This is a genomic window from Maritimibacter sp. 55A14, assembly GCF_003122205.1.
Taxonomy (GTDB): Bacteria; Pseudomonadota; Alphaproteobacteria; order Rhodobacterales; family Rhodobacteraceae; genus QEYE01.
On record NZ_QEYE01000006.1, the window covers coordinates 55,204 to 110,663 of the forward strand.

The following is a 55,460-nucleotide window of genomic DNA, read 5'->3' on the forward strand; positions in this document are numbered from 1 at the left end:
TTCAGCCCGTCCATCGCGCCGGTGATCGTTTCGGAGGCCCGCGCGTCGCCGGAGCGTACGCGCCGCGCCGCCAGTTCGAGCGCATAGCGGACGGCCACCAGGATCTGGCTGATGCTGTCGTGCAACTCGCGTGCGACGCGGCCGCGCTCCTCCTCCTGGGTGTCGAAGATGCGCTGGGTCAGTGCCTTGAGCTTGGCGTCGGCCAGCCGCCGCTCGCGGATGTTGATGAAGAGCCCGGAGCCGAAGACGAGCAGCAGCGCGCCCACGGTGATCGCGCCGATCCACAGGAAGGTGCGCCGGACCCGCGCCTCGGTCGCCGCGCGGGCGGAGGCCACGCCTTCCAGCACGTCGTCGATGAAGATGCCGGTGCCTATGGCCCAGCGCCAGTCCTGGAGCCCCACCACATAGGCCACCATGCGCGCCGTCTCGCCGGTCGAAGGCTTGGGCCAGTCGTAGCTGTGATAGCCGCCGCCGAAGCGCGCGATCCGGAGCAACTCGTCCACCACCGGCGTGCCGTTCACGTCGCGCAGGCCCAGCCAGTTGCGGCCGATCAACTCGGTCTGGCGCGGGCTGACGAGGTTGTTTCCCTCGTAATCGTAGACGAAGAAGAACCCGTCCTGGCCGTAGATCATGGCCGACAGGATCTGCGTGACCTTCAGCTTGGCGGCCTCGTCGTCGGGCAGGGCGGGGCCGTAGACGTCGTAGAAGGCGGTGCGCGCTATGGAGATGTAGTTCTTCAGCTCTGCCTTCTTGGCGGCAATGAGCTGGCGTTCCAGCGTCGCGATCTCCTGATTGGCGAGTTGCCGCGACTGCACCGCGACCAGGATCGCGATCGACGCCGCGGCCAGGATCAGCGGCACAGTGGCCAGCGCAAAGAGTTTCTGCCCGTAGCTCAGCGCAAGCATCCTGCGCATTCTGGAAGCAAGGCTGGCCATGTCTTCGGGTTGTCTCTCGGCGGCATCCGGGGCGGCGCAATCATGCGGAATAGGCCCTCGGGCGTCAACTTGGGACAGTTGCGCGAAAAATCGGCGATCGCGGCTTTCGCGGGCGGCTTCACAGCCATGTGAGCCCGCTTTCTACGTGTTACTAGGTATTTCATTGTGAATAAGCCCGCGCTAGGGTCACGACACTAAGGATCCGCCCGGCCGAACGGGCTGGGCATGCCATTGGGAGGAAACACATGGATCGCCGTTCTTTTCTGAGGACTTCTGCGCTTGGTGGCTCTGCCGCCGCGGCCGCGACGCTTGCCGCGCCGGCCTATGCGCAGGGCCAGCGCACGCTGACGCTGGTCACCACCTGGGGCCGCGGGCTGGCGGGCGTGCATGACGCCGCGCAGCGTTGCGCGGACAACATCACCGCGCTGACCGACGGTCAGCTCACCATCGACCTGAAGGCCGCGGGCGAGCTTGTGGGCGCCTTCGAGGCGTTCGACGCCGTGACGTCCGGCCAGGCCGACATGTATCACGGGGCCGACTATTATTTCGTGGGCCAGCATCCGGGCTATGCCTTCTTCACCGCCGTGCCCTTCGGCATGACACCGCAGGAGCTTATCAACTGGTACTACCATGACGGCGGCCACGAGTTGCATGACGAACTGGGCCAGATCTTCGGGCTGAAATCCTTCCTGGGCGGCAATACCGGCGCGCAGGCGGGCGGCTGGTTCGCCAAGGAGATCACCGGACCCGAGGATTTCAACGGCCTCAAGTTCCGGATGCCGGGGCTCGGCGGCAAGGCGCTCGGAAAGCTGGGCGCGTCGGTGCAGAACCTGCCCGGCTCGGAAGTGTACCAGGCGCTTGCTTCCGGCGCGATCGACGGGACCGAGTGGATCGGCCCCTGGGCGGACGAGAAGGCGGGCTTCCAGGAGATCACCAAAATCTACTACACCGCCGGCTTCCACGAGCCCGGTGCCGGCCTGTCGCTGGCCACCAACCGTGCAGTCTACGATAGCCTCTCGCCGGCGCATCAGAAAGCCATCGAGGTGGGTGCTGCCGAGGCCAACCAGTGGAACCTGGCGCAGTTCCTGACCCAGAACGGCGCGGCGCTCAAGCGTCTGCAGGGTGCGGGCGTCCAGATCAAGGAGTTCCCGGACTCGGTCTGGGATGCCTTCGGCGAGGCCAGCCAGGCCGTCCATGACGAGAACCTGGGCGACGATCTCTACAAGAAGATCTACGACAGCGCGATGGCTTCCATGAAGTCCTCCTCGGCCTGGATCAAGACGTCGTCCGGCGCCTATACCGCGCAGCGCGACCGCGTGCTGGGCTAAGGCGGACACACCTACGCAAGATGCCCGCCCCCGGTTCTGAGCGGGGGCGGGACATCGCGGAAACCGGCGCAGACCGGACCGCGCGGGGTATCTGGGGGAAGTCATGCTCGACGCGCTCGGTTGGATCCTGTCCAACATTCTTCAGGCATTCGTGAATGTCGGCTATGCCGTGACACATCCCGGCATGTGGCTCGACTGGTCCGACAAGGAATCTCTGATCCGCTTCATTTATTACGGCGGCTCGCTGGAGTTTTTCTTCGCCATTCTGGTGGCTTTCCTGATCCTCACGGGGTTGGGGATCTGGCGCAAGGGCATCATGTGGGCCTGCGTGCGGGTGCTGGAAGGCATCGGCAACACCGCCGGCCGGCTCGCCGCGTGGGCGGGGCTGATCATGGTTCTGCAGCAGATCATGATCGTCTTCCTGCAACGGGTCTTCCGTGTCTCGGAAATCTCTGTCGGCCCGTTCGGCACGGTCTTCACCCGCGATCTGAGCTGGTATTCCGAAGAACTCAAGCTCTACAACGCGATCGTGGTGGCACTCTGCGTCTCCTACACCTTCATCCAGGGCGGGCATGTGCGGGTCGATCTGTTCTATGCGGGCGCGTCGCGGCGCGCCAAGAAGATCATCGACATGTGCGGCGCGATCCTCTTCATGATGCCGGTCGCGGTACTGACCTGGCTCTATGCCTGGTTCTTCATGTGGCGCCATCTGATTACGCCCAAGGTCTCGGCCACCGACAAGCTGGACCTGATGCTGCGCAAGGCGCAGATCGTGAAATGGAATGTCGAGACGATCGGCTTCTCGCCCAACGGCTTCGACGCCTATTTCCTCTTCAAGGTGCTGATGGTGGCCTTCGTGGCGCTCGTCTTCCTTCAGGCCGTGGCCTTCTTCTACCGCTCGCTGCTGGAGCTGCGCGAAGGGCCGGAAGCGGAGGGCAGATATCTCGACAAGGATACGCTCGGCGAGGGCGAAGAAGCCTATGAAGGCTCTCACTAAAAGGGGCGGGAATACATGCTATTCGGTCTAGACGGCGTAGAGATCGGCCTGATCATCGTCTTTCTCTGCCTCTTCTCGGGGATCATGTCGGGCTTTCCGGTGGCCTTCGCCATCGGCGGCGCCGGGATCATCTCCTTCGCGATCGTCGCCGCGCTCGACAGCGCCGGGCTGCTGATCCATCAGGCGGTGGATACCGGCAGCGACGCCTATCGGGCGCTGGTCGCGGACGGTGTGTCGCGGCTCGACATATCGAAGTTCCGATATCCCGACATTCCCGTGACCGAGACACCGCTCTTCCCGCGCGGATGGGAGGATGCGCTCAATCGCAACCTCTCATTCATCGTCAACCGCATGAACGAACGCGTCTTTGCCGGTGCGGCGATCGAGACGTTGCTGGCGGTTCTGATGTTCGTGCTGATGGGCATCACGCTGGAGCGGTCCAAGATCGCCGAGGACCTGCTGACCACGATGGCCCGCGTCTTCGGTCCGTTGCCGGGCGGGCTGGCGGTGTCGGTCGTCGTGGTGGGCGCGTTCCTCGCGGCCTCCACAGGCATCGTGGGCGCGACGGTCGTGACCATGGGGCTTCTGTCGCTGCCGACGATGCTCAGAAACGGCTATTCGGCGGAACTGTCCACCGGGGTGATTGCCGCCTCGGGCACGCTGGGGCAGATCATTCCGCCCTCCATCGTGATCGTGCTTCTGGGCACCCTGGCGGGCGACCTCTATTCCACCGCGCAGGAGACGCGGGCGATGGCGGCGGGCTGCTCGGACGCGCTGACCTATCTGGGCGAGGCCGCGGTGGTTTCGGTGGGCACGCTCTTTCAGGCAGCGCTGCTGCCGGGGATATTGCTGGCCTTCCTTTATGCGGCCTATGCGTTCGGCTACGCGCTCTTCAACCCCTCCAAGGCGCCGCCGGTCATCTCGGACGAGCCCGCAAAGGGCGATATCATCACCCGGAGCGAGGCGCTGACCTGGTTCCTGGGCGTGCCGATCCTGCTGATCGGGCTGACAGTCGCGGCCTTCTCCGTCGGTATCGCGGGCAGCCAGGACACCACGGTTTCGGGCTATTCGGTAGCCGGAACCGAGGCGGTGCTGCGCACCAATGTCTCGGACCAGTGCCAGGCCGCGATGATCGAGTTGCACGGGCAGGAGAAATGGGATCTCGCCGTGGCCCAGCAGGCCGAGATCGAGGCTACGGGCGGGGCCGTCACGGCCCATCGGCTGAGTGTCGAGGAACTGGCAGCACAAGAGGCCGAGAAGATCGCAAATATCGCCCCGCTGGGTACCGGCGTCGTGGTCTCCTTCCTGGTGCTTGCGCTGGTGCTGACCACGGCACGCGGCATCGCGCCCACCGCGGATGTCCGGCCGATTGCGATCGGGCTGGCGGGCGTCGTGCTGGCGCTACTGGCCGACGTCTTCCTGATCGGGCCGCTTATGTCGCCGGGCGCCATGTTCCTGATCCTGGCGATCCCCATCGCCATCACGCTCTGGGGTTGCCGTTATGCCGCCGGGCTGCTGGCACAGAACGACCTGCTGCGCGTGGTCTTCCCGCCGCTGGTGCTGATCGTCGCCGTGCTCGGCTCGATCCTTGGCGGGATCACAAACCCCACGCCCGCTGCGGCGCTCGGCGCGGGCGGGGCGATCATGCTGGCGGCCTACCGCAAGCTCCAGGCCGAGCAGAAGTCCGGCAAGATGATCCTGATCGCCACGTTCGCGATGATCGTCATGCTGCTGGCGGGGATCAATTTCGATCTGCGGGTGAATATCGAAGAAGTATCAGCGCAAAGCTGGATCGCCTACCTGATCGCGCAGGCGTGCTACACCATCGCGTTCCTCGGGCTGATCTACGCCTGCTGGGTGCTCTACCGCACATCCGTCCTTTCGCCGGTGGTTCGCGAGACGGCCAAGGTCACCTCGATGGTCTTCACAATCCTGATCGGCTCGCAGCTTCTGAACCTCGTGGTGATCTCCTTCGGGGGCGAGCATTACATCCAGGATTTCCTGCGCTCCTTCGACCGCGAATGGGTGGTCTTCCTTATCGTGATGCTGGTCCTCTTCATCCTGGGCTTCGTGCTCGATTTCCTGGAGATCATCTATATCGTCATCCCGATCGTGGGGCCGGTGATCTATGGCGGGTCCATGGACCCGAAATGGGTGACGATCATGATCGCGGTCAACCTGCAGACCAGCTTCCTGACGCCGCCCTTCGGCTTCGCGCTCTTCTACTTGCGCGGTGTGGCGCCGCCGCAGGTGACGACGGGCCATATCTATCGCGGCGTGCTGCCCTTCGTGCTGATCCAGGTACTCGGGCTGCTGTTGCTGTGGCTTTTCCCCGATGTGGTGACGATCCTGCCTCAACTGATACCGTCCGGCTGAAAAGGCAGTCCGCGCCGGAAACCGAAACGGCCGCCCACGCAAGGGCGGCCGTTTTCGCGTTTGTGCGGTTCCGGAGGGGGGTCAGACCTTGGGGGTCTTGGGCAGCACTGCGCTGGTGTCGGGAAGGCTGATATTGGCGACCTGCTCGACGATCGGATCGACCTCGAGCGGGTGGGCCTCGGCCGCGTGATCGGCCGGGTTGCCGATATCCTGCCAGCGGCCGTTCTTGTAGATCTCCAGCGCGCCGAACCGGGCCTTGTAGGCCATCTTGCGGCTGCCGGGCACCCAGTAGCCCAGATAGACGTAAGGCTGTCCGGTCTCACGGGCGATTTCGATATGGTCGAGAATGATATAGGTGCCCAGGGAGCGCGGCGAGGCTTCGGGATCGAAGAAGGAATAGACCATCGACAACCCGTCCGACAGGACGTCGGTCAGGCAGACCGCCACCAGGTCGTCGGGCCCGCCGGTACCGGTGCGGCCGCGGTATTCCACCACGCGTGAGCGCACCGGCGTCTCCTCGATCATGGCGGCGAACTCGAAAATGTCCATGTCGGCCATGCCGCCATCGGAGTGGCGGACATCCAGATAGCGGCGGAAGAGATCGTATTGCGCCTCGGTGGCCCAGGGCGAGCTGGCCTCCCGCCGCAGGGCCGAGTTGCGCCGGATCGCGCGCCGCTGGCTTTTCGTGGGCCGGAAATCGGCCACCCGTACCCGTGCGGAGAGACAGGCGGAACAATCCGCGCAGGACGGCCGGTAGAGCACGTTCTGCGAGCGGCGGAACCCCTGTTGCGAGAGCGTGTCGTTGAGCGTGGTCGCATGCTCGCCATGCAGCGCCGTGAAAAGCTTGCGCTCCATCCGGCCCTCCAGATAAGGGCAAGGCTGCGGCGCCGTCACGTAGAATTGGGGCGCTATGGGCAGTGTATGACGCATATGACCGTTTGCCGTTGTGAGTGGGCAAAGCCTAGCAAGCGTTTTTTGTTGTCACAACAGTTTTAAGCCCCGGTAAACCCGGCCGGGTTCAGTACCGGTCTGCGGGCCGGTTTATCGCTGTCGTGCCCAGGGCCATGTCGTGCAGTCCCTGGCCGCGCGACGTGGTCGCCATCAGCACGATGCTGATCAATTGCGGCAGCACGAAGGCGGCGATCACCGAGTAGACGAGCGTGTGCAGCACGGCCTCGACCGTGTCCAGCCGGTGACCGCGGCCGCCGCGTATCTCGATGGCCATGATCTGCATCCCCGGCGTGGCCGAATTGCGCGCCAGGAAGAAGGACCGATAGGCGAAATGCACCGCAACGAAAATCGCGGGGAACATGAACAGCGTCAGGAACAGCGTCGCCGCCACGACCAGAAGCGAGGCGAGGCTTATCAGGATCGTGTCCGCGACCCACGCGATGAGCCGTTTCATGGGCACGTCGCGGTAGAATTGCGGATCCGTCTCGGGATCGGGAAGGGCGGTAAACTGCATATCCATTACGCTGATCTGGGGAAGGCGGTTCGAAAAGTAAAGACCGCCCCGGAACAGGGGCGGTCCAGCGGCGCGCAGGCGACCGGGGTCAGCCGTTTGCGCCGGTTTCGGGCGCGGGGCTTTCGGCCTGCGTGCGGTCCTTCATGAACTGGTCGAACTCGGCCTTGTCGCGGGCGTCACGCAGACGCTGGAGGAAAGCCTCGAAGGCTTCCTGTTCCTCTTCCAGCCGGCGCAGGGTTTCTGCCTTGTAGCTGTCGAAGGCGGAGTTGCCGCTGGGCCGAATGCCGTGACGGCGGCAGCGGTCGGATTGCGGGCTGCGGCGAGAACAGGCGAACATGCGTTTGCTCCATATCATGTAGGCAAGAAGGGCCAGCCCAACGGGCCAGAAGAGAATGAAACCCAGAACCATCGCGGCGATCCAGGCGGGCTTGCCGCGCTCGTCGAGCCAGGTTTCAGCCTGGGCGGGCCATGTCGTGATCGTGCTCATCGGGTGCTCCTTGAGGCTTCGGCTATGTGAATGTTAATCACATTTACATAACTGGTGGAGCGGCATTCGTTTTGCAATAGGGGGATGCGGATTTTTTCGCAGGCTCAGGCGTCGGGGGACAGAAGCCCGAGACCGCGCAGATATATCCCGATGCCGCTCTCCAGCAGTTCCTCTGGCGTGAAAGGACCCTTGGCGCCCGGCGCGCCGCGGGCGAAAAGCTCGACCACGCCGTGGCTCATCGCCCATATATGGGCGCTGAACATCGCCGCGGGCGGGCGCCGGTCGGGCGGCAGATGCTCGGAAAGCGCCTGTGCGGCGCGGTTGAGCGTCTCGCGTGCCCGTGATGCCGCGAGCGCCAGTTCCGGATTGGCGTTGATCGACAGCCCGCTCTCGAACATCGCGATGTAATGGCCGGGATGTTTGCGCGCGAAGGCCAGGTAGGCCCGCCCTGTCGCCTCGAACGCGGCCAGGGCGGAAGGCCGGCCGTCGTCATAGGCCGCGTCCATCACCTCGGCGAAAATCACGAAACCCTGCCGGGCGGCCTCGGCGATCAGATCCTCCCGGCCCTTGAAATGGCGATAGGGCGCGGCGGCGGAAACGCCGGCGCGCTTGGCGGCCTCGGCCATGGTGAAACCCTGCGGGCCGGTCTCCTCGATCAGCGCCAGGGTGGCATCGACCAGGGCCTGCCGCAGATTGCCGTGATGATAGCCGCGCTTAGACATCCCAGATATCGGGCCCACCGCAGATCTTCGGATCCGGTGCGCGGGCGACCCCGGCATCCTTGCGGGCATAATCGAGCCGCGCCAGCACGTGGCGCAGCGCGGCCAGGCGCGCGCGCTTCTTGCAGTCAGACCGGATCACCGTCCATGGCGCTTCCGGGGTGTGGGTGCGCGCGAAGGTCTCGGCGATGGCGGCTGAATAGGCGTCCCAGCGCGCCAGCCCTTCGACGTCGATGCGCGAGACCTTCCATTGCTTGAGCGGGTCGCGCTCGCGCTTGAGGAAGCGGCGCAACTGCTCGGCCCGCCCGACATTGAGCCAGAGCTTGATCAGGGTGATCCCCTCATGCACCAGCATGTCCTCGAATTCCGGTACCTGATGGAAGAACTGCTCGCGTTCGGTCGGGGTGCAGAAGCCGAAGACATGCTCCACCACCGCGCGATTGTACCAGCTCCGGTCGAATAGCGTGATCTCGCCGGCCGCGGGCAGATGCGGGATGTAGCGCTGGAAATACCATTGCGTGGCCTCGCGGTCGGACGGCTTCGAGAGCGCCACGACACGCGCCACGCGCGGGTTGAGGTTCATGCGGAAGCGCTTGATCGTGCCGCCCTTGCCGGCCGCGTCGCGCCCTTCGAAGACGACCGCGATGCGCGCGCCGCTGTCCTGCGCCCAGCGCTGTAGCTTGACCAGCTCGATCTGCAGCGCATCCATTTGTGGCTCGTAATCCTTGCGCCTCATCTCGGCGTCATAGGGGTAGTCCGGGTTGAGGATTTCGTCCTTGCCGCCATCGCGAATCGCATCGCGCACGGCTTGCGGCGCGGCCTCGTCGAGATAGCGGCTGATGGCGCCGTCGAAGGGCAGTTGCATCGATCTCTCCCGGTCTCGTGGGGCCAGTATGGCGGTTATCGCGGGCTGTGCAATCGGGCGCGCGTGGCGACCCGCCGGATGGCCGCCAGCGTATCCTCCGTGGCGGCGTGGTGGGGCATGTGCCCGATCCCGTCGAGCACCGTCAGTCTTGCATCGGGCAACTGCCGGGCCAGCGGGCGGGAATGCACGTCGATGGGCACCGTGTCATCGGCGGTGCCGTGCAGGATTTCCACCGGCAACCGAAGTGTGCCGTAGCGCGGCGACATCGCAGCGAGGTGGGGCCTGAGCGCATTGACCTGCCGGATGTTGTGGCGCAGCGCGCCCCGGCGGATCGAGAGCGGCGCACCTATCGTGTCGAAATAGCCCGGCGGCGGGGATTGCGGGGCGAAGACGGCCCGCACCGAGGCTTCGAGCCGCGCGCGGGGCAGGAATGCCGTGATGAGCGGGATCAGCACGCGCTGGCCGAACCCGGTGCCCAGATGCCGGTAGAACGGCGCCAGCCGTCCGGGCCATTCCTGCGCGGCGCCCGCCAGCAACACCAGCCCGGCGGTCCGCTCCGGCGCCTCCAGCGCCCAGGCCAGCGCCACCGCGCCGCCATAGCTGTGCCCGAGAACGAGCGGGCGCTCTACCCCCAGCGTGCGAGCCGCGCGGATCAGGACGCGCGCCTGTTCGGCGGGGCTTTCGCCCAGTCCGTGCAGCGGATCGCTGTAGCCCAGGCCGGGTCGGTCGAAGGCGATGATGCGGAAGTCGCGCGCCAGCGCGTCCACGAAAGGGGCCATGATCGCGCGGGTGTTGCCGCCCGCGCCGTGGAGCAGGACCAGATCAGGACCCTCGCCCGTCACCTCGACATGCAGCCGCGCGCCGTCCACGTCCAGAAAGCGTCCGCGCGGGGGCCAGGCGGCCTCGGCCTCGGCTTCGCGCTGCCCCGCGCGCCGGTCCACCCAATACGCGAGCGCGGGCGTCGCCGCGGCCAGCGCGGCGAGTATGGAAATCGCCCTAGCTGCCAATGAGTGTCATGTCGAACGGCGTGGACTGGTAGATCTCGTTGATCCAGTTTCCATAGAGCAGATGAGCGTGGCTGCGCCAGCGGTTCTGCGGCATCCGCGAGGGATCGTCGCCGGGATAGTAGTTGCAGGGCACGTTGATGGGCGTGCCGTTCGCCACGTCGCGGTCGTATTCTTCCTTCAGCGTCAGGCTGTCATATTCGAAATGGTTGAAGATGTAGAGCGCCCGGTGCGCCACGTCCTCCACCAGTGCGGGGCCGACATCGTCGGAGCCCAGCAGCGTCTCCAGCCCCTCGGCGGCGTCGATTTCGTCCTGCCGCATCTCGGTCCAGCGGCTCACCGGGATCACGCAATCGTCCGAGAAGCCGCGCAGATAGGGCGAGGCGGGCTTCAGATTGCGGTGCCGGAAACAGCCGAACGCCTTGCGATCGAGGATATGTTTCTTCACGCCGTGGAAATGATTGATCATCGCCATCCCGCCCCAGCAGACGCCGAAGGTGGACTGCACGTTGCGCTGGGTCCATTCGAAGACCTCCATCATCTCGTCCCAATAGGTCACTCCGTTAAAGGGGAGATGCTCGATGGGGGCGCCGGTGATGATAAGGCCGTCGAACTTGCGCTCCTTCACGGCCTGAAACGGTTGGTAGAACGCCTCCATATGGCTGACCGGCGTGGTCTTGGACTGATGCTCGGTCATGCGGATCAGCGTCAGCTCGATCTGAAGCGGCGTCGCGCCGATCAGGCGCGCGAATTGCGTCTCGGTCTGGATCTTCTTGGGCATCAGATTCAAGAGTCCGATATGCAGCGGGCGGATGTCCTGCCGGGCGGCGCGGCCTTCGCCCATTAGCATCACGCCCTCGCGCTCCAGCACGTCGCGGGCGGGCAGGGTCTCGGGGATGCGGATCGGCATGGACGGGTTTTCCTGGCAGAATGTGCGGAACAGCCGGATTAGCCCGGCGCGCCGCGCGCTTCAAGGGCGTTGGCGATCAAGGCTTCGAGATCGGCAGGGGTGCCGACCTTGGCGATCGCCTCGGCATCGACCGCCACGCCCCAGTTCCGCGCCATCGCCGCATAGCGGGGCGCTCGATGCGCCAGCGCCTGGGAATAGGTCCAGGTCACGAAGTCGTCGGGGTCGACCTCGTCCTCGGTCACCTTGTTGGTGCGGCAGTACTCCTCCCATTTCGCGTGCAGGAAGGCGGGGTCGTAATACATCGGCTTGGGCGCGCGGCGGAAGCGGCGGATCAGTTCCTCCGCATGGGCCTCGGAGCCGCGGATCCAGACCAGCAGCAGATGGTCCGAGAGGCAGCGCAGCACCTCGTCCTCGGGGTCGTCGGGGTCCACCACCTCGCAGATCGAGCCGCTGCTGTCGCAGACGAAATTCCCGTAGCCGTAAAGCTCCTGCGCGCGGGCGATGAAATGCGGCGTGTCGAGAAGCGCCGCGATCTCGGCCCGGCGGTGCTGGTCCTGCCGGCGGGTGTAGTCCGCAAACCGGATGCCGCCCTTTTCCGGGTTGCCGGGCTTGCCCAGATAGGTCGAGAGCGGGGCGAGATTGTTGAAGGTGATGTTGGATGCGATATAGACACTGTCGCTCAGCAGCAGGTCGCGCAGCAGTGGCACGCGCATCGCCTCGCGCTTGAAATTGTCGGCGATATGCTCGCCCATGTAGCGGGTGCCGATGCGGTAATCTATCGAGTAGTGGAACCAGCCGCCGGCGTCGCGCAGCATGTTCGATACATAGGTCTTGCCCAGCCCGGACATGCCGAAAAAGAGCACCCGCTTGGCGCTGCAATCCCGCCAGTCCTCTGCCGTCTCATAGAACATCGCCCTGCCTGTCTTGCGCACGGTTTCGGCACGGGTCTAGCCCAGCGGCGCGGCCGTCTCAACTGAAAGCGGATCGGGAACGGAAAAAGGCCCCGCCGGAATGGCGGGGCCCTCGAAGCCGGATGCGGACGGGATCAGAAGTTGAATCCGACCTTGAAGCCCGCCGAAATCGCGTCGTTGTTGGTGAAGGTGGCGCGCTGGGTATCGGGCGTGCCGGTTTCCGGCAGTGCGTCCTCGAACCAAGTGTAGCGGATGCCGGCGGATAGGCGCACCTTCTCGGAAAGCTGGTAGCGGCCGCCCAGGGCCAGGGCCATCGATCCGTTCGTGGGCGCCAGCGGCGACACCAGATCGTCCGGTCCGCCCTCGTCATAGGTGAAGCTCAGCGAACCCGAAAACTGATCGGTGAACTTGCGTCCGACGCCGATCGTGTAGGTGGTGGCGTCGTCGATCTCGGCCAGGTTGGTGGGCGCGCCGACCGCGCCCGAAAGACCTGCGGGGATCAGCGTGAAATCTTCCCAGGTCACGTAGCGGATCGAAGCGAAGAGTAGCGTGTCCTTGGCGATGCCGGTCTGGAAATCGATCGTCCAGGATTCCGGAATTTCCGAGGATGTGGTGGTCACTGGCGCGATCGGCGCGCCGCCGATCGTTTCGGTGGTCGCGAAGTCCAGGTCGATGGACGAACGGTAGGTCACCGCGAAGCGGAGCGCGATCGCCGGTATCTCGTAGGCCGCGCCGGCGACGAAGCCCCAGCCGCCATCCTGTGCGAAATCGGCGTTGTAGCCGCTGATCGGGCCATAGGCGAGACCGGAGAGGCCGATGTTGCCCTCGGCGCGCAAGAAGCTGGGACCACCATAGATCGAGAAGCGGTCGGCGAACTTGTAGCGCAAGATGCCGGTCAGTTGCACGGTGTCGGCGGTGGCGTTGGTCCCGCCCAACATCGTGGTGGCCGGGCTGCCGCCATAGAGAATATCGACGCCGTAAGGCTGGTCGAGCAGGAAGGCAAAGGAGAGCTGCTCGTTGATGTCGGCCTTCACGCCCGCGCCCAGCACGAAGAAACTGTCGCCGACATTGCTGATCGAGTTGCCCAGCGTGTCGCTGCCGGTCAGGCTCGGATCGGCATAGCCCAGCGACAGTTCGGCATAATTGCCCTGTTCGAACAGAATCCCGATAGGTTGGCCCGAACGGTCCAGACCGCCTGCATAGGCTGAAGTCGACGTGACTGCCAGCGCGGCTGCCAGCGCGAACGAATATTTCATGACCCTCTTCCCTGAGTATTGTTTTGTTCTGCGATGACGGTAATGCGAGCGGATTTGAGGCGTCAATGAATTACGCCGCGTCACTTGGTCCGGACCGTCGCGGAGCACATCTTTTCCGGGAAACAGTTGCCGTGCACACACACTCAAGAGGGTCACGGGCGATCACGGATCAATCGCGTTTCCGTGAGGATGTTCAGATAGTTCGCCCCGAAGATCACCGCCGCGCCGAGGAAGACGAGCGGCGCCAGCGGCTCGGCATAGAGAGCCATGCCCAGGATGGCCACGAGCGGCAGGCGCAGGAAGTCGAGCGGCATCACCACCACCGCCGGCGCGAAGCCCAGCGCGGTGGTCAGGCAGAAATGCGCGAAGAGGCCGGCGACCGCGATGATCACGACCCACGGCAGCATCTGGAGGCTGGGCAGGGCAATGTCGCCGTCGATGCCCGCGCAGGCCAGCCCCAGAACCAGTTGCACGGCCGTCAGCCAGAAGAGGATACAGGTGGTGGTGGCGCCGCTGGTCAGCTTCTTGGTACAGATCGCGGTGGCGGCGAAGGCGAAAGCCGCGAGCATGGCGGCGACGGTCCCGAACTCCAGCGGCACGGCGCCGGGGCGCGCGACCAGCAGGATCCCGAGGAAGCCCAGACCGGCGGCCAGGATGCGCACCCGCGTGAGCCGCTCGGCCAGGAAGAAGGGCGCGGCCAGCGCGACCCATATCGGTTGCGAGAATTCCAGCGCGAAGACCTGCGCAAGCGGGATCGTGGCCACCGCGAAGAACCACAGGTTCTGGCCAATGAAATGGAAGATGTTGCGCAGCACGTGCAGATGCAGCCGCGCGGTGGTGACCTGGCGCAGCGTACCCGCAGCGGAGGCGATGGCCAGCACCAGAACGAAGCCGATGAGCGAACGGTAGAGCATGATCTCGAACGTATCGAGGTCGAGGCTCACCTCGCGGCCCGCGACGGCCATCGAGGTGAAGGAGATGACCGCGCCGGTCATCCAGACCACGGCCTTGATTGGTTGCGACTGATCCGGCACGCGGGGCCCTTTCGGCGTTCACGCCCGCCGCAGATCCGTGTGCGGGCATCCGGCAGGTAGAGCCGATTTTGCGGGCGATGAAAAGACCGGCCGCGCCGGCGTCAGCCTTCGATGCTGTAGCGGCGTGGCAGGTGGCCGGTCGCGCCCCACCAGCGGCTGGCGCGCGTGCGGCGCTGATGCGCCTCGAAGGCGGCGCGGCCGGCGAAATGCTCGCGCACGTGGAAAAGGCAGGGATCGGCGGCGTCCTGCGTGACGCTGAATTCCAGGCAGCCGGATTCGGCGCGGCTCAGGCGTATATGCTCGGGCAGGGCGTCCAGCACCGCGGCGACATCGTCCGGCGTGGCCCGCAGATGGCCGATCAAAGTGACTTCGCCGTTCATTCCCATTCGATCGTGCCCGGCGGCTTGGAGGTGATGTCGTAGGTCACGCGGTTGATGCCTTTGACCTCGTTGATGATGCGCGTCGCGGTCTCGCCCAGAAACTCGTGGCTGAACGGGTAGTAGTCGGCCGTCATGCCGTCGACGCTGGTGACCGCGCGCAGCGCGCAGGCAAAATCATAGGTCCGCCCGTCGCCCATGACGCCCACCGTGCGCACCGGCAGGATGGCGACGAACGCCTGCCAGATCTCGTCATATAGCCCGTGGCGGCGGATCTGGTCGATGTAAACCGCATCGGCCTTGCGCAGGATGTCGAGCTTCTCGGCGGTGATCTCGCCGGGGCAGCGGATCGCCAGGCCGGGGCCGGGGAAGGGGTGACGCCCGATGAACGACGCAGGCAGGCCCAACTCATGGCCCAGCGCGCGCACCTCGTCCTTGAAGAGCTCGCGCAGCGGCTCCACCAGCTTGAGGCCCATTTTCTCGGGCAGGCCGCCCACATTGTGGTGGCTCTTGATCGTGACCGACGGTCCACCGGAGAAGCTGACGCTTTCGATCACGTCCGGATAGAGCGTACCCTGCGCCAGGAACTTGGCCCCGCCCACCGCCTCGCTGTGTTTCTGGAACACGTCGATGAAAAGGCGGCCAATGGTTTTTCTCTTGGTTTCCGGGTCGCTTACGCCCTCAAGCTCACCCAAAAAAAGCGCTCGCTCGTCAGCATGGATCAGCGGCATGTTGTAGTGGTCGCGGAACATGGTGACGACCTCTTCGGCCTCGTCCTGCCGCAAGAGCCCGTGATCGACGAAGACGCAGGTAAGCTGATCGCCGATCGCCTCGTGGATCAGCACCGCGGCAACCGAACTGTCGACCCCGCCCGAAAGGCCACAGATCACCTTGGCGTTGCCGACCTGCTCGCGGATCTTGCGGATCGCCTCCTCGCGGTAGGCGCCCATGGTCCAGTCGCCGGTGAAACCCGCGTCGCGGACGAAATTCTCATAGAGCGTCCGGCCGTTCGGCGTATGGTGAACCTCCGGGTGGAACTGCACCGCATAGAACCGCCGCTCAAGGTCCGCGGTGATCGCGAAAGGAGCGTTGGGCGAGGTGCCGTAAACCGCGAAACCCGGCGCGATTTCAGCCACATGGTCGCCGTGGCTCATCCAGACCTGTTCGCGCCCTTCCAGGAACCAGCCATTGAGCAGGTCGATGCGCGCCTCGGTCGGGCTGACATAGGCGCGACCGAACTCGGCAGTGCCGTGGCCGCGTTCCACTCGCCCGCCAAGCTGCTGCATCATCACCTGCTGGCCATAGCAGATACCCAGCACCGGCACGCCCAGCTCGAACACCCGCTCGGGCACGCGCGGCGAGCCTGCATCGAGCACGCTGGCGGGCCCCCCCGACAGGATCACCGCCTTCGGAGCGAAATCGGCCAGAAATCCGTCCGTCACCTTCTGGAAGGGATGGATTTCGCAATAGACGTTCAGCTCCCGCAGGCGGCGCGCGATGAGCTGCGTGACCTGGCTGCCGAAGTCGATGATGAGAAGGCGGTCATGGGACGTTGTGATCATGTCCGGCTGATAATCCGAGGGCCGGATTTGCGCAAGCCCCCGGCGGCGCTCACCAAGTGTAGCCGAGCCCGACCGACTACTTGTTCTGGTTCATCTCCAGTTCCATCGGTTTCGCCGGAGGTCGTGCCGTTGCTCAGCCCGCCCGCCCCGTTGTTTTCACAGTCCGGTCGGGCGAGAATGCGGCCACGCAGAAACTGCCCATAGTGTCAGCCCACCGGCCGATTGCGGGATTTTGGGGCAGCGCCGCGGCGGCAAGGCTCGACAGGACACGCGCGCGGAGGCGCGTCCGGCGTGCAATCGAGATCATTTCACAACTCATCTTTACACGCGGCCGAAGTCTTCCCGCCGGCTTTCGGGCGCGGGCCTTATTGAGATTGGCAGAATTCGAGCAAAAGCCCGCGTATGGGTCGGCGACCGGGGCCAGAATGTCGCACATGGCGAATGGAGGGGCGCAAATCTTCAGAACCCGGTTCGCTTTTGAGATAGAAAAAGGCCGGATCAAGGCATCTTGCCGGGCCGTCAGGGCCGCGGCGCAGTTCTCGGGAGACGACAGACATGGCCGAAGGCGAAGCCGCAACGGAACGGGCAGGGCGCCGGGCGCGCTCAGGTGGCGGCGCGGCGCGGCGCGCGGAACGGACGACGCGGAAGATCGAGACCGCCCGGTTCATCGAACGCAAGATCCCCGATCTGGAGATCCTGGGTGAGGACGCGCTGCGGATTATCGAGGAGAATGCCGAGACGGTGCTCGAAGAGATCGGCGTGGCCTTCGTCAACAACCCGAAGGCGCTGGAGCGCTGGCGCGCCGCCGGCGCCGAAGTCATGGGTGAGCGGGTGCGCATCCCGCGCGGCATGGCGCGCAAACTCTGCCAGACTGCGCCGTCCAGCTTTACCCAGCACGCGCGCAACCCCGAGAAATCGGTGGAGATCGGCGGCCGCAACCTGGTCTGCGCCCCGGTCTACGGCCCGCCCTTCGTGCGCGATGGCGACAGTGGCCGACGTTACGCCACGATGGCCGATTTCGAGAAATTCGTGAAGCTGGGCTACATGTCCAAATGGCTCCACCATTCCGGCGGCACGGTGTGCGAGCCGACGGACATCCCCGTGAACAAGCGCCACCTGGACATGCTCTATGCCCATATGACGCTGAGCGACAAGCCTTTCATGGGCTCGGTCACCGAAGCCTCGCGGGCGCAGGATTCGGTCGATATGTGCAAGGTCCTCTTCGGTGAGGAGTTCGTCTCCGAGAACGCGGTGATGACCTCGCTCATCAACGTCAACTCGCCGCTGACCTTCGACGAAGTGATGATGGGCGCGCTGGAGGTCTATGCGGCCAACCACCAGGCCTGCATCATCTCGCCGTTCATCGTGGGTGGCGCGATGGCGCCGGTTTCGGTCGTGGGCACGCTGACCCAGGTGCTGGCCGAGGTCACGGCCGGGATCGCCTATTCGCAGCTCATCCGGCCCGGCGCACCGGTGATCTTCGGCGCCTTCGTCACCTCGATCGACATGAATTCCGGGGCGCCAACCTTCGGCACGCCCGAGGCCACGCAGATCCTGAACGGTGCGGGGCAGCTCGCGCGACGGATGAACCTGCCGTTCCGGTCCGGCGGCGCGCTCTGCGGCTCCAAGCTGCCGGATGCGCAGGCCGCCTACGAGACGACGAACACGCTCAACGCGGCGCTGCTGTCGGGGGTGAATTTCATGCTGCATTCCTGCGGCTGGCTGGAAGGCGGGCTGGTCGCGTGCTTCGAGAAATTCGTGATGGATGCCGACCAGCTCGGTGCGCTGCACAAGCTGGCGGCGGGCGTGGCCTCCGACGAGAATGCGCAGGCCATGGACGCGATCCGCGAGGTCGGTCCGGGCGGCCACTACCTGGGCTGCGCGCACACCCAGGCCAATTACCAGTCGGCCTTCTGGCGTACTGAGCTGTTCGACTACAAGCCCTATGAGACCTGGTACGAGGACGGGGCGCGAGACACCTACACGCTGGCGACCGAGAAGGTGAAGGCAATCCTTGCGGACTACCAGCAACCGCCGCTCGACCCGGAGATCGACCAGAAGTTGCGTGCTTTCATCAAGTCCCGCAAGGACGCCGAGCCCGACAGTTTCATGTAGGGCCCGGCCGGTGTCGCCCCGCTACGCCCGCGCATCGCCGCGCGGGCGCGGCAGCAGGCGCGCCTCGGCCATGATCGCGACCAGAAGTTCCACATGGCGGCAGGCGCTATAGGTGGCGTCGCCCAGCTTGCGCGTACTCTCCAGCTTCTCCTCCTCCTCCATCAGCGCGGCCAGCGCCCTCTCCGGGCTGGGCAGGCGGCCGGTCCGCGCGATCCGGCGCAGGTCGCGGTCGCGCACGTAATGCTCCAGCCCGAGGCGGGCGGCGCGGATGAGCAGTTTCGGGCGGCGCAGGGCGCAGAAGGCCCGGTTGAGTTCGGTCATGGCGGTGTCTCCTTGAAAAATCACACCGAGACGGAACCACAACCGGAGCGGGTGTTGCGCCCTCGCGAAACCAGCGTGCGGTGCCTAAGATATTGTTAATTTTTTAGTAGCAATTGGCTGGATATCCCCACGAATTAACCGCTGCGTAACCAAGGCAACGCAGGGTTGCGTCCGCCTGTTCAAGACATCGGGGGACGCAGGAACATGCCGCCAGTGCAGGATGTACCGCATCGCGCCGGGCCGGCCGGTTTCCCCGCGTGGCTGCCAAGCGCCGCGCGCCGCTACCTTCAGCATACCGGCTACGGCCATTCGCTGCGCCACGTCGCGCGCGCCGAAGGCTGCGCGCCCTCGACCGTGCTCAGGCAGGTCCGCCACTTCGAGAGCCGCCGCGACGATCCGCTGATCGACGAGGCGCTTGACCGGCTCTGGCGGGCCTCCCTGCCCCCATTCGTATCTGCAACCAGAGAGGAGCCGCAGCCAATGCCGCAAACCGCCCGTTCTTCCGCGATTTCCGACGACCAGACCATCGAGCGGGAGGCCCGCCGCATCCTGCGCCGGCTCTGCGAATCCAACGCTTTTCTTGCCATCGCGCCGGATATGGACAAGGCCGTGGTGATGCGCGAGACGACCCCCGGTCGCCCGACGCGGACGGCCGTGGTGGATCGTACCGTGGCCCATGCCTTCGTGCTGAAGGACTGGATCGGATGTTTCCGCGCGGGACGGGTCGCCTCTTACGAGATCACCGCCGCCGGCAAAGCTGCGCTGCGGCGGCTCCTCGCGCAGGACCAGAAACGCAGACAGGGCGCGTCCGGATTCGCCGAGGCACCGGATGTCTTCGGCGAGCAGCATCGCAATTGGGCCGAGCGCGACGTGATGGACCGGGCCACCGGCCGGAGCCAGCGCATCCGCTACAACCTGGCGGAATCGCCGCTGACCGCGCTGGCGCGGCGCAAGGACAAGGACGGCACGCCGTTTCTGGCGCCCGAGTTGGTGGAGGCCGGCGACCGGTTGCGCTAGGATTTCGAGGTGTCGCAGATGGGGCCGCGCGTGGCGCAGAACTGGGACCGTTTCCTGACCGCGGGCGATCCGGGACAGGCCGCGCCGTCCGGCGCCGAACCCCCGCGCGGGGTGCAGGCCGCGCGCGAGCGGGTGCAGGCCGCACTGGCCGATCTGGGACCGGGGCTGGGCGACATCGCGCTGCGCTGCTGCTGTTTTCTGGAGGGGCTGGAGACAGCCGAGAAACGCATGGGCTGGTCGGCGCGGTCAGGCAAGATCGTGCTGCGGATCGCGCTCCAGCGGCTGCGCCAGCATTACGTGGAACGTCATGGCAGTTTGGGCCCGATGATCGGCTGACGGGACAGGGCGCGGGGCCGGGTCAGCCCCGCGCCAAGCCTTCAGCGGTTGTTCTCGGTCAGGCGGCGGCGGACATATCTGTCCACGCTCTCGATCATGCCGGCCATGTAATCGTCCTCGAAGAAATGGCCGGCGCCTTCGACCTCTTCATGGGTGATGGTGATGCCCTTCTGCTCGTGCAGCTTGTCCACCAGCGCGCGGGTGTCGGCAGGCGGGGCGACACGGTCAGCCAGCCCGTTGATGATCAGCCCGGAGGACGGGCAGGGGGCCAGGAAGGAGAAGTCGTACATGTTGGCGGGCGGCGAGACCGAGATGAAGCCGGTGATCTCGGGCCGCCGCATCAGAAGCTGCATCCCGATCCAGGCGCCGAAGGAAAAGCCCGCGACCCAGCAATGCTTCGCGTTGGGGTTGAGCGATTGCAGATAGTCGAGCGCCGATGCCGCGTCGCTCAACTCGCCCACGCCCTGGTCGTATTCGCCCTGACTGCGCCCGACGCCGCGGAAATTGAACCGCAGCACGGTAAAGCCCATATTGTAGAAGGCGTAATGCAGGTTGTAGACAACCCGGTTGTTCATCGTGCCGCCGAATTGCGGATGCGGATGCAGAACGATGGCGATCGGTGCGTCCTTTTCCTTCTGCGGGTGATAACGGCCTTCCAGCCGGCCTTCCGGCCCGGGAAAAATCACTTCAGGCATGGGAACCCCTGTTTTCGGTGAGGGCGGAGGCCGGAGAGGGGTCAATATTCTTGACGATAACTCTCAGGCATTCTAGAATCGTTCTAAACAAGGCCAATGGCCCTCCGCACGCCAGTTCACAGGGATTAGGCTGCGCGGGGCCGTTCGTCAACTCCGTCCACGGTGGATTGTCCATGAAACTCAGCACTAAAGGCCGTTACGCGATGGTTGCGCTCACCGATCTGGCCCTGGCAGGGCCCGGCGCGCTGGTATCGCTGTCCGAGGTATCCCGGCGCGAGGATATCTCGCTGCCCTATCTGGAGCAGCTATTCGTCAAGCTGCGGCGGGCCGGGATCGTCGACTCCGTACGCGGGCCGGGCGGCGGTTATCGGCTGGCGCGCAGCCCTGACGCGATTCGGGTCTCAGAGATACTGGAGGCCGTGGACGAGACCGTCAGCGCCATGCACATGGGGGCGGGGGCGTCGGGAGGGCTCTCGGGCAGCAAGGCGCAGTCGCTGACCAACCGGCTGTGGGAGAGCCTTTCGGCACAGGTTTACGTGATCCTGCACCAGATCCGGCTCTCGGATATTGCCGGAAACGCGCTCAAACCCTGTCCCGCCGTGCCCGCGCTCTTCGAGGTCGTGGACGAGGCATGACGCGGGACCGGACCTATCTCGACTGGAACGCCACCGCGCCGCTGCGCCCCGAGGCGCGCGCGGCGACGCTGGACGCGCTCGATCTGGCGGGAAACCCGTCCTCGGTTCATGCCGAGGGCCGCGCGGCGCGCGGGCTGGTGGAACGCGCCCGCGGGCAGGTGGCGGCGGCACTGGGATGCAAGCCCACCGAGGTGATCTTCACCTCCGGCGCGACCGAGGCCGCCTCGGTCCTGTCGCGGTTCGGGGGCGTCGCGGTCGCGGGCACGGCGCATGACTGTCTCTGGGCGCATCGGCGCGACGCGCCGCAAATTGGTGTCTACGCGATGGGTCTGGCCAACAGCGAGACCGGCGTGCTGACCGAACCGCCGGCCCGCGGGGCCGACGGGTGGCCCTGTGCGGGCGGCCGCGCACAACTGCTGATGCTCGACGTGGTGCAAGCCGTGGGCCGCGTGCCCTTCAGCTTTGCCTGGAGCGGGGCCGATATGGCGATCGTCTCGGCCCACAAGCTGGGCGGACCCAAGGGTGTGGGCGCGCTGATCCTGCGCGACGGGCTGGATATCCCGGCGCTGTCGCTGGGGGGCGGGCAGGAACTGGGGCGGCGGTCGGGTACCGAGAACGTGGCCGGCATCGCCGGTTTCGGCGCCGCGGCCGAGGCCGCGCAGCGCGACATGGAGGCCGGGGTCTGGGTGCGGGTCGAAAAACTTAGAAAGATTCTAGAAGACGCACTGGCCAGCGGCGGAAAAGAGATTATTTTTGTCGGGAAAGATGACCCGCGGCTGCCCAACACTTCCTGCTTCGCCGTGCCCGGCTGGAAAGGCGAGACCCAAGTGATGCAGATGGACTTGGCGGGCTTTGCGATCTCGGCGGGATCGGCCTGTTCCAGCGGCAAGGTCAAGACCAGCCGCGTGTTGCTGGAGATGGGTTTTGATGCCACGACCGCGGCATCGGCCATCCGGGTCTCGCTGGGACCTGGGACGAGCGAAGAGGACGTGGCGCGCTTTGCCGAAGCCTGGCTGGCGCGGCTTGCGAAACACAGGGCCCGCGCGGCCTGACGACGACAGGACCGGCCCAACGGGGCCAAGACAGGAGAACGGACAGATCATGACCGTAGTCGAAGGCACAGAGATTCGTGAAGGCGTGGACCGGCAGACGGTGGAAACCGTCAAGTCGGTCGGCGAGCGCTACAAGCATGGCTGGCAAACCGATATCGAGATGGAGTTCGCGCCCAAGGGGCTGAACGAGGATATCGTGCGGCTCATCTCAGAAAAGAACGGCGAGCCGGAGTGGATGACCGACTGGCGTGTCTCGGCCTACCGGCGCTGGCTGAAGATGGAAGAGCCCGACTGGTCGATGGTGAAATACCCGCCGGTCGCCTATCAGGAACAGTACTACTACGCCCAGCCCAAGAGCATGGCTGAGGACAAGCCGAAGTCGCTGGACGACGTGGATCCGAAGCTCCTGGAGACCTACAACAAGCTGGGCATCCCGCTGAAAGAACAGATGATCCTGGCCGGCGTCGAGGGCGCCGAGAATGTGCCCGCCGAAGGCCGCAAGGTGGCCGTGGACGCGGTTTTCGACAGCGTCTCAGTGGGCACGACGTTCCAGGCGGAACTGAAAAAGGCCGGCGTCATCTTCTGCTCGATCTCCGAAGCCGTCCGCGATCACCCGGAACTGGTGAAGAAATACCTGGGCTCGGTCGTGCCGCCCACCGACAACTTTTTCGCGACGCTGAATTCGGCGGTCTACTCCGACGGCTCCTTCGTCTACGTGCCGCCCGGTGTGCGCTGCCCGATGGAGTTGAGCACCTATTTCCGCATCAACGCCGAAAACACCGGCCAGTTCGAACGCACGCTCATCATTGCCGACAAGGGCTCTTACGTAAGCTATCTCGAGGGCTGCACCGCGCCGATGCGCGAGACCACGCAGCTACACGCGGCGGTGGTGGAGTTGATTGCCGAGGAAGACGCCGAGATCAAGTATTCCACGGTCCAGAACTGGTATCCGGGCGACGAGGACGGCAAGGGCGGCATCTACAATTTCGTCACCAAACGTGCCGATTGCCGCGGCGACCGGTCCAAGGTCATGTGGACGCAGGTCGAGACCGGCTCGGCCGTGACGTGGAAATATCCGTCCTGCATCCTGCGCGGCGACGACAGCCAGGGCGAGTTCTATTCCATCGCCATCACCAATAACTGGCAGCAGGCCGATACCGGCACCAAGATGGTGCATCTGGGCAAGAACACCCGCTCGCGCATCGTCTCCAAGGGGATCAGCGCGGGGCAGGCTCAGAACACCTATCGCGGGCTCGTCTCGATGCACCCGAAGGCGCGGAACGCGCGCAACTACACGCAGTGCGACAGCCTGCTGATCGGCGACAAATGCGGGGCGCATACGGTGCCCTATATCGAGGTGAAGAACAATTCCGCGCGGGTGGAGCACGAGGCCACCACCTCCAAGGTCGATGACGACCAGATGTTCTATTGCCGCCAGCGCGGCATGGACGAGGAAGAGGCCGTGGCGCTGGTCGTGAACGGCTTCTGCAAGGAGGTGCTGCAAGCCCTGCCGATGGAGTTCGCGATGGAGGCGCAGCAGCTTGTGGCGATCTCGCTTGAGGGCTCGGTGGGCTGATGGCGGCTGACCTCCGGCATAAGCACGCGCAACGGCTGCGGCTCGGGCATCCGTCCCGGATGATTCCGGAGACGCGCCAGGTCACACTGCTTGTCCTGGGCCATTTGCTCGTCTTCATCGCGGCCATGTCCCATGACGAGATCGTGGCCGGACTGGCGTCCGACGGCTGGTTCCTCGCCCTCTACGCGGAGCGGTTCGAGCTTGTAGTGGGGCTCGCACTCTTCCTTTGCTGGAGTGTGCTGACCCTGCGGCTGGTGGCGGTGGTCCAGAAAGGCGTCAGCCGCGAGGCCGCCCCGCGAGACGGCGATGACGGGAAGGGTGCAGACCAATGATCGTGACCACAACGCCGACCGTCGAGGGCCACAGCATCAAAACCTATCACGGTATCGTCGTGGGCGAGGCGATCCTGGGCGCCAACGTGATCCGCGATCTCTTCGCGGGGATCACCGATATTCTCGGCGGGCGTTCCGGCGCCTATGAGCAGGAACTGGGTAAGGCGCGCGGCGTTGCGCTGGCAGAGATGGAGGACCGCGCGGCGGCGCAGGGCGCAAACGCCGTGGTCGGGGTCGATCTGGACTATGAAGTGATCAACAACATGCTGATGGTGTCGGCCTCCGGCACCGCGGCGAGCATCGAGAAGAACGGGTGAAGAATTGGGAAATATGCTGGAAATCAAGAATCTGCACGTCAAACTTGAAGAAGAGGACAAGCAGATCCTCAAGGGCGTAGATTTAGCCCTGGAACCCGGCAAGGTCCATGCGATCATGGGGCCGAACGGGTCCGGCAAATCCACGCTGAGCTATGTGCTGGCGGGCCGCGACGGCTATGAAGTGACCGAAGGCTCCATCACTTTGGGCGGCGAGGATATCCTGGAGATGGAACCGGAGGAACGCGCGGCCGCGGGCCTTTTCCTGGCCTTCCAGTACCCGGTCGAGATCCCCGGCGTGGGCAACATGACCTTCCTGCGCACCGCGCTCAATGCGCAGCGCAAGGCGCGCGGCGAGGCCGAGATGTCCTCGGCCGATTTCCTGAAACTTATCAGGGAGAAGGCCAAGGAACTTGAGATCGACGCCGATATGCTCAAGCGGCCGGTCAACGTGGGCTTTTCCGGCGGTGAGAAGAAGCGCAACGAAATCCTGCAAATGGCGGTTCTGGAGCCGCGCATGTGCGTGCTCGACGAAACCGACAGCGGGCTCGATGTGGATGCAATGAAGCTGGTGGCCAACGGCGTGAACGCGCTGCGCGACGCCGGGCGGTCCTTCCTGGTCATCACCCATTACCAGCGGCTGCTGAACCATATCGAGCCGGACGTGGTGCATATCATGTCCGAAGGCCGGATCATCAAGACCGGAGGCCCGGAACTGGCGCTCGAGGTCGAGGAGCACGGTTATGCCGATCTGAAGGCGGAGGTGGCCTGATGGCGGCGCTGGTACAGGCGAAACTTGACGCCGCGATGGCTCGTCTGGACGGGCGGCCGCTGCCGGCGGGCGCGAAATGGGCCCGCGATGCCCGCGAGGGGGCGCTTTCAAGGCTGCGCGCGCAGGGCCTTCCGGGACGACGCGACGAGTACTGGAAATTCACCAACCCGCAAACGCTGGTGCAGCCCGAAGCCCCGCAGGCTGCGGTCTTCGTCAATGAAGAGCCCCCGCTCTTCGATGGTATCGACCGGCTGAAGGTCGTCTTCCGTGACGGCGTGCTGGACCGGGTCGCCTCGGACGCCCTGGCGCTGGAGCATCTGGAGATCACCACCCTGGCCGAAGCCACGGCGACGGACATCCACTGGGCCAGGGACCTTTACGGCGTGCTGGAGGAGCGCGGGCAGACACCCGTCGACCGGCCGCTCGCGGCGCTCAACACGGCGCTGGCGGAGGACGGGATCGTGATCCGTGCCAGCGGCGCCGCGCCCAAGCCGGTGAGCCTGATTTATCTCCATGAATCAGAGAGCTCCGACGCGATGCTCCACCATGTCATCCGGGTGGAAAAGGGGGCGGTCCTGACGATTCTGGAGAACGGACCGGCAGCCGCGCGCTTCACCAAGGTGATGGAGGTGGACGTGGCCGATGGCGGCAGGTTCCACCATGTCCGCGCCCAAGGCCGCGACCATGAGCGCCGGGCGGCCACGCATCTCTTCGCCCGGCTGGGCGCGGAAAGCGTCTTCAAGTCCTTCACGCTGACCGTCAACGGCATGATGACCCGCAACGAACAGGTGGTGGAACTGACCGGCGACCGCGCGACGGCCCATATCGCGGGTGCGGCGGTCGGCGACGGCGAATTTCATCAGGACGACACCGTCTTCGTCACCCATGACGCGCAAGATTGCGAGAGCCGCCAGGTCTTCAAGAAGGTGCTGCGCAATGGCGCGGCCGGGGTCTTCCAGGGCAAGATCCTTGTCAAGCCCGACGCGCAGCGCACCGATGGCTACCAGATCAGTCAGGCGCTGCTGCTGGACGATGACAGCCAGTTCTATGCCAAGCCGGAACTCGAGATCTACGCCGACGACGTGCAGTGCAGTCACGGCTCGACCTGCGGCGCGATCGACGAGGAGCTGCTCTTCTACCTGCGCGCGCGCGGTGTGCCACGCTCCGAGGCACAGGACATGCTGGTGCTGGCCTTCCTCGCGGAGGCTTTCGACGAGATCGAGGACGACCGCCTGACCGTGGCGCTGAGCGAGCGGCTGACCGGCTGGCTGGCGCGGCGCCGGGACTGAGTGATGTCGACGGCGCGCCGTGTGCTGCGCAGCTACGTCGCGCCGTGCGCGGTGGCGCGGCAGAACCTCGCGGAAGGGCCGACCGAGGCGCGGGTACTGGCCTGGCTGATGGCGGCGCTGGCGCTGATCTTCGCGGCGCAACTGCCCGAATTGGCGCGGCATGCGCATCTCTCGGGCGGCGAGCCGCCTTTCGAGGCGCTGGCCGCCGGGGCGGCCTTGGGCAGCCTGCTGCTCGCGCCGCTGCTCTTTTACATGCTGGCCGCGTTCGGCTGGACCCTGCCGCGCCTCCTCGGGCGCCGGATCACCGGTCTGGTAGCGCGGGTCGCGCTTTTCTGGGCGGTTCTGGCGGCGGCTCCGCTAATGCTGCTGCGCGGGCTGGTGGCGGGGTTCATCGGCCCCGGTCAGGCATTGGAGATCACCGGTTTCCTGGCGGGGCTGGCCTTCCTCGTATTCTGGGGCGCGGGGCTGAGGGAAGCCGTGCGCGCGGAAGGCGGCGTGGCATGAGCCGCACCCCGGATCATTGCCGCGGCACAGCGCCACCGCGCACCGGGCGCCCTTGTTTGCCCCCTGCAGGCGTTCTACCTTCGAGGGCAGGGACCAATACAAATCCGGGCAACCCATGCTAGACACTTTCACCGGCCTCGCGCGGCTGACATTGAAAGCCCCGCGGGAAGGCGCGCGCGCCGTGCTTGCATGGCCACTGAACAGGACGGAGCTGTGGCAGATCGCCGGCGTTCTGGTCGTCGCCAGCGTGATCGTCTCGCAGGTCTCCAATTTCCTGATGCCGCTGGGCGGTGCGGGGCCGATGGCCACGATCATGGCCTCGCCGTTCCTCAATGCCGGTATTCAGGCCGGCCTGCTGGTCGTCACCGTCACCGCAGTGGACCGGATCGGCCGGGCCTTCGGCGGCAAGGGCGATTTTCTTGGGGCGCTGAAGCTGATCGTCTGGCTTCAGATGATCAACCTGGCGATTCAGATCATCCAGTTCTTCGCGCTTCTGGTCGCGCCTCCGGTCGCCGGGCTGATCGGGATCGCCTCGCTGCTGCTCTTTTTCTGGCTGCTGACGCAGTTCGTCACCGAACTGCACGGCTTCGAGTCGGGGTTTCACGTCTTCGTCGGCATCGTGATCTCGGCTTTCGCCATCATCCTCGGGCTCAGCGTCGTGCTGGCCCTGCTCTCCGTGCTCATACCTGGGGGAATGCCAAGTGTATGACGTGAACACTATCCGAAACGACTTCCCGATCCTCTCGCGCGAGGTGAACGACAAGCCGCTGGTCTATCTCGACAACGGTGCCTCGGCGCAGAAGCCGCAGGTGGTCATCGACGCGATCACGCAGGCCTATGCGCAGGAATATTCCAACGTGCATCGGGGCCTGCACTTCCTGTCCAACCTCGCGACCGAGAAATACGAGGCCGTGCGTGGCAAGATCCGCGGCTTCCTGAACGCCGCCTCCGACCAGGAGATCGTGTTCACCTCCGGCACCACCGAGGCGATCAACCTCGTCTCCTATGGCTGGGCCGCGCCGCGGCTGGAGCCGGGCGACGAGATCGTGCTGTCGGTGATGGAACACCACGCCAACATCGTGCCCTGGCATTTCCTGCGCGAACGTCAGGGCGTGGTGCTGAAATGGGTCGAGGTGGATGGCAATGGCGATCTCGATCCCCAGGCGGTGCTGGACGCGATAGGTCCCCGCACGCGTCTGGTGGCGGTCACGCATATGTCGAACGTGCTGGGCACGCGGGTCGATGTGAAGGCGATCTGCCGGGGCGCGCGGGCCGAGGGCGTGCCGGTGCTGGTCGATGGCAGCCAGGGTGCGGTGCATGGGCCGGTGGACGTGCAGGATATCGGGTGCGACTTCTACGCCATCACCGGGCACAAGCTCTATGGTCCGTCCGCGTCGGGCGCGCTCTATGCGCGGGCCGACCGACTGGCCGAGATGCGCCCCTTCATGGGCGGCGGCGACATGATCCGCGAGGTGACGCGCGACACCGTCAGCTACAACGATCCGCCGATGAAATTCGAGGCCGGCACGCCGGGCATCGTGCAGACCATCGGGTTCGGCGTCGCGCTCGACTACATGATGGGGCTGGGGATGGAGAATATCGCCGCCCATGAGGCGCGGCTGACCGATTACGCGCGCCAGCGGCTCGGGGGACTGAACTGGCTGAGCGTGCAGGGCAATTCCGCCTCCAAGGGGGCGATCTTCTCCTTCACGCTGGACGGCGCCGCGCATGCGCATGACATTTCCACCGTTCTCGACAAGAAAGGCGTGGCGGTGCGCGCGGGCCATCACTGCGCGCAACCGCTCATGGCGCATCTGGGCGTGACCGCGACCTGCCGGGCCTCCTTCGGGCTCTACAACACCGAAGCCGAGGTCGATACGCTGGTCGAGGCGCTGGAGCTTTGCCACGAACTTTTCGCCTGAGTTTGCGATTGCAGGGCGCAGGGCGAGCGGCTATACCCCCGCGCACGGAGCACCCGTAGCTCAGCTGGATAGAGCGCTGCCCTCCGAAGGCAGAGGCCAGAGGTTCGAATCCTCTCGGGTGCGCCATTGCCCTTGCTTTTGTGCTTCGACGCGTCCCGCGCTTCCCAAGTACCGCGGCTCTTGGCTATAGATGGGTCAGGCCGCCCGCGTCCGGCGCCGCCGCCATACCGGCCGGCGGTCGCCGGCATGATGGCGCGGCCGCTAAAGCAGAGGGCCGCGATGACATCTGATCTGATCCTGGCAGTTGACGGCGGCGGCTCCGGTTGCCGCGCCCGCCTTGTGAACGGAACAGGCGTTCTGGCGGAGGTTACCGGCGGGCCGGCAAACCTGATGGCCGGGGACGGCCGCGCGCCGTTCGAGGCGGTTCTGGCCGTGGCGCGTGACGCGCTCGCCACCGCGGGTAAGGCGCCCGCGGCGCTGGCCGATTGCCGGGCAGTCCTGGGGCTCGCCGGGGCCACACCTGATGCCCGGTCGCGGTTTTTTGCCTTCGCCCCTCCATTCGCAGAAACATGTATTGTATCAGATGGCTACGCGGCACTCTTGGGCGCGTTCGGCGGCGAGGACGGCGGCATCGTGATACAGGGAACCGGTGCGGCCGCCGCAGTGTTGGTCGAGGGGCGGCTGACCGAGATCGGCGGCTGGGGCTTCGCGCTGGATGATTTCGGCAGCGGCGCCGATATCGGGCGGCGGGCGCTGCGCGCGGCGTTGCGGGCGCATGACGAGCCGGGCGCGCCGCCGCCATTCGCCGCCGCGGTGCTGAAGGCGGCAGGGGCAAGTCCGCAAACCGTCATGGACTGGGCGCAGGGCGCCGCGCCGCGCGATTTCGCGCAGCTTGCGCCGCGGGTCTTCGACGCGGCCGAGCACGGCACGCCGGAGGCCGAAGCGATCCTGGCCCGTGCGGCGGAGGAGACGGCGCGGCTGGTGCGGCTCTGCGCGGCGCATGGCGCGGAGCGGGTCGCAGTGCTGGGTTCGGTGGGGCGCCGGATCGCGCCGATGCTGCACGCGGACACCGCCGCCTTGCTCGTGGAACCCGCCGGCGACGCGATGAACGGCGCGGTGATCGCGCTGCGTCAGGGCCTGGGGCATTGCGCATGAAGAACGGTGTGGAACACTTTGCGGCCGATAAGATTTTCGACGGTGATACCATGCACCGCGATGCCGTTCTCCACGTCTCGGCGGGCGTGGTGCAGGGCATCCGCCCGCGCAATGAATCCGGGGGATCGCTCACCGATCTGGGCGATGTGACGCTGGCGCCGGGCTTCATCGACTGGCAGGTCAATGGCGGTGGCGGCGTAATGTTCAACGACTCCCCCTCGGCGGAAGGGATCGCCACCATCGCGCGCGCCCATGCGGCCTGTGGCACCACGACGCTCCTGCCGACGCTGATCACCGACGCGCCCGAGGCGATGGACGCCGCCGCCGCCGCCGTTGCCGCGGCCCGCGCGGCGGGCATGGCCTCGATCGCGGGCATTCATTTCGAGGGACCGCATCTGAGCCTTGCCCGCCAGGGTGCCCATGAGGCGGGCTTCATCCGCCCGATGGAGGAGTCCGATCATGAGCGGCTGGCGCGTCGCGATCTGGGCGTGGTGCTGACGACTCTTGCCCCGGAAAGTGCGAGCCTGGCGGATATCCGGCGGCTCGTCGATGCGGGCGTGCTGGTCAGCCTGGGGCATAGTGACTGTGACTACGAAATGGCCTGGCGGGCCTTTTCGGCGGGTGCGCGCGCCGTCACTCATATCTTCAACGCGATGAGCGGGCTGGGCCATCGCGCGCCGGGGCTCGCGGGCGCCGCACTCGACCATCCCGGCGTGACCTGCGGGCTGATCGCGGATGGCCATCACGTCCATCCCGCCGCCTGCCGCATCGCGATCCGGGCCAAACCTGCCGGGCAGGTGACGTTTGTGACCGACGCGATGGCCTGCGTGGGCGGCGGCACCGACGGCTTCACGCTCAATGGCCGGCCGGTCCGGAGGCGTGGCGGGCGGCTGGAGCTGGAGGATGGCACGCTTGCCGGGTCCGATCTGGATATGGCTTCGGCCCTGCGCTACGCCGCGACACATCTGGGTCTGCCGGTGGAGGAGGCCCTGCGCATGGCCGCACTCTATCCCGCGCGCTTGCTGCGTCTGGAAGATGCGCGCGGCCATCTGCGCCCCGGCGCGCGGGCCGACATGGTGGCGCTCGACGGCGAATTGCGGCCCCGCGCGGTGTGGATCGGCGGCGTGGCACAGCCCGCTGCGCAATCGCCGGACCGCCCCGACCGGTTGGCCTAGTACGGTGCGTCTCCGAATGTTCCAGAGACCGCGAGGGCCATCGTCGCCGCTCTGGTTTCGGACTTTCGAGACGTGCCTCTAGACCTTCCGCGCGTAGGGCGCGCCCTTCACGGTGTAATCTCCCAGCTCGATATCCTGGCCGGTGACGACCCGTGTGAACATCTCCATGTCCAGGTTGCGCCCGGTAACGATGGTGCCGACCGGCCCGCGCGGCGCGTCGAGCTTGTCGGCCAGCATCGCCGCGATGCCCACCACGCAGGCGCCTTCGGCCACGATCCGGTCCTCGTAATAAAGCGTCTGCATGGCGTGGTATATCTCCTCCTCGGTCACCAGAACCGTACCGTCCAGGTGGTCGCGGCAGAGCGGGAAGGAGAGCTTGTTCGCCAGACCGATACCGCCGCCCAGGCTGTCGGCGAGGCTCGGCACTTCCTCCACCTCCACCGGGCCGCCCGCCGCGATGGAGAGGTGCATCGCGGGCCCCCGGTCCATCGACACGCCGATCACCCGGATGCGCGGGTTGATCGTCTTGGCCGCGACCGCGACGCCCGCCGCCAGCCCGCCGCCCGAAAGCGGCACCAGCAGCATGTCCAGATCGGGGCGCGCCTCCAGCATTTCCAGCCCGATCGTGCCTTGCCCGGCGATCACCCGCGGGTCGTCGAAGGGCGAGACCTCGGTCAATCCTTCCTCGGCGACGAGCCGCTCGGCCTCGGCCTGCGCGTCGTCCTGGCTGGTGCCGATGATGCGAACCTCCGCCCCCAGCGCGCGGATGCCGTCCACCTTGGCCTGCGGGACCAGTTTCGACATGCAGATCACCGCCCGGATGCCGCGGTTGCGCGCCGCGAAGGCCACGCCGCGGCCGTGGTTGCCGGTGGAACAGCAGGTCACGCCCGGCGTGTCCTCGGGGAGCGCCATCACCGCGTTCATCGCCCCCCTGAGCTTGAAGGCGCCGATGGGCTGCATGTTCTCCAGCTTGAGCAGGAAGTCATGACCCGCGACCTCGGTCATATAGGAGGAGGGCACGAAGGGCGTGGAATCGGCCACCCCCCGGATCGCCTTGCGGGCTGCGAGTATGTCTCGGAGTGCGAAATCCATGGCTTTGCCTTTCTCTGAGCGGCTTCTGTGCAGCGTCTATCCCAGTGCGCGGGGCGAATTCAACTGCGCGCGAGCCGGTCCAGATCGCTCAGATAGGGAAGGCGGGCCTGCGCGGCAGCAACCCGCGCGGGGTCGAGATCGGCCATGATCAGCGCCTCCTGCGCCCCGGCCTCGGCAGCGGTGCCGCCATCGGGGGCGACGATCCGGCTGCCGCCCAGATAGCGCAGCCCGTCTTCCGTCCCGGCATGGTTGGCATAGGCCAGCCAGACCCCGTTCTCGAAGGCGCGGGTGGGGATCAGCTTGCGCGCGACGACAGGCCACTGATCGCTCAGCGCCGTGGGCACCAGGACGATCTGCGCCCCGGCGCGCGCCGCGTCGCGCACGGTTTCGGGGAACTCCACCTCGTAGCAGATCAGAAGCGCCAGGCGCAGACCGCCCCAGTCGAAAAGCGTCTGTTCGGCGCCATCGGCGAACCAGTCGCCCTCGAAGGAGCCCGGCGCATTGAGCCGCTTGCGGTGATTGGCCAGCAGCGTCCCGTCCGGCCCCGCCACGGAAGCGGCATTGTAAAGCGCGCCGTCCGCACCGCGTTCGGGATAGCCAAAGGCGATGGCGCAGCCATGCCGGTGCGCGATCGCGGCCACCGCTTGGAAGCCGGGCCCGCCGCAGGGGTCGGCGCGGTCGGCCACCGCACCGCCGATATTGTAGCCCGACAGGAAAAGCTCAGGGCAGACGACCATATCCGCGCCGCGGCCCGCGAGTGCCGCGTCGAGCCGGGCGAGCCGGGTCTCCAGGCTCTGCCCGCCCGCGGCGCATTGCCAGATGCCGAGCTTCATGAGGCGGCGCTTTCGCGGATCGAGAGGCGGGGCATTGCACGGGTCCTTATGTCGCTCGGGATGCCATTCAGAGGCACGATCCGGGGCCGGCCTGTCTTGTCCGTTCCCGACATGGCACGCCGCTCAGGATTCCTCAGCCGGGCCAGCCATCGGCGCCGGTCAGCGCGTCGGTCAGCAGCGAATCGGGCTCCTCCAGCGGAGCGATCACGTTGAAATGATGCCGCCCCGGCGCGTGGACCAGCCGCGTACAGGCGCCGAGGCCGGTCCAGATATTGGCCAGAAGATCGGTCTGGCGCACAAATTCCGGCAGTTCGCCCGCACCCGCCCAGGCGGTGACGCGCGCACCGGGCCGGGGGGTAAGCAGAGCCGGGCTTTCCGCCTCCGCCTCGGCAGCATCCAGGCGGATATCGTCATTTATCGCGGTTTTCAGGAGCGGGCGCAGGTCATGCACGCCGCTGATCGTCAGGACATGGTCGATCCGCGCCGCAACCTCCGGCGTCAGGGGCGTGTCGGTGCAGACCATCCGCGCCACAAGCTGCCCGCCTGCGGAATGCCCGGCCAGCCGGACCGGCCCGGCGACACGTTGGGCGGCTGCCGAGACGGCCTGCCCGATCTCCTGCGTCATCCGGGACAGGCGGGCCTCGGGTGCCAGCGTGTAGGAGGGGATCGCCACCGCCCAGCCCTGCGCCAGCGCGCCGGTGGCCAGATGCGACCAGAAGGTCTTGTCGAAGCGCCGCCAATAGCCGCCATGCACGAAAACGGCGAGCCCCAGCGGGCTGCGCACCGGATGGAAGAGGTCGAAGACCTGCCGCGGTGCTGTGCCGTAGGGTAGATTTTCCTCCATCCGCCCGGCCGCGGCCATGTCGGTGCGGAATGCTGTCGCTGCGGCCTGCCAGCGGTCGGGATAGGTCGCGGAATCCGAGACATGATCGACATTGGAATAGGCCTGGTCCCAGTCGGTGATCATCGGTTCAGACTCCCTGTCGCGCTTGGGCGAACCATGCCGCCCGGCCGAGGCAACGGCAAGCCCCTGATGGACGGTGGTTCAGCCTGCCCGCAGTCGATGGGCCAGACCGGCGGCGCGGTGCGCAAGGCGCTCGATCGCGGGCCAGTCTTCGGCCTCCACCAATGCGCGCGGCGCCGTCCAGGACCCGCCCACGCAGAGCACGTTGGGCAGTGCCAGATAATCCGGCGCGTTGGCCTCGGTCACGCCGCCGGTCGGGCAGAAGGCCAGTTGGGGCAGCGGCGCCGCGATGGCCGCCAGCGCGGACGCCCCGCCCGAGGCCGCGGCGGGGAAGAATTTCAGCATGTCATGGCCCTCCTCCAGAAGCCGCATCATCTCGCTGGGCGTGACCGCGCCGGGCAGCAGCGGCAGCCCCGCGTCGAGCGCTGCCTCGATCAGCCGCGGGGTGGCGCCGGGCGAGACGCCGAAATCCGCGCCCGCCTCGACCGCGCGCGCCACATCGCAGGGCGTCAGAAGCGTGCCCGCGCCCACCACCGCACCCGGCACCTGCGCCATTTCGCGCAGCGCGGCCTCGGCGGCGGGGGTGCGCAGCGTGACCTCCAGCACACTCAGGCCCCCGGCCAGCAGCGCCTCGGCCAGCGGCCGGGCGCGCCCGGCGTCATGGATTTCCATGACCGGGATCACCGGGGTCCGCGCGCAGATGCCGCGCAGCACGGCGGCGCTTTCACGGGGCGTCATCGCGGCCATCAGACCACGACCCCCGCGCCCTCGGTCGCCGGGCCGACCGAACGGCGGAAGACCTCGAAAAGCTCGCGCCCCAGACCGCTGGCATTGGCCGAGAGGTCGGGTGCTGCGGGCTCGCGCGCCTCCACGCCTTCGGTCAGCACTTCCAGCCGCCCCGCATCGGCGTCCAGCCGGATCATGTCGCCGTCGCGCAGCCGCGCGATCACCCCGCCCTCGGCGGCCTCGGGGGACAGGTGGATCGCGGCCGGAACCTTGCCCGAGGCACCCGACATCCGCCCGTCGGTGACCAACGCCACCTCGTGGCCTCGGCTTTGCACGACTGACAGGACGGGGGTGAGCGCGTGCAACTCCGGCATGCCGTTGGCGCGCGGACCCTGGAAGCGCAGCACCACGATGCAGTCGCGGTCCAGCGCGCCGTCGCGGAACGCCTGTTTCACCGCTTCCTGATCGTGGAAGACAAGCGCCGGGGCGGTGATCGCGCGATGCTCAGGCGCGACGGCGGAGATCTTGATCACCCCGCGGCCCAGATTGCCTTCCAGCCGCGCGAGCCCGCCAGTGTCCTGAAACGGGGTGCCGGCAGGGCGCAGTATCCTGTCGTTTCGGGTCGTGCGCGCGCCGTCCCCCCAGACCAGCGCGCCGTCCTTGAGCTTCGGCTCGCGCGTGTAATGCGACAGTCCGTCGCCCGCGACGGTGCGCACATCCTCGTGCAGGAGACCCGCGTCCAGCAATTCGCCGATCAGATAGGCCAGCCCGCCCGCTGCGTGGAAATGGTTCACATCGGCAAGCCCGTTGGGATAGACCCGCGCCATCAGCGGCACCGTGGCGGAGATATCCGCAAAATCGGCGATGTCGAGCACGATGCCCGCAGCCCGCGCCATCGCGACCAGATGGATCACCAGATTGGTCGAGCCGCCGGTGGCCATCAGCCCTGCGATGCCGTTGACGAAGGCGCGCTCGTCCAGGATCTCGCCCGCCGGGCGGTAATCGTTGCCGAGTGCCGTGATCTCCAGCGCGCGGGCGGTGCCCGCATCCGTCAGCGCGTCGCGCAACGGCGTGTTGGGGTTGACGAAACTCGCGCCCGGCAAGTGCAGGCCCATCAGTTCCATCAGCATCTGGTTGGAATTCGCGGTGCCGTAGAAGGTGCATGTGCCCGGCCCGTGATAGGAGGCCATCTCGGCCTCCATCAGCGCGTCGCGGTCCACTTCGCCCGCGGCGAATTGCTGGCGGACGCGCGCCTTCTCGTCATTGGGCAGGCCGCTGGTCATCGGGCCGGCGGGCAGGAAGACGGCGGGCAGGTGCCCGAAACTCGCCGCCGCGATCACGAGGCCCGGCACGATCTTGTCGCAGACCCCCAGGAAGACCGCGGCGTCGAAGGTGTTATGCGACAGCGCGACCCCGGCGGCGAGCGCAATCACATCGCGCGAGAAAAGGCTGAGCTCCATCCCCGTCTGGCCTTGCGTGATGCCATCGCACATAGCCGGCACGCCGCCCGCCACCTGCGCGGTGCCCCCGGCGCGCCGCGCGGCCTCGCGGATGCGGGCGGGGAACCCCTCGAACGGCTGATGCGCCGAAAGCATGTCGTTATAGGCGGTCACGATGGCCAGATTGGGTGCGCGGTGTTCGGCCAGCATGTCCTTGTCGGGTCCGGTCGCGGCATAGGCATGGGCCTGGTTGGAGCAACTGAGATGTGCCCGGCGCGGGCCGTCTTCGGCGGCGCGCCGGATTTTCTCCAGATAGGCCGCGCGGCTCTCGCGGGAGCGGTCGCGGATCCGCTCGGTCACGGCATGGATGCGATTGTCGAGGGGCATGGGCTCTCCGCTGCGGTCTCCCCTGCATGTTGGCGCTAACAGGCGGGGAGATCAACCGCCTGGCGCGCCCGCCTTACACAGGCAATCGGATCGGGAACCGCTCACGCAGCGCGCGATCCAGATCCGGCGGGAAGGCCGCAGGCGCGGGCTGCGAGAGGATCTCCAGCTTGCGTGCGGTCGCCGCCTTCAACAGATCGGGCTTGCCCACCTCGGCCCATTCCTTGGGGCTCGTGCGGTCGCCCAGGGCGGGGTAGATGTAGTCGCGCTGCATGAGCGAGAGTGTCTGCGCATGGCCCAGGTAATGACCCGGCCCGCCCAGGCACACCGCGCGCATTGCCTCCAGGCTGACGCTGTCTTCGGTCACCTCGACGCCGCGCACGCAGCGCAGTGCCTGCCCGATCAGGTCGTCGCCCAGGATCAGGCTCTCCAGGCAGAAGCCCAGCAGCGAGGCATGCATCCCCGCGGCCTCGTAGACCATGTCGAGCCCCGAGAGCCCGGCCATGACGTTGGAACACATCTGCTCCCACCCGGCCTGCATGTCCGGCAGCTTGGCGTCCGCGATCCCCGCCGCCGCGCCGCCCGGCAGGCCATAATAGCCGTGCATCTGCGAGCAGGCCGCCGTCAGCAGCGCCTGTTCGCCCGAGCCGCCCGACATCGCGCCCGAGCGCAGATCCGACACGAAAGGCCAGGTCCCGAAGATCGCCGGATGTCCGGGGCGGATCGCGTTGACATAGACCATCCCGGCCAGGCATTCCGCAATCGCCTGCACCACGGCGCCGGCGATGGCGGCGGGCGCGGTGGCCCCTGCCTGCCCGGCGGAAAGCAGCAGAACCGGCATCCCCTGGGCGATGCAGCGCTCCATCACCAGACAGCTTTCGGTGGCGAATTTCATCGGCGGCACGACGAAACAGTTGGAGTTGGAGATGAAGGGCCGCGCGCGCCACGCGTCCTCGCCCCCGGCGATAACGTGGATCAGCTCGAAACAGCCATCCACGAAGCCCCGTTCGGTGAAGCTGACGCCGACATGTTTCGTCGTGCCCCGGCAACAGGCGTAGATCGTGTTGAGATCCATCTCGAAATTGTCCGGGATGTCGCGCGCCACCATCGGCCGTTGCAGGAAATGGATGTTGTCCAGCCGGTCGGCGATGCGCGCGGCGTCGTAGATGTCCTGCACGGTGCTGTCGCGGTAGGTGCGGCCTTCCACATCGACCAGATGGACCGCCGCGCCGGCGGTGCCGTAATGCACCCGCCCGCCGCCGATGCGCAGATCGCGCGACGGCTCGCGGCCGAAAAGAGTGATCTCGCGTGCGGCGACCGCAAGCATGTCCTCGACCAGCGCGCGGGGAAAGCGGATGCGCCCGTCGTCGCCCTGAACGGCGCCTGCGCCGGTCAGCGCCAGCACGCCGCTTGGCGGCGCATCGGCCAGGCCGATTTCCTCGAGCGCCTGAAGTGCTGCCTCGTGGATACGGGCCATCCCCGCGTCGGTCAGCGGCCGGTAGGTGCCGCCGGACATGCCGGGCTGGACGGGGCGGATGTCTTCGGCCAGGGGAGCGGCGCGCAGGGCGACGCGCGCGGCACGGCCCCCGGCACGGCGAGTGGTGTCTTTGCTCATCTTGATATTCCAGTATTGGAGTTGGGATCAGGTACGGGCGGCGCGCGTGGCGCGACGTCCCGGCCGACCGCGCGCGGCCAGCCCCCTTGCAGCACCGATCGTCCGTGCGACCAGCGCGATCAGCCAGTCGTGGTCCGACATCGGCCGTCTCCCTGCCACTTTTCGGCATTTGAGCGGCGCGTGGCGCCCCTGTCTGTTCTCTTTGCGCCAGAACGTCGGTTTTGGAGTAATTTCCTTTTCGGCGGAAACCTGCGCAGCGCGGCGGGCCGGTTTCGGCGCGCTGCCGCGCATGGTGACGGCACGGGTTACATTCACCCGCACGGTCACCATTTCTGCCGAACGCAACAAAGCAGTAATCCGGGTGCATTCCGCGCCCGGTTACAGGAGGGTATCATGCGTATCTTGACCATTCTGACCGCAACCACCTATGGCCTCGGCTCTGCCGTGGCCCATGCCGGCAGCACCGCGCCCGCGCCGCAGGAGCCGATCGTTACGCAACCCGCCCCCGCCCCCGCGCCGGTCCGGACCGGAGGCGACTGGGGCGGCTTCTATGGCGGTGTGCAGCTCGGCTTCGGCGATTTCGACGCCGACGGCGCCGGGCTCAATGCCAGCGACGAGGGCGTCGTGGGCGGTATCCACGGCGGCTACAATCATGATTTCGGCAATTTCGTCCTGGGCGGCGAGGCCGAGATCGACGGCGCCGATGTGGATTTCGCAGGCGGCGGCGGGGTTGACACGATCACCCGGCTGAAACTGCGTGCCGGTCCCGATCTGGGGCGCACCTTTCTCTACGGCACGGTGGGCGCGGCCTACGCCGATGGCAGCGCCGGCGGGTCCGGTTTCAGCGAATGGGGCTACACCGCCGGAGCGGGGCTCGACTACCAGCTCACCCCGAACTGGATCATTGGCGGCGATGTGCTCTACCAGGAGTTCGAGGACGTGACCCCTGCGGGCGACGATCTGGACGGCACGGTGGTGCGGGCACGCGCCTCCTACCGCTTCTGATATCACCTGCCGGTGCCGGACCAGGGGCGGCGCCACGCTGCGCCGTCCCAACCACCCGGCGCCCATCGCGGCGTGGTGACGGGCCGGACGGGTCAGCGTCACGAACGGCGGCGTGCGCGTGAGCGCGCCGTCACAAGGCGCGGAGCATGACTTTCAAGGGGCGAAAGCCGCCCCATCTGCTGACGGGAGAGGACGATCCCGCCCTCGCAACCCGCAGACAGATCGAAAGGACATGACCCATGCGCCGTCTCAGTATTCTTGCCCTCGGAACCCTTCTCGCCGGCCCGGCTGTGGCGGCGGACGATTTCGCCAGTCCCGGCGCCGGCGCGGAGCCGACGCGGCTGTCCTTCAACGCGCCGGAGAAGCCTCGCTTCGGCGTGGTCAAATCGACACGTGGGATCGGCGACTGGACCGGACCCTATGTCGGTGTCCAGATCGGCTGGGGCGATTTCGACACCGATGGCGGCGGGCTCAGCGGTGACGACGACAGCGTGCTGGGCGGCGTGCATGCCGGCTACAACCACGATTTCGGCAGATTCGTCATCGGCGCCGAGGTCGATGCCGACATCACCGATATCGATGTCGGCACCAATGGCGAGCTGGACACGCTGGTCCGGCTCAAGCTCCGCGCGGGGCCGGATCTGGGGCGCTACTTCGTTTACGGCACGGTCGGTGCGGTCTATGCCGATGGCAGCGCCGGCGGCTCGAATTTCGACGAGCTTGGTTGGCTCGTCGGCGGCGGCGTGGACTACCAGTTCAACGACAACTGGGTGCTGGGCGCCGATCTGCTCTATCACGAGGTGGACAACATCACCGCCACGGGCGGCGATCTGGACGGCACCACGCTGCGGGTCCGCGCCTCCTACCGGTTCTGATCCTTCGGGGCGGTCCCCACGCCGGGGCCGCCTTTCGCATCACACCGCCCGGCGCAGTCGTGACCGGGTTTTCACATGACCCGGCGGACGCCTTCCCGAACAGGGCGCGCCCTCCTATCTGATGATCAGTGCCGGAAATGCGATCTCCGCGCCTGCCTGCCAGAAAGGAGGATCCGATGCGCCTTCTCGTCTTGACCCTCTTCATCATGGCCAGCCTCAGTTCCGCCATCGCGGCGCGCAACGCCGCGCGCGGGGCGGGGCCTGTGATCGCGGTCGCCCATGTGCCTGCGATCGACCTGCATGACACCGACCGGCGCCGCAGCATCGACCTGCGCCGCGGCGCGCACCCGCATCTCTGAGCCGCAACCGTTCATGTCCGGGGGCACCGGCGCGTGAACGGAAATCACGGCAGGCCGATCCGCCGTGTGGGCCGGATCACTTGCGCGCCAACGCCTCTTTTCCGAGCCGGGGCGCTTCCCATTTCGAAGGCATGAAGGCGCGGAGGCGCCGCGCCGCAGATGCAAAGGAAAGGACGAGACCCATGCGTATTCCGACCCTCATCGCGCTGGCCGTCGCGGCCGCGCTTCCGGCCGCAGCGATGTTCGCGGGCACCACCGCACAGATCAACCCCGCCGGTGCCGCCGCGACCTACGCACACGCCATCGACGCGGACAAGATCACACGCCCCGATCCCTGATCGCGGACCGCACGGAAACCAGTCCGGAACGGGCAGCCGTGGTGCTGCCCGTTTTCTTTTCAAGTGTTTGAAACAATGCTGTGATTTCACCTTTTCATGAGTCGGCGTGAGGGCCTTTTCACAGGCGCGGGACAGGGGGTTTCACCACGGAAATCAGACCCCAGATGAGGGTCATCAAAGGCGCGGATCATCCGGCCGACCTGACCTGAAAAGGAGACAGTACCATGCGTATTCTGAGTGCACTCGCCATCGTTGCCGCCACCGCCGGAACCGCCTTCGCGGGCGGCGTGTCCAGCCCTCTCAAGGGCGGTTCGGAGGTCTTCGACGCACCGCATATCGACCCCTGGAGTTCCGAATACCGGGATGCGCCGCATATCGACCCCTGGACTTCCGAGTATCGTTACGAGAATGACTCCCCCTCGGAGATCGACCCGATGAACGGCATCGGCCGCTGACCGGCCACGCTCACGGAATGGATGACCAGCGGGCGGCCTTCGGGCCGCCCGTTTTCGTTCGCGGTTCAGTCGTCACTCCCGGCCAGTTCTCCCAGCACATCATGAACCGCCAGCACATCGGCGTGGGTCGTCGCCCAGCCGCCCACCGCGACGCGGATCACCGGGCGGCCCGCATGGCGGGTCAGGGTGAGGTAAATCCGCCCGTCATCGTTCACCCGCTCCAGCAGCGCCTCGGTCCGGGCATCGGCATCGTCCCCGGTCAGCCGGAAGCTCAGGAGCGACAGGGGCGAGGCGGTGACGATCTCGAAGCGCGGATCGTCCTGCAACCGCCCGGCCAACTCGCGGCTCCAGGCGACATGGTCGCGGATGCGCGCGCGCAGCCCCTCCAGCCCCTCGGCGCGCAGCAGGAACCACAGCTTGAGCGCCCGGAACCGGCGGCCGAGCGGCACCGTCCATTCGTTGAAATTCGTGATCTCCTCCGCTCCCGGCGTTTGCAGGTAGTCGGGACGCAGGCCCATCGTGCGGATCTGCGGGCCGGGATCGGACAGGAACTGCACGGCACAGTCGAACTGCGCGCCCAGCCATTTATGCGGGTTGAAGACGATCGAATCGGCCAGGTCCACGCCGTCCCAGAGCGCGCGGAATTCCGGGCAGATCATCGCCGAGCCGGCCCAGGCGGCATCGACATGCGTATAGAGCCCCTCGGCCCGCGCGACCTCCAGCACCTCGCGCACCGGGTCGATGGCGCCGACCGAGGTGCCACCGACGCAGACCACCACACCCGCCGGCAAATGCCCCGCGTCGCGATCCGCGGCGACGGCGCGGGCCAATGCGTCGGGGTCCATGCCCAGATCCGCGCGAACCGGCAGCTTCATCAGGTTCTCCTGCCCGATCCCGGCCATGCGTACCGCCTTGTCGATCGACGAATGGGTCTGGTCGGAGGCATAGATACGCGGGCGCGCCTGGCCCGCCAACCCCTGCGTCAGCCCGGTCCAGCCCAGCGCGCGTTCGCGCATGGTCAGCACCGCGCAGAAGGTGGCCGTGGTGGCGGCGTCGTGGATCGTGCCCGTGAAATGCCCGGCCAGCCCCAGCGCGTCGCGCAGCCAGCGGACCATGACCTGCTCGATCTCGGTCGCGGCGGGCGAAGTCTGCCAGAGCATGCATTGCGCGGCCATCGCATTGGCAAGCTGCTCGGCCAGCATCGAGGCCGGGGCGGCGGCGGCCGGAAAATAGGCGAAGAAGCGCGGGTGCTGCCAATGGGCCATGGCATCGGGCACCAGCGCCTCGAAATCGGCGAAGATCGCCTCCATCGGCTCAGGTTCCTCCGGGGCGCGGGCGGGCAGGCGGGCGGCCACGTCGCCCGGCCGCACAGATGCGCGCACCGGGCGGTCGCGCAGCCCCGCGTGATAATCCGCCGCCCAGTCGGCTGCGCGTTTCGACCAGTGCCGCAACTCGTCCTGGTTCATTGGCCAGCCTCCAGCAGCGCGTCGATCTCGTCGCCGGAAACGCTCACCCCCAGCGGGCTGAAATCTCCGGACGCGAACATAGCCTGCGCGGCGTCGCGGATCACCCGATGGGTGGCGCGCGCCAGCGCCGAGCCGAGCGAGATGCGCGCCACGCCCGCCGCCGCGAACCGGGCGCGGCTGACCCCGGTATAGGGCCCGGCGGCAAGGGCGTTGACGGGCTTAGAGGTGGCCGCGCAGATGCGCGCCTGATCCTCCATGCTGGCGGGAAGCGGCGCATAGAGGCAATCCGCCCCGGCTGCGTCGAACGCTGCCAGCCGCGCCAGCGCCTCGTCGATATCGTACTGACCGTTCATGATCCCGTCGGCGCGGGCCACCAGAACGAAATCGCGGGGCAGGGCGCGGGCGGCCGCGGCGGCGGCGCGAATGCGCTCCACCGCTAGGCCGCGTGCATAGGGCGTCTCGGCCGGCAGGTCCGTGTCCTCGATGGAAATGCCCGCGAGCCCGGCCTCGCAGGCCAGGCGCACCGTATCGGCCACGGCGTCGGGATCGTGCGCGAAGCCGTTCTCGAAATCGCCGGAGACGGGCAGCGGCGTGGCGGCGACCAGCGCCTCGGCATGGGCCAGCGCCTCGTCCCGGCTGACATGGCCCATATCCGGGCGGCCCAGCGTGAAGGCATGGGCGGCCGAGGAGGTGGCAATGGCCTCAGCCCCGAGCGCGGCCAGCATCCGCGCCGATCCGGCGTCCCAGGCATTGGCCAGGATGAAGGGATCGCCGGGGCGGTGAAGGGCGCGGAACGCCGCGCCGGGATCGGATCGGGTCATGGGATCATCCTTTCTGCAAAGCGCACCAGCCGGGTCAGCGCCGTCTCGAAGGCCGCATCCGGCAGGGTCATGGCCACGCGCACATGGCCCGAAGCGGCGCGGCCGAAACTTTCGCCCGGCATCACCGCGATCAGCTCTTCATCGAGCAGGGCGTGGCCGAAGGCCTCCCCGCTCAGTCCCGTGGCGCGGATGTCGAGCATCAGGTACATCGCACCGGACGAGGGCACCAGCCGCAGCGCGTTGTGGCCCTCCAGGATGCGCCGTGCGATCTCGCGCCGGCGCCGGAAGGGGGCGGCGACCTCGGTCTCGATCTGCGGCATTTCCTCCAGCGCGAAACGGGCGGCCTCCTGAATATAGCCCGGCACGCCGTAGGTGGTGACGGTGGCCAGGTCGATCAGCCGGGCGATTGCCGCCTCCGGTCCCACGATCCAGCCCACGCGTGAGCCGGTCATGGCGTGGCTTTTCGACATCGAGCCCACGACCAGCGTCCGTTCGGCCATGCCCGGCAGCGCACGCGGCGAGACATGCGCGCCTTCCCAGACCTGGGTATCGTAGACCTCGTCGGAGATCAGCCACAGGTCTTGGGCCTGCGCCGCACGGGCGATACCGTCGAGCGTCGCGCGATCATAGACGACGCCGGTCGGGTTGTTGGGCGAGTTGACCAGCAGGCTGACCGCGCCCGCCGCTCGTTCCGATATCGCCGCTTCCTGCGGGCGGAAGAAGTCGCGCGGGCGGGTGGGGATTGCCACCGCCTCGGCTCCGGCGGCGCGGATCGTGCCGGGATAGGTGGTGTAATGGGGGTCGCAGTAGAGCGCCCGGTCGCCCGGATCGCAAAGCGCGACATGCGCGGCATAGAGCGCGGCCTGACCGCCCGGTGTGATCAGCACGTTTTCCGGCCCGGTCGGCACGCCGCTCTGCGCCGCCACCCGCCGCGCCACGGCCCGGCGCAGGTTCTCCATACCGGGCACCACCGCATAGCCCGTATTGCCGCCCCGCGCGTCGCGGTGCATCGCGTCGAGGATCGCGGCATCGGTGCCGATATCGTGCTCGCCGATGGTCAGTTCCAGCACCGGGGCGCCGGCATCCTTCATCGCGCGGGCGCGCAGGAAGAGCCCCCAGCCATCCGCGCCGCCCGCATTGATACCCTCGATCCGTCCGGATAGCCGCACGTCATCCTCCTGTCCGCCAAAGGCAGAAGGCAGCATGGCGCGCACGGATTGGCAAGGGGGATTATGCTTGCGCGGCGGCGCGGGCTTGGGCATAAGCGGGGCCATGAGAATGGCGTCGCTCATCTGCGGGATTTGCATTACCGGCTGACATACCAGGCGGGCCATTCGCGTGTTTTCACCAAACATCCAAGCTGATAGGCCCGCCGGGCGACCTGGCGTAAGGACGGCTTGATGGCTGAGATCAGATTGTGGAACACCAGAACCAGGGCGAAGGAGCCGCTGGTCCCGCTCGATCCCGAGAACCTGCGGATGTATGTCTGCGGCCCGACCGTCTATGACCGGGCGCATATCGGCAACGCGCGGCCCGTGGTGGTCTTCGACGTACTCTACCGGCTGCTGCGCCATGAATACGGCGCGGATCACGTCACTTACGTGCGCAACTTCACGGATGTGGACGACAAGATCAACGCGCGCGCGGCCGAGATGAAGGGGCGGGGCGACACCCGCCCGCTGGTCGAGATCATCCGTGAACTGACCGACGAGACGATCCGCTGGTATCACGAAGACATGGACGAGCTGGGGGCGCTGCCCCCGACGCATGAGCCGCGCGCCACCGACTATATCGGCCAGATGGTGGCGATGATCGCCGTACTGGTCGAGAAGGGCCATGCCTATGCGGCGGAGGGCCATGTGCTCTTCGACGTCAAGAGCTACGGCGATTACGGCAAGCTGGCGCGCCGGTCACTGGACGACATGCGGGCCGGTGCAAGGGTGGAGGTCGCACCCTACAAGCGCGACCCGATGGATTTCGTGCTCTGGAAGCCCTCGACCGACGAGGAGCCGGGCTGGGACAGCCCCTGGGGCCGCGGCCGCCCCGGCTGGCATATCGAGTGCTCGGCCATGGCGCATGAATTGCTGGGGGAGAGTTTCGACATCCACGGCGGCGGCATCGACCTGGCCTTCCCGCATCACGAGAACGAGGTCGCGCAATCGGCCTGCGCCCATCCCGAGGGCGATTTCGCGAAGATCTGGATGCATAACGGGTTTCTGCAGGTCGAGGGGGAGAAGATGTCGAAGTCGCTCGGCAATTTCTTCACGGTGAAGGATCTGCTGGACCAGGGCATCCCCGGCGAGGTGATCCGGTTTGTGCTGTTGAGCACGCATTACCGGCAGCCGCTCGACTGGACGGAGCGGAAGGTGGCGGAGGCGACGCGGTTTCTCGCGAATCTTTTTGCTGACGATCATATCGTCGGGATGCTCGACGTCTTCAAGTCGGGGAAACTTCACGGAAAACTGCCTGATCCGGATGGCGACATCGTTGATGCGCTCGCTGACGATCTGAATACCCATCTCGCCCTGCAGCTATTCCGCAAGAAGGTGCACAGGCGGAACAAGGCGCGACGCGACGAGGCGTTGCAGTTGATTGCGGATGGCCGGCTACTAGGATTCTTCAGTGACGGCGACCGACCGTCGCCGTTAGTGGCGCAGCCCAGAGAGGCATTTCAGCACGCGGAAAGAATCGAAGGCCTCCTTCGCGAACGGGCAGAGGCGCGGAAGGCCAAGGATTTTGAACGCAGCGACAGAATACGCGACGGTCTTCTCGCCGCTGGACTGGAATTGCGGGACACGAGTCACGGGACGGAATGGGTGGCCAAGCCCGATTTCAACCCCGCAAAACTGGAGGCCCTCAAATGACCTGTCGCGCGACAGAGGGCAGCGCCCGGCCCGCGCGGGGCCTGACCGCCGGGTGGGCGCTGCAACGGTTGAGGGTGGCACTTTATGGTGCCAGATACATCGAGCGATTGTGCGGGTTGGCAACGTTGCAAAAGCGCCCGCCCGAGGGGGCGGTCGGGCGCTGCGCGGCGGCGCGTTCCGCGCCTCGATTCCGCGCAAGACCCTTGAACACAGGGGAGGCGCGTCATGGCTAAGGACCGCCTCTATATCTACGACACGACGCTGCGCGACGGGCAGCAGACGCAGGGCGTGCAGTTTTCCACCCCCGAGAAACTGCGCATCGCCACCGCGCTCGACGCGCTCGGCGTCGATCACATCGAGGGCGGCTGGCCCGGTGCCAACCCCACCGACAGCGAGTTCTTCGCCGCCGCGCCGCAGACCCGCGCCACGCTCACCGCCTTCGGCATGACCAAGCGTGCCGGGCGCTCGGCGGCCAATGACGACGTGCTCGCGGCGGTCCTGAATGCCGGCACACGTGCGGTCTGTCTGGTCGGCAAGACGCATGATTTCCACGTCGAAACGGCGCTTGGCATCTCCCTCGACGACAACATTCAGAACATCGCGCAATCGGTTGCGCATATTGTGGAAAACGGGCGGGAGGCGATCTTCGACGCCGAGCATTTCTTCGACGGCTACGGCGCCAACCCGGCCTATGCGCTGGACTGCCTGCGCGCCGCCCATGACGCGGGCGCACGCTGGATCGTGCTTTGCGACACCAATGGCGGCGCGCTGCCTGAGGCCGTGGGCCGTATTACGGCTGAAGTCGTCGCGGCGGGCATTCCGGGCGACCGGCTGGGCATCCACACCCATGACGACACCGGCAACGCCGTGACCAACAGCCTGGCCGCGATAGACGCGGGCGCGCGGCAGGTGCAGGGCACGCTCAACGGGCTGGGGGAACGCTGCGGTAACGCCAACCTGACCACGCTGATCCCGACGCTCCTGCTCAAGGAGCCCTATGCCAGCGGGCTGGAGACCGGCGTCACGCCCGAGGCGCTGGCCGGTCTCACCCGCATCTCGCGGCTGCTCGACGACATCCTCAACCGCGTGCCCGACAAGTCCGCGCCCTATGTCGGGGCCTCGGCCTTCGCGCACAAGGCGGGGCTCCATGCCAGCGCCATCGCCAAGGATCCCGCGACCTACGAGCATGTGGACCCGGCGTCGGTGGGCAACACGCGCGTCGTGCCGATGTCGAACCAGGCCGGCCAGTCGAACCTGCGCGCCCGGCTCGCCGAGGCGGGGATCAATGTCGAGCCGGACGACACGCGGCTGGCGCGCATCCTGGAGATCGTGAAGGAACGCGAGGATCAGGGCTATGCCTATGACACCGCACAGGCCAGTTTCGAACTGGTCGCGCGGCGCGAACTGGACCAGCTGCCGACCTTTTTCGAGGTCAAGCGCTACCGCGTCTCCATCGAGCGGCGCAAGAACAAGTACAACCGCATGGTCACGCTCTCGGAGGCGGTCGTCGTGGTCAGGATCGGTGGCGAGAAGGTGCTGTCGGTCTCCGAGAGTATGGACGAGGAAGGCAATGACCGCGGCCCGGTCAACGCGCTGGCCCGCGCGCTCGGCAAGGATCTGGGACCCTATCAGGCGATCATAGACGACATGCGGCTGGTCGATTTCAAGGTGCGCATCACCGATGGCGGGACCGAGGCCGTGACCCGCGTCATCATCGACAGCGAGGACGGGCAGGGGCGGCGCTGGTCCACCGTGGGCGTTTCGGCCAACATCGTGGATGCCAGTTTCGAGGCGCTGCTTGACGCGGTGGAATGGAAACTGGTGCGCGACGGCGCCGCTGCGCCGTGAGCGGAGCGGATTTCGACGCCTGCGCCGAACTGGTGGAGCGCGGCGATCCCGACCGGTTTCTTAGCGTGATGACCGCACCGCCGGCACGGCGCGGCGCGCTCATGGCGCTCTATGCCTTCAATATCGAGGTCAGCCGCGCGCCCTGGGTGACGGCCGAGCCGATGATCGCGGAGATGCGCCTGCAATGGTGGCACGACGCGCTGGAGGAGATTGCCGCGGGCGCCAGCCCCCGCGCGCATGAGGTGGTCACGCCACTGGCCGAAGTGGTCGCGGAACACGGCCTGCCGGTCGCTGCGTTGAGTGGTCTTGTGGCGGCACGGCGGGGCGATATCTATCCCGATCCGCCCGCCGATCGCGCCGCCTTCGACGCCTATCTCGACGCGACCTCGGGCAACCTGATGTGGCTTGCGGCAAAGGTGCTGGGTGCGGCGCCGGAGGCCGAGGCGCCGGTGCGCGACTTCGCCTATGGGGCGGGGCTCGCGGCCTATCTGCGCGCCGTGCCGGAACTGGAGGCGCGCGGGCAGAGACCGCTCCCGGATGGGCGCGAGATCGCCGTGGCGGACCTGGCGGGCGAGGGGCTGGCGCGGATCGCGGCGGCGCGCCGGGCGCGGGGCCGGGTGGGACGCGCCGCGATCCCGGCGCTGCTGGCAGGCTGGCGGGCGGATGCCACGCTCCGCGCCGCGCGGCGCGATCCGAACCGCGTGAAATCCGGCCGCCTGACCGAACCCGAAGCGCAGCGCCGATTGAGCCTTTTCCTGCGCAGCCTGACCGGGCGCTGGTAGTCTCAGGCCGGGCGCGGACCGCGCATCACCAGCCAGATCAGCGCCCCGCCCGCCAGCGCTAGGAGCGGCACCATCGCCATGTTGACCGCGGTCCAGCCGGCCTCGGGCGTGCCGCCGGTGCAGTTCATCAGCACGCCCGACGAGAAGGAGGCCAACGTCACCCCGCCGAAAACGATCAGGTCGTTCATGCCCTGGGCGCGGCCACGCTCGGCCGCGGAATGGCAGCCCGCCAGCATCGAGGTCGCGCCGATGAAGCCGAAGTTCCAGCCGATGCCCAGCAGAACCAGCGCGACGAAGAAGTTTTCCAGCTCGACGCCCGCCAGACCCACCACGCCGGCGGAGGCCAGGATGCCCAGCCCCAGCGCCATGATCCGCGTCACTCCGAAGCGCGCGATCAGATGCCCGGTGAAGAAGGACGGCACATACATCGCCAGCACATGGGCCGAGACGATATCGGCGGCACGGCCCGCGTCGAAGCCGCAGCCCACCACGGCCAGCGGTGTCGAGGTCATCACCAGGTTCATCAGCGCGTAGGAGACCATCGCGCAGGTCATCGCCACGGCGATGCGCGGGTCGCGCAGCAACTCGGGCCAGGACCGGCCCTCACGCGGGGCGTCGCGGGCTGGTGTGCGGGGCTTCGGAATGTCGAGCAGCAGGAAGAGCAGCGCGCCCAGCAGGTTCAGCACCACCACCGCCAGGTAGGTTCCCATGAAGGGCACCACGAAGGCGTCGGTGGTCGCCTTCATGAGCTGCGGACCCACGATCGCCGCAGCCAGCCCCCCTGCCATGACGTAAGAGATCGCCTTGGGCCGGTAGGCGTCGCTTGCGGTGTCGGTCGCCGCGAACCGGTAGAAGCCGTGCGCCGACATGTAGATGCCGCTGAGATACGAGCCCAGCAACAGGAGCGGGAAGGAGCCCGTCATCAGCGCATAGGCGCCGACGCCACCCCCCGCCGCGCCGCCGAGCGCGCCCGCGAAGAACCCCGCCCGGCGGCCGAAACGCTGCATTACCTGCGACAGCCAGGGGGCCGTCGTCATCGACCCAAAGACGATCATCGTGATGGGCAGCGTGGCCCAGCAGGGGTTCGCCGCCAGCGACTGCCCGGCCAGCCCGCCGACGATGAAGATCATCGCCATCTGCGCGCCCAGCGTCGCCTGCGCCAGTACCAGCACGGCGACATTGCGCCGCGCGCGCTGGTCAGGATCGAGAGGGGCGGTCATGTCGGTCATGGCATCTGTCCTATCCGCGCGCCGCCGGGTCGGCAAGCCCGACTCTTCTGACCCTTCTCCGTGTGCCCGACTCTTCCCGATTGGCGCGCGTGCCCGTGCGCCCTATAGTCCGGGCCATGAGCGCGCATGTCCCCAATCGGAGCCCGGAATGAAGCTGCTGTTGCTGGCCGGCAGCGGCGAGGCGCGCGAGATCGCCGCCGCGCTCTCCGCGCGGTCCTGGCCCGAAACGATCGCCTCGATCTCGGGCGGGGCACGGGACGGCCCGCCGCTCGCCCTGCCCACGCGGCGGGGCGGTTTCGGGGGCCGCGCGGGATTCGAGGCATTTCTCGACGCCGAGCGTATCGGTGCGGTGCTCGACGCCACGCATCCCTTCGCCCATCGCATCACTCGGCGCACGGCCGAGATCTGCGCGGCGCGCGAATTGCCCTACTTGCTGGTCGAACGCCCGCCCTGGCGGCCAGGTCCCGGTGACCGTTGGACGATGCTCACGCACGAGGCGGAGGCGGCGCGCCATATCCCGCCCGGTGCTACTGTCTTCCTGGCCACCGGGCGCGGCTCGCTGCCGGGTTTCGCCAATCTGGCGGGCCGCGAGATCATCTGCCGCCAGATCGAGCCGCCGGAGGCGCCCTTTCCCTATCCGGGCGGGCGCTATCAGCAAGGCACGCCGCCCTTCAGCGAGGCGGAGGAGATCGCGCTCTTCAAGCGGCTCGGTGTAGATTTTCTGGTGGTGCGCAACGCAGGTGGAGAGCGCAGCGCCACCAAGCTCGCCGCGGCGCGCGCGCTGGGGCTTCCGGTGCTCATGATCGCCCGACCTTCGGCGCCGGACTGCCCGAGGGTGGAAACTGTGGCGGAGGCGCTCGATTGGGTTGCGCGCCTGGGGGCGCTGGCATGACCGGGCGGATCATCGAGACATCCGCGTGCGTGGCGGAGGGCGCGGCGCATCTGGCCCGCGTCGAGCCGCGTTTCGCGCAGGCGCTGGAGGAAACCGGGCCGCTGCCGCTGCGCCGCCGCCGCGACGGGTTTGAGGCGCTGCTCGACGCGATCGTCAGCCAACAGCTTTCGGTCGCGGCGGCCGAAGCGATCTGGCACAAGCTCAAGGTCGCGCGCCTGACCGGCCCGCGCAAGATCCGCTGGGCCAATGACGAGGAACTGCGCGCCTGCGGCCTGTCACGCCAGAAGATCGTCTATGCGCGGGAACTGGCGGGCAGCGGCGTGAACTACGCCGCGTTGCGCGGGATGCCCAGCGACGCGGTGATCGCGGAACTGGTGCGGATCAAGGGGATCGGCCAGTGGACGGCGGAGATCTACGCGATGTTCTCGCTGGGGCGGGCGGATGTCTTCGCGCCCGGCGACCTGGCGTTGCAGGAAAGCACGCGGCTCCTATTCGAGATGCCCGAGCGGCCCTCGGAGAAGGCGCTGCGCGCGATGGCTCAGGACTGGTCGCCCTGGCGGGGCGTTGCGGCGCGGCTGCTCTGGGCTTATTACCGGGTGGCCAAAGACCGCGAAGGGATACGCTGACATGCGCAAGCTGCACTCCGACCGCCGCCCGGCCGCCTCCGGAAATGCCCGCAGCCTGGTGATCTTCCTGCACGGCTATGGCGCGGACGGGGCCGACCTGCTGGGCCTGGCCGATCCGCTGGCGCCGCATATGCCCGATACGGTCTTCGTGGCGCCCAATGCGCCCGAACGCAGCGCCGCCAACCCGATGGGCTATCAGTGGTTCCCGATCCCCTGGCTCGACGGCTCAAGCGAGCAGGCTGCGCAGGAGGGTATGGAACGCGCTATCGAGGATTTGAACGGATTTCTGGATGCCACGCTTGAGGACGAGGGTATAAGCGCCGAGAACACAATCATTTTCGGCTTTTCCCAAGGCACGATGATGGCGCTTCACGTGGTCCCGCGCCGCCCGCCCGCCGTGGCCGGGATCGTGGGGTTCTCCGGCCGACTGCTGGCGCCGGAACGGCTGGAGGCAGAGGTCGTGAGCAAACCGCCCGTGCTGTTGGTGCATGGCGATCAGGACGAGATGGTGCCGCCGCAATCGCTCAACGAGGCGGGGCGTGCGCTCGACGCCGCGGGGTTCAACGTCTTTGCCCATGTGATGCGCGGCACCGGACACGGCATCGCGCCCGACGGGTTGAGCGTGGCGCTGCAATTCATGCGCGAGCAGCTTTACGACTGATCCGGAAAATCCGTTTCAGCTCAATCCACTGAATGCTGTTCTTCACAAGATAGGGGCCGCCCGTGACGGACGGCCCCTGAAAGTGCGATGCCCAGCCCTCAGCCGGCGAGCGCCTGATTGAGGTTCTGATCCACCTTTTCCAGGAAGCCCATCGTGGTGAGCCATTTCTGGTCGGGGCCCACGAGCAGCGCCAGGTCCTTGGTCATGAAGCCGGACTCGACGGTCTCGACGACCACGCGCTCCAGCGTCTCGGCGAAATTGCGCAGCGCCTCGTTGCCGTCGAGCTTGGCGCGGTGCTTGAGCCCGCCGGTCCAGGCGTAGATCGAGGCGATGGAATTGGTCGAGGTCTCCTCGCCGCGCTGGTGCTGGCGGTAATGGCGGGTGACGGTGCCATGCGCCGCCTCGGCTTCGACGATCTTGCCATCGGGGGTCATGAGCTGGCTGGTCATCAGCCCGAGCGAGCCGAAGCCCTGCGCCACCGTGTCGGACTGCACGTCGCCATCGTAGTTCTTGCAGGCCCAGACGAAGCCACCGTTCCACTTCATCGCGCAGGCCACCATGTCGTCGATCAGCCGATGCTCGTAGGTGATCCCCTTCTTCTTGAACTCCGCCTCGAATTCTTCCTCGTAGACCTTCTGGAACAGGTCCTTGAAACGCCCGTCATAGGCCTTGAGGATGGTGTTCTTGGTCGACAGGTAGACCGGCCAGCCCATGCTGAGGCCGTAGTTCATCGAGGCGCGCGCGAAGTCGATGATCGACTGGTCGAGATTGTACATGCCCATCGCGACGCCCGCGGCGGGCGCGTCATAGACAACCTTCTCGATCACCTCGCCGTCGTCGCCCACGAATTTCATCGTAAGCTGTCCCTTGCCGGGGAAGCGGAAATCCGTCGCCCGGTACTGATCGCCGAAGGCGTGACGACCGATCACGATGGGCTGGGTCCAGCCCGGCACCAGCCGGGGCACATTCTGGCAGATGATCGGCGCGCGGAACACGACGCCCCCCAGGATGTTGCGGATCGTGCCGTTGGGGCTGCGCCACATCTTCTTGAGGCCGAACTCCTCCACCCGCTGTTCGTCGGGCGTGATCGTCGCGCATTTCACGCCGACGCCCACTTCCTTGATCTTCTCGGCGGCATCCACGGTGATCTGGTCGTCTGTGCGGTCGCGCTCCTCGATGCCCAGATCGTAGTAGAGCAGATCCACGTCCAGATAGGGCAGGATCAGCTTCTTCTTTATGAAGTCCCAGATGATGCGGGTCATCTCGTCGCCGTCGAGTTCGACGACCGGATTGTCGACTTTGATCTTGGTCATGCGCGTGCCTCTTGTGTCAGGTCGTGAATCGGATGGCTGCTCTATAGCGTGAAAGGTCACGGCTGGAAAGATGGTATGCGACTGTATACTGAATTGGCGTCATCCCGCCACCAGCGCCCCGACCATATAGGCGACGATGGCCGATGCGCCGCCGACCAGCACCGTCTCGCCGACGCAGCGCCGCAGCCGCTCGGCGGTGGCGAACCAGCGCAGGAGCCCCAGCGCCATAAGCGCCAGCACCGTGGCCCCCACCGACAGGCCGAAGCGCGCGGCGTCGGGGGCGTGCAGCAAGTAGGGCAGGAGAGGGATCGTCCCGAAGGCCACGAAGGACAGGAAGGTGGTCAGGCCGTTCGCTGCCGGGTTGTCCTCGCGCGGGTCGGGCATGCCGAACTCGTAGCTCATCATCAGATCGGCGGTCAGCTCTGGATAGCGGATCAGGCGCGCGGCGACCTCTTCCGCGTCCCATGTGCCCATGCCGCGGTCGCGCAGGATCGCGTGCAACTCGCGCCGTTCGCCCTCGGGGTCGGCGGACAACTCGGCGATCTCCTCGGCATGTTTGCGCATGTAGAGATCGCGCTGCGAGCGCCCCGACAGGAACTCTCCCATTCCCATTGAGAGCGCATCGGCAAAGAGATTGGCCAACCCGAAGACCAGTACGGCCAACGCGCCGATCTGAGCCGCGCCCTCCATCGAGGCGCCGGTGAAGCCCGCGACGATGGCAAAAGTCGTGACGATCCCGTCATTGCCGCCATAGACGATGGGTTTGAGGTATTCCTGCACCCGGCCCATGTTGTGCGCGTCGCGCCGGTGCGCGGCCCAGTCGATGCCCAAGGCGTCTCTCCCCTCCGGTTGCGTGTCGCGTCAGGATAACCGCGATGGCGGCCGCGCACATTGACCTTTCTCAAGAAAGTGGCGGGCAAGGGGGATAATGGGAATTTTCATACCGGCCGGCTTGCGATAGATTTCGCCTATGACCGTGACCCTTCGCCAACTGCGATACTTCATCGCCCTCGCCGAGACCGGCCATTTCGGCCGCGCAGCGGGGTTGGTGCATGTCAGCCAGCCCGCGTTGTCAGTGCAGATCCGCGAATTGGAGGCGACGCTCGACGCGCAACTCGTCGATCGCCAGCCGCGCGGCGTGGTGCTGACGCCCACCGGGCATGAGGTGCTGCGCCATGCCCGCGCGATGATGGACAACCTGCGCACGCTGGAACAGGCGGCGCGCTGGCGGCGGGGTCTGGCGGGCCAGTTGACGCTGGGCGTGATCCCCACGGTCGCGCCCTATCTTCTGCCGGTGGCGCTGCCGCTCCTGCGGGCCGAGAACGTGATGCTGGATCTTCGGGTGCGCGAGGCGCAGACCGAGGCGCTGATCGCTGATCTGATGGCCGGGCGCCTGGACGCGGCGGTGATCGCCTTGCCGTCCGGACAAGGGGGGCT

55 protein-coding genes, 1 tRNA gene and 1 pseudogene (2 of these 57 only partly in view) are annotated in these 55,460 nt (G+C 66.9%); 30 read left to right on the forward strand and 27 right to left on the reverse strand.

Translation table 11 applies throughout. The annotated features are described in order from the left end of the window. Positions 1-914: the 5' portion of a cache domain-containing protein gene (locus DDZ14_RS06635; protein ID WP_109424172.1), read on the reverse strand. It extends 490 nt beyond the left edge of the window; only the first 914 of its 1,404 coding nucleotides appear in the window; it begins with the start codon at positions 912-914; its stop codon lies off the left edge, out of view. 266 nt (positions 915-1,180) lie between these two features. Between DDZ14_RS06635 and DDZ14_RS06640 the strand changes: the two genes are divergently transcribed. The 3 genes from DDZ14_RS06640 to DDZ14_RS06650 all read left to right on the forward strand — a co-directional run bounded on the left by DDZ14_RS06640 (position 1,181) and on the right by DDZ14_RS06650 (position 5,636). After that, positions 1,181-2,263, forward strand: a complete 1,083-nt coding sequence (locus tag DDZ14_RS06640; protein WP_109424173.1) for a TRAP transporter substrate-binding protein — start codon at positions 1,181-1,183, stop codon at positions 2,261-2,263. Between the two features lie 103 nt (positions 2,264-2,366). Then, complete coding sequence (locus tag DDZ14_RS06645) at positions 2,367-3,260, forward strand: TRAP transporter small permease subunit (RefSeq protein ID WP_109424174.1); 894 nt, start codon at positions 2,367-2,369, stop codon at positions 3,258-3,260. 15 nt (positions 3,261-3,275) lie between these two features. Then, positions 3,276-5,636, forward strand: a complete 2,361-nt coding sequence (locus DDZ14_RS06650; RefSeq protein ID WP_109424175.1) for a TRAP transporter large permease subunit — start codon at positions 3,276-3,278, stop codon at positions 5,634-5,636. Between the two features lie 81 nt (positions 5,637-5,717). On the opposite strand, the gene DDZ14_RS06655 is transcribed toward DDZ14_RS06650, so the two are convergent. The 12 genes from DDZ14_RS06655 to guaA form a co-directional block, all read right to left on the reverse strand. Then, positions 5,718-6,566, reverse strand: coding sequence for an arginyltransferase (locus tag DDZ14_RS06655; RefSeq protein WP_109424176.1), 849 nt, complete (start codon positions 6,564-6,566; stop codon positions 5,718-5,720). 88 nt (positions 6,567-6,654) lie between these two features. Then, a complete protein-coding gene (locus DDZ14_RS06660) occupies positions 6,655-7,107 on the reverse strand; it encodes an RDD family protein (protein WP_109424177.1) in 453 nt (150 codons plus the stop codon). 82 nt (positions 7,108-7,189) lie between these two features. Further along, positions 7,190-7,588, reverse strand: a complete 399-nt coding sequence (locus DDZ14_RS06665; protein WP_109424178.1) for a DUF2852 domain-containing protein — start codon at positions 7,586-7,588, stop codon at positions 7,190-7,192. A 104-nt stretch (positions 7,589-7,692) separates the two neighbouring features. Continuing rightward, complete coding sequence (locus DDZ14_RS06670) at positions 7,693-8,310, reverse strand: TetR/AcrR family transcriptional regulator (protein ID WP_109424179.1); 618 nt, start codon at positions 8,308-8,310, stop codon at positions 7,693-7,695. Beyond that, entirely contained in the window at positions 8,303-9,172 is an 870-nt protein-coding gene (gene ppk2, locus DDZ14_RS06675) for a polyphosphate kinase 2 (protein ID WP_109424180.1), read from the reverse strand. Before ppk2 ends, DDZ14_RS06670 begins: the two co-directional genes overlap by 8 nt. A gap of 35 nt (positions 9,173-9,207) precedes the next feature. Then, positions 9,208-10,179, reverse strand: coding sequence for an alpha/beta fold hydrolase (locus DDZ14_RS06680; RefSeq protein WP_233252510.1), 972 nt, complete (start codon positions 10,177-10,179; stop codon positions 9,208-9,210). Then, positions 10,169-11,086, reverse strand: coding sequence for a homoserine O-succinyltransferase (metA, locus tag DDZ14_RS06685; protein ID WP_109424181.1), 918 nt, complete (start codon positions 11,084-11,086; stop codon positions 10,169-10,171). Before metA ends, DDZ14_RS06680 begins: the two co-directional genes overlap by 11 nt. A gap of 38 nt (positions 11,087-11,124) precedes the next feature. Then, complete coding sequence (locus DDZ14_RS06690) at positions 11,125-11,997, reverse strand: ATPase (protein WP_109424182.1); 873 nt, start codon at positions 11,995-11,997, stop codon at positions 11,125-11,127. 134 nt (positions 11,998-12,131) lie between these two features. After that, positions 12,132-13,253 carry an OmpP1/FadL family transporter gene (locus tag DDZ14_RS06695; RefSeq protein WP_109424183.1) on the reverse strand — a complete coding sequence of 374 codons (1,122 nt, stop codon included), beginning with the start codon at positions 13,251-13,253 and terminating at the stop codon, positions 12,132-12,134. Between the two features lie 152 nt (positions 13,254-13,405). Continuing rightward, positions 13,406-14,287: a DMT family transporter gene (locus tag DDZ14_RS06700; RefSeq protein ID WP_255417487.1), complete on the reverse strand. Its 882-nt coding sequence runs from the start codon at positions 14,285-14,287 to the stop codon at positions 13,406-13,408. A gap of 101 nt (positions 14,288-14,388) precedes the next feature. Continuing rightward, complete coding sequence (locus DDZ14_RS06705) at positions 14,389-14,667, reverse strand: putative quinol monooxygenase (protein ID WP_109424184.1); 279 nt, start codon at positions 14,665-14,667, stop codon at positions 14,389-14,391. After that, positions 14,664-16,226, reverse strand: a complete 1,563-nt coding sequence (guaA, locus tag DDZ14_RS06710; RefSeq protein ID WP_109424185.1) for a glutamine-hydrolyzing GMP synthase — start codon at positions 16,224-16,226, stop codon at positions 14,664-14,666. Before guaA ends, DDZ14_RS06705 begins: the two co-directional genes overlap by 4 nt. 555 nt (positions 16,227-16,781) lie before the next feature. Between guaA and DDZ14_RS06715 the strand changes: the two genes are divergently transcribed. Continuing rightward, positions 16,782-18,341 (forward strand): trimethylamine methyltransferase family protein, encoded by a 1,560-nt coding sequence (locus DDZ14_RS06715; RefSeq protein ID WP_109424186.1) that lies wholly within the window; start codon positions 16,782-16,784, stop codon positions 18,339-18,341. Between the two features lie 21 nt (positions 18,342-18,362). Here the strand turns inward: DDZ14_RS06715 and DDZ14_RS06720 are convergent, their stop codons facing one another. Beyond that, positions 18,363-18,662, reverse strand: coding sequence for a DUF6477 family protein (locus tag DDZ14_RS06720; RefSeq protein ID WP_109424187.1), 300 nt, complete (start codon positions 18,660-18,662; stop codon positions 18,363-18,365). 204 nt (positions 18,663-18,866) lie between these two features. Between DDZ14_RS06720 and DDZ14_RS06725 the strand changes: the two are divergent. Next, positions 18,867-20,015, forward strand: a pseudogene (locus tag DDZ14_RS06725) (DUF6456 domain-containing protein). A 41-nt stretch (positions 20,016-20,056) separates the two neighbouring features. On the opposite strand, the gene DDZ14_RS06730 reads toward DDZ14_RS06725, so the two are convergent. Next, positions 20,057-20,710 (reverse strand): alpha/beta hydrolase, encoded by a 654-nt coding sequence (locus DDZ14_RS06730; protein ID WP_109424188.1) that lies wholly within the window; start codon positions 20,708-20,710, stop codon positions 20,057-20,059. 173 nt (positions 20,711-20,883) lie between these two features. On the opposite strand from DDZ14_RS06730, the gene DDZ14_RS06735 reads away from it, so the two are divergent. From DDZ14_RS06735 to nagA, 13 genes are all read left to right on the forward strand, one after another. Continuing rightward, positions 20,884-21,345, forward strand: a complete 462-nt coding sequence (locus DDZ14_RS06735; protein ID WP_109424189.1) for an Rrf2 family transcriptional regulator — start codon at positions 20,884-20,886, stop codon at positions 21,343-21,345. Next, a complete protein-coding gene (locus DDZ14_RS06740) occupies positions 21,342-22,397 on the forward strand; it encodes a cysteine desulfurase family protein (protein ID WP_109424190.1) in 1,056 nt (351 codons plus the stop codon). The genes DDZ14_RS06735 and DDZ14_RS06740 overlap by 4 nt, the downstream gene beginning before the upstream one ends. A 49-nt stretch (positions 22,398-22,446) precedes the next feature. Then, positions 22,447-23,973: a Fe-S cluster assembly protein SufB gene (sufB, locus tag DDZ14_RS06745; protein ID WP_109424191.1), complete on the forward strand. Its 1,527-nt coding sequence runs from the start codon at positions 22,447-22,449 to the stop codon at positions 23,971-23,973. After that, positions 23,973-24,305 carry a hypothetical protein gene (locus DDZ14_RS06750; RefSeq protein ID WP_109424192.1) on the forward strand — a complete coding sequence of 111 codons (333 nt, stop codon included), beginning with the start codon at positions 23,973-23,975 and terminating at the stop codon, positions 24,303-24,305. Before sufB ends, DDZ14_RS06750 begins: the two co-directional genes overlap by 1 nt. Further along, positions 24,302-24,622, forward strand: coding sequence for a heavy metal-binding domain-containing protein (locus tag DDZ14_RS06755; RefSeq protein ID WP_109424193.1), 321 nt, complete (start codon positions 24,302-24,304; stop codon positions 24,620-24,622). Before DDZ14_RS06750 ends, DDZ14_RS06755 begins: the two co-directional genes overlap by 4 nt. Positions 24,623-24,635: 13 nt before the next feature. Next, positions 24,636-25,391 (forward strand): Fe-S cluster assembly ATPase SufC, encoded by a 756-nt coding sequence (gene sufC / locus DDZ14_RS06760; RefSeq protein WP_109424194.1) that lies wholly within the window; start codon positions 24,636-24,638, stop codon positions 25,389-25,391. Continuing rightward, positions 25,391-26,680, forward strand: a complete 1,290-nt coding sequence (sufD, locus tag DDZ14_RS06765; protein WP_199221301.1) for a Fe-S cluster assembly protein SufD — start codon at positions 25,391-25,393, stop codon at positions 26,678-26,680. Before sufC ends, sufD begins: the two co-directional genes overlap by 1 nt. A 3-nt stretch (positions 26,681-26,683) precedes the next feature. Continuing rightward, entirely contained in the window at positions 26,684-27,184 is a 501-nt protein-coding gene (locus tag DDZ14_RS06770; protein ID WP_109424195.1) for a YIP1 family protein, read from the forward strand. Between the two features lie 115 nt (positions 27,185-27,299). Beyond that, positions 27,300-27,893, forward strand: a complete 594-nt coding sequence (locus DDZ14_RS06775) for a YIP1 family protein (protein WP_109424196.1) — start codon at positions 27,300-27,302, stop codon at positions 27,891-27,893. Beyond that, on the forward strand, positions 27,886-29,106 hold the full coding sequence (locus DDZ14_RS06780; protein WP_109424197.1) for a cysteine desulfurase: 1,221 nt from the start codon (positions 27,886-27,888) through the stop codon (positions 29,104-29,106). Before DDZ14_RS06775 ends, DDZ14_RS06780 begins: the two co-directional genes overlap by 8 nt. 49 nt (positions 29,107-29,155) lie before the next feature. Continuing rightward, positions 29,156-29,232 (forward strand) — tRNA-Arg (locus DDZ14_RS06785). 153 nt (positions 29,233-29,385) lie between these two features. Continuing rightward, complete coding sequence (locus DDZ14_RS06790; RefSeq protein ID WP_158275469.1) at positions 29,386-30,261, forward strand: BadF/BadG/BcrA/BcrD ATPase family protein; 876 nt, start codon at positions 29,386-29,388, stop codon at positions 30,259-30,261. A gap of 50 nt (positions 30,262-30,311) precedes the next feature. Beyond that, positions 30,312-31,436 carry an N-acetylglucosamine-6-phosphate deacetylase gene (gene nagA, locus DDZ14_RS06795; protein WP_109424293.1) on the forward strand — a complete coding sequence of 375 codons (1,125 nt, stop codon included), beginning with the start codon at positions 30,312-30,314 and terminating at the stop codon, positions 31,434-31,436. 78 nt (positions 31,437-31,514) lie between these two features. Here the strand turns inward: nagA and eutB are convergent, their stop codons facing one another. The 6 genes from eutB to DDZ14_RS06825 form a co-directional block, all read right to left on the reverse strand. Next, positions 31,515-32,528 carry a hydroxyectoine utilization dehydratase EutB gene (gene eutB / locus DDZ14_RS06800; protein WP_109424199.1) on the reverse strand — a complete coding sequence of 338 codons (1,014 nt, stop codon included), beginning with the start codon at positions 32,526-32,528 and terminating at the stop codon, positions 31,515-31,517. Positions 32,529-32,587: 59 nt separating this feature from the next. Continuing rightward, entirely contained in the window at positions 32,588-33,361 is a 774-nt protein-coding gene (locus DDZ14_RS06805) for a carbon-nitrogen hydrolase family protein (protein ID WP_109424200.1), read from the reverse strand. Between the two features lie 133 nt (positions 33,362-33,494). After that, a complete protein-coding gene (locus DDZ14_RS06810; protein ID WP_109424201.1) occupies positions 33,495-34,328 on the reverse strand; it encodes an alpha/beta hydrolase in 834 nt (277 codons plus the stop codon). Between the two features lie 78 nt (positions 34,329-34,406). Further along, on the reverse strand, positions 34,407-35,063 hold the full coding sequence (gene eda, locus DDZ14_RS06815) for a bifunctional 4-hydroxy-2-oxoglutarate aldolase/2-dehydro-3-deoxy-phosphogluconate aldolase (RefSeq protein ID WP_109424294.1): 657 nt from the start codon (positions 35,061-35,063) through the stop codon (positions 34,407-34,409). 8 nt (positions 35,064-35,071) lie between these two features. Continuing rightward, positions 35,072-36,877, reverse strand: coding sequence for a phosphogluconate dehydratase (edd, locus tag DDZ14_RS06820; protein ID WP_109424202.1), 1,806 nt, complete (start codon positions 36,875-36,877; stop codon positions 35,072-35,074). A gap of 73 nt (positions 36,878-36,950) precedes the next feature. Beyond that, a complete protein-coding gene (locus DDZ14_RS06825) occupies positions 36,951-38,489 on the reverse strand; it encodes a trimethylamine methyltransferase family protein (protein WP_109424203.1) in 1,539 nt (512 codons plus the stop codon). 393 nt (positions 38,490-38,882) lie between these two features. Here DDZ14_RS06825 and DDZ14_RS06830 point away from each other — a divergent pair, with 393 nt between their 5' ends. The 5 genes from DDZ14_RS06830 to DDZ14_RS06845 all read left to right on the forward strand — a co-directional run bounded on the left by DDZ14_RS06830 (position 38,883) and on the right by DDZ14_RS06845 (position 41,521). Further along, positions 38,883-39,494, forward strand: a complete 612-nt coding sequence (locus tag DDZ14_RS06830; protein ID WP_109424204.1) for an outer membrane protein — start codon at positions 38,883-38,885, stop codon at positions 39,492-39,494. 239 nt (positions 39,495-39,733) lie between these two features. Beyond that, positions 39,734-40,369 (forward strand): outer membrane protein, encoded by a 636-nt coding sequence (locus DDZ14_RS06835; RefSeq protein ID WP_109424205.1) that lies wholly within the window; start codon positions 39,734-39,736, stop codon positions 40,367-40,369. Between the two features lie 176 nt (positions 40,370-40,545). Further along, positions 40,546-40,728, forward strand: coding sequence for a hypothetical protein (locus tag DDZ14_RS06840; RefSeq protein WP_109424206.1), 183 nt, complete (start codon positions 40,546-40,548; stop codon positions 40,726-40,728). A 182-nt stretch (positions 40,729-40,910) separates the two neighbouring features. Then, positions 40,911-41,066, forward strand: a complete 156-nt coding sequence (locus DDZ14_RS19635; RefSeq protein WP_158275470.1) for a hypothetical protein — start codon at positions 40,911-40,913, stop codon at positions 41,064-41,066. A 224-nt stretch (positions 41,067-41,290) separates the two neighbouring features. After that, on the forward strand, positions 41,291-41,521 hold the full coding sequence (locus DDZ14_RS06845) for a hypothetical protein (protein ID WP_109424207.1): 231 nt from the start codon (positions 41,291-41,293) through the stop codon (positions 41,519-41,521). Positions 41,522-41,586: 65 nt separating this feature from the next. On the opposite strand, the gene DDZ14_RS06850 is transcribed toward DDZ14_RS06845, so the two are convergent. The 3 genes from DDZ14_RS06850 to DDZ14_RS06860 are packed head-to-tail and all read right to left on the reverse strand — an operon-like array spanning position 41,587 to position 44,977. Continuing rightward, positions 41,587-42,987, reverse strand: a complete 1,401-nt coding sequence (locus DDZ14_RS06850) for a pyridoxal-dependent decarboxylase (RefSeq protein WP_109424208.1) — start codon at positions 42,985-42,987, stop codon at positions 41,587-41,589. Further along, positions 42,984-43,808, reverse strand: coding sequence for an oxaloacetate decarboxylase (locus DDZ14_RS06855; RefSeq protein ID WP_109424209.1), 825 nt, complete (start codon positions 43,806-43,808; stop codon positions 42,984-42,986). Before DDZ14_RS06855 ends, DDZ14_RS06850 begins: the two co-directional genes overlap by 4 nt. Continuing rightward, the gene (locus DDZ14_RS06860; protein WP_109424295.1) at positions 43,805-44,977 is read right to left on the reverse strand and encodes a pyridoxal phosphate-dependent aminotransferase; all 1,173 of its coding nucleotides are present in this window, start codon (positions 44,975-44,977) and stop codon (positions 43,805-43,807) included. Before DDZ14_RS06860 ends, DDZ14_RS06855 begins: the two co-directional genes overlap by 4 nt. Before the next feature lie 231 nt (positions 44,978-45,208). Here DDZ14_RS06860 and cysS point away from each other — a divergent pair, with 231 nt between their 5' ends. From cysS to DDZ14_RS06875, 3 genes are all read left to right on the forward strand, one after another. Further along, complete coding sequence (cysS, locus tag DDZ14_RS06865; RefSeq protein WP_109424210.1) at positions 45,209-46,672, forward strand: cysteine--tRNA ligase; 1,464 nt, start codon at positions 45,209-45,211, stop codon at positions 46,670-46,672. Between the two features lie 225 nt (positions 46,673-46,897). Continuing rightward, positions 46,898-48,520, forward strand: coding sequence for a citramalate synthase (cimA, locus tag DDZ14_RS06870; RefSeq protein ID WP_109424211.1), 1,623 nt, complete (start codon positions 46,898-46,900; stop codon positions 48,518-48,520). After that, positions 48,517-49,302, forward strand: coding sequence for a squalene/phytoene synthase family protein (locus tag DDZ14_RS06875; RefSeq protein ID WP_233252511.1), 786 nt, complete (start codon positions 48,517-48,519; stop codon positions 49,300-49,302). The genes cimA and DDZ14_RS06875 overlap by 4 nt, the downstream gene beginning before the upstream one ends. 2 nt (positions 49,303-49,304) lie before the next feature. On the opposite strand, the gene DDZ14_RS06880 is transcribed toward DDZ14_RS06875, so the two are convergent. Further along, the gene (locus DDZ14_RS06880; protein WP_109424213.1) at positions 49,305-50,531 is read right to left on the reverse strand and encodes an MFS transporter; all 1,227 of its coding nucleotides are present in this window, start codon (positions 50,529-50,531) and stop codon (positions 49,305-49,307) included. A 148-nt stretch (positions 50,532-50,679) separates the two neighbouring features. Between DDZ14_RS06880 and DDZ14_RS06885 the strand changes: the two genes are divergently transcribed. Genes DDZ14_RS06885 through DDZ14_RS06895 form a run of 3 tightly spaced genes read left to right on the forward strand, consistent with a single transcriptional unit; the run spans position 50,680 to position 52,710 of the window. Continuing rightward, the gene (locus DDZ14_RS06885; protein ID WP_109424214.1) at positions 50,680-51,423 is read left to right on the forward strand and encodes a precorrin-6A/cobalt-precorrin-6A reductase; all 744 of its coding nucleotides are present in this window, start codon (positions 50,680-50,682) and stop codon (positions 51,421-51,423) included. After that, on the forward strand, positions 51,420-52,049 hold the full coding sequence (locus tag DDZ14_RS06890) for a DNA-3-methyladenine glycosylase (protein ID WP_109424215.1): 630 nt from the start codon (positions 51,420-51,422) through the stop codon (positions 52,047-52,049). Before DDZ14_RS06885 ends, DDZ14_RS06890 begins: the two co-directional genes overlap by 4 nt. Before the next feature lies 1 nt (position 52,050). Further along, positions 52,051-52,710, forward strand: coding sequence for an alpha/beta hydrolase (locus DDZ14_RS06895; protein WP_109424216.1), 660 nt, complete (start codon positions 52,051-52,053; stop codon positions 52,708-52,710). 98 nt (positions 52,711-52,808) lie between these two features. Here the strand turns inward: DDZ14_RS06895 and DDZ14_RS06900 are convergent, their stop codons facing one another. Together DDZ14_RS06900 and DDZ14_RS06905 are read right to left on the reverse strand one after the other, a co-directional pair. After that, entirely contained in the window at positions 52,809-54,023 is a 1,215-nt protein-coding gene (locus tag DDZ14_RS06900; RefSeq protein ID WP_109424217.1) for an NADP-dependent isocitrate dehydrogenase, read from the reverse strand. A gap of 99 nt (positions 54,024-54,122) precedes the next feature. Further along, entirely contained in the window at positions 54,123-54,854 is a 732-nt protein-coding gene (locus DDZ14_RS06905; RefSeq protein WP_369914624.1) for a VIT1/CCC1 transporter family protein, read from the reverse strand. 139 nt (positions 54,855-54,993) lie between these two features. Between DDZ14_RS06905 and DDZ14_RS06910 the strand changes: the two genes are divergently transcribed. Next, positions 54,994-55,460, forward strand: partial view of a hydrogen peroxide-inducible genes activator gene (locus DDZ14_RS06910; RefSeq protein WP_109424218.1) — the start only. Its footprint extends 472 nt past the window's final position; the window shows 467 of its 939 coding nt (coding positions 1-467); the start codon lies at positions 54,994-54,996; the stop codon falls past the right edge of the window.

Excerpts from the sequence above, each read along its gene's own strand:
- DDZ14_RS06850 (WP_109424208.1), bottom strand. The coding sequence starts at position 42,987 with ATGAACCAGGACGAGTTGCGGCACTGGTCGAAACGCGCAGCCGACTGG.
- DDZ14_RS06790 (WP_158275469.1), top strand. The coding sequence starts at position 29,386 with ATGACATCTGATCTGATCCTGGCAGTTGACGGCGGCGGCTCCGGTTGC.
- sufD (WP_199221301.1), top strand. The coding sequence starts at position 25,391 with ATGGCGGCGCTGGTACAGGCGAAACTTGACGCCGCGATGGCTCGTCTG.
- DDZ14_RS06775 (WP_109424196.1), top strand. The coding sequence starts at position 27,300 with ATGCTAGACACTTTCACCGGCCTCGCGCGGCTGACATTGAAAGCCCCG.
- DDZ14_RS06645 (WP_109424174.1), top strand. The coding sequence starts at position 2,367 with ATGCTCGACGCGCTCGGTTGGATCCTGTCCAACATTCTTCAGGCATTC.
- cimA (WP_109424211.1), top strand. The coding sequence starts at position 46,898 with ATGGCTAAGGACCGCCTCTATATCTACGACACGACGCTGCGCGACGGG.
- cysS (WP_109424210.1), top strand. The coding sequence starts at position 45,209 with ATGGCTGAGATCAGATTGTGGAACACCAGAACCAGGGCGAAGGAGCCG.
- DDZ14_RS06735 (WP_109424189.1), top strand. The coding sequence starts at position 20,884 with ATGAAACTCAGCACTAAAGGCCGTTACGCGATGGTTGCGCTCACCGAT.
- DDZ14_RS06660 (WP_109424177.1), bottom strand. The coding sequence starts at position 7,107 with ATGGATATGCAGTTTACCGCCCTTCCCGATCCCGAGACGGATCCGCAA.
- DDZ14_RS06715 (WP_109424186.1), top strand. The coding sequence starts at position 16,782 with ATGGCCGAAGGCGAAGCCGCAACGGAACGGGCAGGGCGCCGGGCGCGC.
- DDZ14_RS06845 (WP_109424207.1), top strand. The coding sequence starts at position 41,291 with ATGCGTATTCTGAGTGCACTCGCCATCGTTGCCGCCACCGCCGGAACC.
- DDZ14_RS06665 (WP_109424178.1), bottom strand. The coding sequence starts at position 7,588 with ATGAGCACGATCACGACATGGCCCGCCCAGGCTGAAACCTGGCTCGAC.
- DDZ14_RS19635 (WP_158275470.1), top strand. The coding sequence starts at position 40,911 with ATGCGTATTCCGACCCTCATCGCGCTGGCCGTCGCGGCCGCGCTTCCG.
- DDZ14_RS06880 (WP_109424213.1), bottom strand. The coding sequence starts at position 50,531 with ATGACCGACATGACCGCCCCTCTCGATCCTGACCAGCGCGCGCGGCGC.
- ppk2 (WP_109424180.1), bottom strand. The coding sequence starts at position 9,172 with ATGCAACTGCCCTTCGACGGCGCCATCAGCCGCTATCTCGACGAGGCC.
- DDZ14_RS06705 (WP_109424184.1), bottom strand. The coding sequence starts at position 14,667 with ATGAACGGCGAAGTCACTTTGATCGGCCATCTGCGGGCCACGCCGGAC.
- DDZ14_RS06900 (WP_109424217.1), bottom strand. The coding sequence starts at position 54,023 with ATGACCAAGATCAAAGTCGACAATCCGGTCGTCGAACTCGACGGCGAC.
- DDZ14_RS06690 (WP_109424182.1), bottom strand. The coding sequence starts at position 11,997 with ATGTTCTATGAGACGGCAGAGGACTGGCGGGATTGCAGCGCCAAGCGG.
- DDZ14_RS06805 (WP_109424200.1), bottom strand. The coding sequence starts at position 33,361 with ATGAAGCTCGGCATCTGGCAATGCGCCGCGGGCGGGCAGAGCCTGGAG.
- eutB (WP_109424199.1), bottom strand. The coding sequence starts at position 32,528 with ATGGATTTCGCACTCCGAGACATACTCGCAGCCCGCAAGGCGATCCGG.
- sufC (WP_109424194.1), top strand. The coding sequence starts at position 24,636 with ATGCTGGAAATCAAGAATCTGCACGTCAAACTTGAAGAAGAGGACAAG.
- DDZ14_RS06640 (WP_109424173.1), top strand. The coding sequence starts at position 1,181 with ATGGATCGCCGTTCTTTTCTGAGGACTTCTGCGCTTGGTGGCTCTGCC.
- sufB (WP_109424191.1), top strand. The coding sequence starts at position 22,447 with ATGACCGTAGTCGAAGGCACAGAGATTCGTGAAGGCGTGGACCGGCAG.
- DDZ14_RS06895 (WP_109424216.1), top strand. The coding sequence starts at position 52,051 with ATGCGCAAGCTGCACTCCGACCGCCGCCCGGCCGCCTCCGGAAATGCC.
- DDZ14_RS06720 (WP_109424187.1), bottom strand. The coding sequence starts at position 18,662 with ATGACCGAACTCAACCGGGCCTTCTGCGCCCTGCGCCGCCCGAAACTG.
- guaA (WP_109424185.1), bottom strand. The coding sequence starts at position 16,226 with ATGATCACAACGTCCCATGACCGCCTTCTCATCATCGACTTCGGCAGC.
- DDZ14_RS06730 (WP_109424188.1), bottom strand. The coding sequence starts at position 20,710 with ATGCCTGAAGTGATTTTTCCCGGGCCGGAAGGCCGGCTGGAAGGCCGT.
- DDZ14_RS06740 (WP_109424190.1), top strand. The coding sequence starts at position 21,342 with ATGACGCGGGACCGGACCTATCTCGACTGGAACGCCACCGCGCCGCTG.
- DDZ14_RS06655 (WP_109424176.1), bottom strand. The coding sequence starts at position 6,566 with ATGCGTCATACACTGCCCATAGCGCCCCAATTCTACGTGACGGCGCCG.
- nagA (WP_109424293.1), top strand. The coding sequence starts at position 30,312 with ATGCACCGCGATGCCGTTCTCCACGTCTCGGCGGGCGTGGTGCAGGGC.
- DDZ14_RS06825 (WP_109424203.1), bottom strand. The coding sequence starts at position 38,489 with ATGAGCAAAGACACCACTCGCCGTGCCGGGGGCCGTGCCGCGCGCGTC.
- eda (WP_109424294.1), bottom strand. The coding sequence starts at position 35,063 with ATGACGCCCCGTGAAAGCGCCGCCGTGCTGCGCGGCATCTGCGCGCGG.
- DDZ14_RS06840 (WP_109424206.1), top strand. The coding sequence starts at position 40,546 with ATGCGCCTTCTCGTCTTGACCCTCTTCATCATGGCCAGCCTCAGTTCC.
- DDZ14_RS06670 (WP_109424179.1), bottom strand. The coding sequence starts at position 8,310 with ATGTCTAAGCGCGGCTATCATCACGGCAATCTGCGGCAGGCCCTGGTC.
- DDZ14_RS06755 (WP_109424193.1), top strand. The coding sequence starts at position 24,302 with ATGATCGTGACCACAACGCCGACCGTCGAGGGCCACAGCATCAAAACC.
- DDZ14_RS06835 (WP_109424205.1), top strand. The coding sequence starts at position 39,734 with ATGCGCCGTCTCAGTATTCTTGCCCTCGGAACCCTTCTCGCCGGCCCG.
- DDZ14_RS06650 (WP_109424175.1), top strand. The coding sequence starts at position 3,276 with ATGCTATTCGGTCTAGACGGCGTAGAGATCGGCCTGATCATCGTCTTT.
- DDZ14_RS06810 (WP_109424201.1), bottom strand. The coding sequence starts at position 34,328 with ATGATCACCGACTGGGACCAGGCCTATTCCAATGTCGATCATGTCTCG.
- DDZ14_RS06885 (WP_109424214.1), top strand. The coding sequence starts at position 50,680 with ATGAAGCTGCTGTTGCTGGCCGGCAGCGGCGAGGCGCGCGAGATCGCC.
- metA (WP_109424181.1), bottom strand. The coding sequence starts at position 11,086 with ATGCCGATCCGCATCCCCGAGACCCTGCCCGCCCGCGACGTGCTGGAG.
- DDZ14_RS06695 (WP_109424183.1), bottom strand. The coding sequence starts at position 13,253 with ATGAAATATTCGTTCGCGCTGGCAGCCGCGCTGGCAGTCACGTCGACT.
- DDZ14_RS06750 (WP_109424192.1), top strand. The coding sequence starts at position 23,973 with ATGGCGGCTGACCTCCGGCATAAGCACGCGCAACGGCTGCGGCTCGGG.
- DDZ14_RS06830 (WP_109424204.1), top strand. The coding sequence starts at position 38,883 with ATGCGTATCTTGACCATTCTGACCGCAACCACCTATGGCCTCGGCTCT.
- DDZ14_RS06890 (WP_109424215.1), top strand. The coding sequence starts at position 51,420 with ATGACCGGGCGGATCATCGAGACATCCGCGTGCGTGGCGGAGGGCGCG.
- DDZ14_RS06855 (WP_109424209.1), bottom strand. The coding sequence starts at position 43,808 with ATGACCCGATCCGATCCCGGCGCGGCGTTCCGCGCCCTTCACCGCCCC.
- DDZ14_RS06770 (WP_109424195.1), top strand. The coding sequence starts at position 26,684 with ATGTCGACGGCGCGCCGTGTGCTGCGCAGCTACGTCGCGCCGTGCGCG.
- edd (WP_109424202.1), bottom strand. The coding sequence starts at position 36,877 with ATGCCCCTCGACAATCGCATCCATGCCGTGACCGAGCGGATCCGCGAC.